General features: G+C 65.1%; 50 protein-coding genes (2 of these 50 cut by a window edge). 15 read left to right on the top strand and 35 right to left on the bottom strand.

Annotation, left to right across the window (positions count from 1 at the left end):
• The 4 genes from carB to JMJ54_RS10570 all read right to left on the bottom strand — a co-directional run.
• Nucleotides 1-338: the start of a carbamoyl-phosphate synthase large subunit gene (carB, locus tag JMJ54_RS10585; RefSeq protein ID WP_203538499.1), read on the bottom strand. The gene continues 2884 nt to the left of window position 1, outside the view; only the first 338 of its 3222 coding nucleotides appear in the window; it begins with the start codon at nt 336-338; its stop codon lies beyond the left edge, outside the window.
• 17 nt (nt 339-355) lie between these two features.
• The gene (carA, locus tag JMJ54_RS10580) at nt 356-1483 is read right to left on the bottom strand and encodes a glutamine-hydrolyzing carbamoyl-phosphate synthase small subunit (protein ID WP_203538497.1); all 1128 of its coding nucleotides are present in this window, start codon (nt 1481-1483) and stop codon (nt 356-358) included.
• 186 nt (nt 1484-1669) lie between these two features.
• Entirely contained in the window at nt 1670-3013 is a 1344-nt protein-coding gene (locus JMJ54_RS10575; protein WP_203538495.1) for a C13 family peptidase, read from the bottom strand.
• Nucleotides 3014-3057: 44 nt separating this feature from the next.
• Nucleotides 3058-3537, bottom strand: coding sequence for a glutathione peroxidase (locus JMJ54_RS10570; RefSeq protein WP_203538493.1), 480 nt, complete (start codon nt 3535-3537; stop codon nt 3058-3060).
• A gap of 105 nt (nt 3538-3642) precedes the next feature.
• Between JMJ54_RS10570 and JMJ54_RS10565 the strand changes: the two genes are divergently transcribed.
• Nucleotides 3643-4086: a DUF1841 family protein gene (locus JMJ54_RS10565; protein ID WP_203538491.1), complete on the top strand. Its 444-nt coding sequence runs from the start codon at nt 3643-3645 to the stop codon at nt 4084-4086.
• A gap of 4 nt (nt 4087-4090) precedes the next feature.
• On the opposite strand, the gene JMJ54_RS10560 is transcribed toward JMJ54_RS10565, so the two are convergent.
• From JMJ54_RS10560 to cyaY, 3 genes are read right to left on the bottom strand one after another with little or no spacing between them, the layout of a single operon-like run.
• Nucleotides 4091-5590: a beta-barrel assembly-enhancing protease gene (locus JMJ54_RS10560; protein ID WP_203538489.1), complete on the bottom strand. Its 1500-nt coding sequence runs from the start codon at nt 5588-5590 to the stop codon at nt 4091-4093.
• Between the two features lie 16 nt (nt 5591-5606).
• Entirely contained in the window at nt 5607-6014 is a 408-nt protein-coding gene (locus tag JMJ54_RS10555) for a YqaA family protein (RefSeq protein ID WP_203538487.1), read from the bottom strand.
• A complete protein-coding gene (gene cyaY, locus JMJ54_RS10550) occupies nt 6014-6328 on the bottom strand; it encodes an iron donor protein CyaY (RefSeq protein WP_203538485.1) in 315 nt (104 codons plus the stop codon). The genes JMJ54_RS10555 and cyaY overlap by 1 nt, the downstream gene beginning before the upstream one ends.
• Nucleotides 6329-6383: 55 nt before the next feature.
• On the opposite strand from cyaY, the gene lptM reads away from it, so the two are divergent.
• Nucleotides 6384-6593, top strand: a complete 210-nt coding sequence (lptM, locus tag JMJ54_RS10545; protein WP_203538483.1) for an LPS translocon maturation chaperone LptM — start codon at nt 6384-6386, stop codon at nt 6591-6593.
• Here the strand turns inward: lptM and JMJ54_RS10540 are convergent, their stop codons facing one another.
• On the bottom strand, nt 6594-7190 hold the full coding sequence (locus JMJ54_RS10540) for a thermonuclease family protein (RefSeq protein ID WP_203538481.1): 597 nt from the start codon (nt 7188-7190) through the stop codon (nt 6594-6596).
• Nucleotides 7190-8017 (bottom strand): squalene synthase HpnC, encoded by an 828-nt coding sequence (gene hpnC, locus JMJ54_RS10535; protein WP_203538479.1) that lies wholly within the window; start codon nt 8015-8017, stop codon nt 7190-7192. The genes JMJ54_RS10540 and hpnC overlap by 1 nt, the downstream gene beginning before the upstream one ends.
• A 93-nt stretch (nt 8018-8110) precedes the next feature.
• Here hpnC and JMJ54_RS10530 point away from each other — a divergent pair, with 93 nt between their 5' ends.
• Nucleotides 8111-8482 (top strand): ComEA family DNA-binding protein, encoded by a 372-nt coding sequence (locus JMJ54_RS10530; RefSeq protein ID WP_203538477.1) that lies wholly within the window; start codon nt 8111-8113, stop codon nt 8480-8482.
• A gap of 64 nt (nt 8483-8546) precedes the next feature.
• Here the strand turns inward: JMJ54_RS10530 and JMJ54_RS10525 are convergent, their stop codons facing one another.
• The 8 genes from JMJ54_RS10525 to JMJ54_RS10490 form a co-directional block, all read right to left on the bottom strand.
• Nucleotides 8547-9185 carry a response regulator transcription factor gene (locus JMJ54_RS10525; RefSeq protein ID WP_203538475.1) on the bottom strand — a complete coding sequence of 213 codons (639 nt, stop codon included), beginning with the start codon at nt 9183-9185 and terminating at the stop codon, nt 8547-8549.
• Nucleotides 9185-11488 (bottom strand): PAS domain S-box protein, encoded by a 2304-nt coding sequence (locus JMJ54_RS10520; RefSeq protein WP_203538473.1) that lies wholly within the window; start codon nt 11486-11488, stop codon nt 9185-9187. The genes JMJ54_RS10525 and JMJ54_RS10520 overlap by 1 nt, the downstream gene beginning before the upstream one ends.
• A gap of 112 nt (nt 11489-11600) precedes the next feature.
• Nucleotides 11601-12281, bottom strand: coding sequence for a Bax inhibitor-1/YccA family protein (locus tag JMJ54_RS10515; protein WP_203538471.1), 681 nt, complete (start codon nt 12279-12281; stop codon nt 11601-11603).
• Nucleotides 12282-12422: 141 nt separating this feature from the next.
• A complete protein-coding gene (locus tag JMJ54_RS10510; RefSeq protein WP_203538469.1) occupies nt 12423-13478 on the bottom strand; it encodes an enoyl-CoA hydratase/isomerase family protein in 1056 nt (351 codons plus the stop codon).
• An 81-nt stretch (nt 13479-13559) separates the two neighbouring features.
• Nucleotides 13560-13910: a DUF3088 family protein gene (locus JMJ54_RS10505; RefSeq protein WP_203538467.1), complete on the bottom strand. Its 351-nt coding sequence runs from the start codon at nt 13908-13910 to the stop codon at nt 13560-13562.
• Entirely contained in the window at nt 13910-15346 is a 1437-nt protein-coding gene (tldD, locus tag JMJ54_RS10500; protein ID WP_203538465.1) for a metalloprotease TldD, read from the bottom strand. Before tldD ends, JMJ54_RS10505 begins: the two co-directional genes overlap by 1 nt.
• Nucleotides 15347-15535: 189 nt before the next feature.
• Nucleotides 15536-16339, bottom strand: coding sequence for a carbon-nitrogen hydrolase family protein (locus tag JMJ54_RS10495; protein WP_203538463.1), 804 nt, complete (start codon nt 16337-16339; stop codon nt 15536-15538).
• Nucleotides 16336-20172 carry a YhdP family protein gene (locus JMJ54_RS10490; RefSeq protein ID WP_203538461.1) on the bottom strand — a complete coding sequence of 1279 codons (3837 nt, stop codon included), beginning with the start codon at nt 20170-20172 and terminating at the stop codon, nt 16336-16338. The genes JMJ54_RS10495 and JMJ54_RS10490 overlap by 4 nt, the downstream gene beginning before the upstream one ends.
• A 151-nt stretch (nt 20173-20323) precedes the next feature.
• Between JMJ54_RS10490 and glnE the strand changes: the two genes are divergently transcribed.
• On the top strand, nt 20324-23014 hold the full coding sequence (glnE, locus tag JMJ54_RS10485; protein WP_203538459.1) for a bifunctional [glutamate--ammonia ligase]-adenylyl-L-tyrosine phosphorylase/[glutamate--ammonia-ligase] adenylyltransferase: 2691 nt from the start codon (nt 20324-20326) through the stop codon (nt 23012-23014).
• Between the two features lie 42 nt (nt 23015-23056).
• Here the strand turns inward: glnE and JMJ54_RS10480 are convergent, their stop codons facing one another.
• The 5 genes from JMJ54_RS10480 to JMJ54_RS10460 all read right to left on the bottom strand — a co-directional run bounded on the left by JMJ54_RS10480 (nt 23057) and on the right by JMJ54_RS10460 (nt 27427).
• On the bottom strand, nt 23057-23515 hold the full coding sequence (locus JMJ54_RS10480; RefSeq protein ID WP_203538457.1) for a hypothetical protein: 459 nt from the start codon (nt 23513-23515) through the stop codon (nt 23057-23059).
• Between the two features lie 135 nt (nt 23516-23650).
• Nucleotides 23651-25453, bottom strand: coding sequence for an aspartate--tRNA ligase (gene aspS, locus JMJ54_RS10475; RefSeq protein ID WP_203538455.1), 1803 nt, complete (start codon nt 25451-25453; stop codon nt 23651-23653).
• A gap of 26 nt (nt 25454-25479) precedes the next feature.
• Nucleotides 25480-26160 (bottom strand): DUF502 domain-containing protein, encoded by a 681-nt coding sequence (locus JMJ54_RS10470; RefSeq protein ID WP_203538453.1) that lies wholly within the window; start codon nt 26158-26160, stop codon nt 25480-25482.
• 13 nt (nt 26161-26173) lie between these two features.
• Nucleotides 26174-26416 (bottom strand): FmdB family zinc ribbon protein, encoded by a 243-nt coding sequence (locus JMJ54_RS10465; RefSeq protein ID WP_203538450.1) that lies wholly within the window; start codon nt 26414-26416, stop codon nt 26174-26176.
• A 258-nt stretch (nt 26417-26674) separates the two neighbouring features.
• Nucleotides 26675-27427, bottom strand: a complete 753-nt coding sequence (locus JMJ54_RS10460) for an energy transducer TonB (RefSeq protein ID WP_203538448.1) — start codon at nt 27425-27427, stop codon at nt 26675-26677.
• A 142-nt stretch (nt 27428-27569) separates the two neighbouring features.
• On the opposite strand from JMJ54_RS10460, the gene JMJ54_RS10455 reads away from it, so the two are divergent.
• The 8 genes from JMJ54_RS10455 (at nt 27570) to JMJ54_RS10420 (ending at nt 35586) form a co-directional block, all read left to right on the top strand.
• Nucleotides 27570-28187, top strand: coding sequence for a LysE/ArgO family amino acid transporter (locus JMJ54_RS10455; protein ID WP_239000017.1), 618 nt, complete (start codon nt 27570-27572; stop codon nt 28185-28187).
• A gap of 82 nt (nt 28188-28269) precedes the next feature.
• The gene (locus JMJ54_RS10450; RefSeq protein ID WP_203538446.1) at nt 28270-29883 is read left to right on the top strand and encodes a methyl-accepting chemotaxis protein; all 1614 of its coding nucleotides are present in this window, start codon (nt 28270-28272) and stop codon (nt 29881-29883) included.
• Nucleotides 29858-30442: a DNA-3-methyladenine glycosylase I gene (locus JMJ54_RS10445; protein ID WP_308437998.1), complete on the top strand. Its 585-nt coding sequence runs from the start codon at nt 29858-29860 to the stop codon at nt 30440-30442. The genes JMJ54_RS10450 and JMJ54_RS10445 overlap by 26 nt, the downstream gene beginning before the upstream one ends.
• A 162-nt stretch (nt 30443-30604) precedes the next feature.
• A complete protein-coding gene (locus JMJ54_RS10440; RefSeq protein ID WP_203538444.1) occupies nt 30605-31993 on the top strand; it encodes an iron-containing redox enzyme family protein in 1389 nt (462 codons plus the stop codon).
• Complete coding sequence (locus JMJ54_RS10435) at nt 31990-32331, top strand: Rieske 2Fe-2S domain-containing protein (protein ID WP_203538442.1); 342 nt, start codon at nt 31990-31992, stop codon at nt 32329-32331. Before JMJ54_RS10440 ends, JMJ54_RS10435 begins: the two co-directional genes overlap by 4 nt.
• Nucleotides 32328-33530: a hypothetical protein gene (locus tag JMJ54_RS10430; protein WP_203538440.1), complete on the top strand. Its 1203-nt coding sequence runs from the start codon at nt 32328-32330 to the stop codon at nt 33528-33530. Before JMJ54_RS10435 ends, JMJ54_RS10430 begins: the two co-directional genes overlap by 4 nt.
• 79 nt (nt 33531-33609) lie before the next feature.
• Nucleotides 33610-34830 (top strand): ATP-grasp domain-containing protein, encoded by a 1221-nt coding sequence (locus JMJ54_RS10425; RefSeq protein ID WP_203538438.1) that lies wholly within the window; start codon nt 33610-33612, stop codon nt 34828-34830.
• Between the two features lie 54 nt (nt 34831-34884).
• Nucleotides 34885-35586: a phenylalanine--tRNA ligase beta subunit-related protein gene (locus JMJ54_RS10420; protein WP_203538436.1), complete on the top strand. Its 702-nt coding sequence runs from the start codon at nt 34885-34887 to the stop codon at nt 35584-35586.
• A 39-nt stretch (nt 35587-35625) separates the two neighbouring features.
• Here JMJ54_RS10420 and JMJ54_RS10415 read toward each other — a convergent pair whose 3' ends face one another.
• From JMJ54_RS10415 to bla, 3 genes are all read right to left on the bottom strand, one after another.
• Nucleotides 35626-36063: an Lrp/AsnC family transcriptional regulator gene (locus JMJ54_RS10415; protein ID WP_203538434.1), complete on the bottom strand. Its 438-nt coding sequence runs from the start codon at nt 36061-36063 to the stop codon at nt 35626-35628.
• Between the two features lie 223 nt (nt 36064-36286).
• Nucleotides 36287-37861, bottom strand: a complete 1575-nt coding sequence (locus tag JMJ54_RS10410; protein ID WP_203538432.1) for an EAL domain-containing protein — start codon at nt 37859-37861, stop codon at nt 36287-36289.
• Between the two features lie 117 nt (nt 37862-37978).
• Nucleotides 37979-38875 (bottom strand): class A beta-lactamase, encoded by an 897-nt coding sequence (bla, locus tag JMJ54_RS10405; RefSeq protein ID WP_203538430.1) that lies wholly within the window; start codon nt 38873-38875, stop codon nt 37979-37981.
• 122 nt (nt 38876-38997) lie between these two features.
• Between bla and gcvA the strand changes: the two genes are divergently transcribed.
• Nucleotides 38998-39891 (top strand): LysR family transcriptional regulator, encoded by an 894-nt coding sequence (gene gcvA / locus JMJ54_RS10400; RefSeq protein ID WP_203538428.1) that lies wholly within the window; start codon nt 38998-39000, stop codon nt 39889-39891.
• A gap of 9 nt (nt 39892-39900) precedes the next feature.
• On the opposite strand, the gene JMJ54_RS10395 is transcribed toward gcvA, so the two are convergent.
• The 3 genes from JMJ54_RS10395 to JMJ54_RS10385 form a co-directional block, all read right to left on the bottom strand.
• The gene (locus JMJ54_RS10395) at nt 39901-40467 is read right to left on the bottom strand and encodes a DUF1697 domain-containing protein (RefSeq protein WP_203538426.1); all 567 of its coding nucleotides are present in this window, start codon (nt 40465-40467) and stop codon (nt 39901-39903) included.
• The gene (locus tag JMJ54_RS10390) at nt 40464-41450 is read right to left on the bottom strand and encodes a hypothetical protein (RefSeq protein ID WP_203538424.1); all 987 of its coding nucleotides are present in this window, start codon (nt 41448-41450) and stop codon (nt 40464-40466) included. The genes JMJ54_RS10395 and JMJ54_RS10390 overlap by 4 nt, the downstream gene beginning before the upstream one ends.
• A gap of 171 nt (nt 41451-41621) precedes the next feature.
• Nucleotides 41622-42863: a GDSL-type esterase/lipase family protein gene (locus tag JMJ54_RS10385; protein WP_203538422.1), complete on the bottom strand. Its 1242-nt coding sequence runs from the start codon at nt 42861-42863 to the stop codon at nt 41622-41624.
• A gap of 367 nt (nt 42864-43230) precedes the next feature.
• Here JMJ54_RS10385 and JMJ54_RS10380 point away from each other — a divergent pair, with 367 nt between their 5' ends.
• Complete coding sequence (locus JMJ54_RS10380) at nt 43231-44403, top strand: serine hydrolase domain-containing protein (RefSeq protein ID WP_203538421.1); 1173 nt, start codon at nt 43231-43233, stop codon at nt 44401-44403.
• Here JMJ54_RS10380 and JMJ54_RS10375 read toward each other — a convergent pair.
• Entirely contained in the window at nt 44391-45323 is a 933-nt protein-coding gene (locus tag JMJ54_RS10375; RefSeq protein ID WP_203538419.1) for a LysR family transcriptional regulator, read from the bottom strand. The two genes, JMJ54_RS10380 and JMJ54_RS10375, sit on opposite strands and share 13 nt — an antisense overlap.
• 108 nt (nt 45324-45431) lie before the next feature.
• Here JMJ54_RS10375 and JMJ54_RS10370 point away from each other — a divergent pair, with 108 nt between their 5' ends.
• Nucleotides 45432-46430, top strand: a complete 999-nt coding sequence (locus JMJ54_RS10370) for a zinc-dependent alcohol dehydrogenase family protein (RefSeq protein ID WP_203538416.1) — start codon at nt 45432-45434, stop codon at nt 46428-46430.
• A gap of 197 nt (nt 46431-46627) precedes the next feature.
• Here the strand turns inward: JMJ54_RS10370 and JMJ54_RS10365 are convergent, their stop codons facing one another.
• The 6 genes from JMJ54_RS10365 to JMJ54_RS10340 all read right to left on the bottom strand — a co-directional run.
• Nucleotides 46628-48013 (bottom strand): efflux transporter outer membrane subunit, encoded by a 1386-nt coding sequence (locus JMJ54_RS10365; protein ID WP_239000016.1) that lies wholly within the window; start codon nt 48011-48013, stop codon nt 46628-46630.
• A gap of 13 nt (nt 48014-48026) precedes the next feature.
• Nucleotides 48027-49985 carry a macrolide ABC transporter ATP-binding protein/permease MacB gene (gene macB, locus JMJ54_RS10360; protein WP_203538413.1) on the bottom strand — a complete coding sequence of 653 codons (1959 nt, stop codon included), beginning with the start codon at nt 49983-49985 and terminating at the stop codon, nt 48027-48029.
• The gene (gene macA, locus JMJ54_RS10355) at nt 49985-51151 is read right to left on the bottom strand and encodes a macrolide transporter subunit MacA (RefSeq protein WP_203538411.1); all 1167 of its coding nucleotides are present in this window, start codon (nt 51149-51151) and stop codon (nt 49985-49987) included. The genes macB and macA overlap by 1 nt, the downstream gene beginning before the upstream one ends.
• Nucleotides 51152-51249: 98 nt before the next feature.
• Nucleotides 51250-52689, bottom strand: a complete 1440-nt coding sequence (locus JMJ54_RS10350) for an efflux transporter outer membrane subunit (RefSeq protein WP_203538409.1) — start codon at nt 52687-52689, stop codon at nt 51250-51252.
• 3 nt (nt 52690-52692) lie between these two features.
• Nucleotides 52693-55785, bottom strand: coding sequence for a multidrug efflux RND transporter permease subunit (locus JMJ54_RS10345; protein WP_203538407.1), 3093 nt, complete (start codon nt 55783-55785; stop codon nt 52693-52695).
• Nucleotides 55782-57671, bottom strand: partial view of an MdtB/MuxB family multidrug efflux RND transporter permease subunit gene (locus JMJ54_RS10340; protein WP_203538405.1) — the 3' portion only. It continues 1203 nt past the right edge of the window; 1890 of the gene's 3093 nt are visible here — the last part of the coding sequence; the start codon falls outside the window, past its right edge — the gene reads right to left on this strand; the stop codon is at nt 55782-55784. The genes JMJ54_RS10345 and JMJ54_RS10340 overlap by 4 nt, the downstream gene beginning before the upstream one ends.

Below are 57671 nucleotides of genomic sequence, written 5' to 3'. Positions count from 1 at the left end.
ACGTCGTACTTGTCGAGCACGCCGTGGCGCCACAGGTCGAGCGCACAGTTCAGCGCGGTCTGGCCACCCATGGTCGGCAGCACAACGTCCGGACGTTCCTTGGCGATGATCTTCTCGACCACCTGCCAGGTGATCGGCTCGATGTAGGTCACGTCGGCCATGTTCGGGTCGGTCATGATCGTCGCCGGATTGCTGTTGACGAGGATGACCTTGTAACCCTCTTCACGCAGCGCCTTGCACGCCTGCGCGCCCGAGTAGTCGAATTCGCACGCCTGGCCGATGACGATGGGGCCGGCGCCAATGATGAGGATGCTCTTGATGTCTGTACGTTTTGGCATTGCGGTCTACCTGATCCTTACTTGCGTTCGGCCATCAGTGCGATGAACTTGTCGAAGAGATACGCCACGTCGTGCGGGCCCGGGCTGGCTTCAGGGTGGCCCTGGAACGAGAACGCCGGCTTGTCGGTCAGTGCGATGCCCTGGACGGTGCCGTCGAACAGCGAGCGGTGCGTGATGCGCACATTGGCCGGCAGGCTGGTTTCGTCGACCTGGAAACCGTGGTTCTGGCTGGTGATCATCACCCGGCCGGTATCGAGGTCCTGCACCGGGTGGTTGCCGCCGTGGTGGCCGAACTTCATCTTGCTGGTCCTGCCGCCGGTTGCGAGACCCAACAGCTGATGCCCCAGGCAGATGCCGAACACCGGGATGTCGGTCTTGAGGAAAGCCCGGATCGCTTCGATCGCGTAATCGCACGGTTCCGGATCGCCGGGGCCGTTGGACAGGAACACGCCGTCCGGATTCAGCGCCAGCACGTCGGCAGCCGGGGTCTGCGCCGGCACGACGGTCAGCTGGCAGCCGCGTTCGGCGAGCATGCGCAGGATGTTCTGCTTGACGCCGAAGTCGTAGGCGACGACGTGGAATTTCGGGTTCGACTGCACGGTGTAACCGACGCCGAGCTTCCACTCGGCCGTATTCCACTCGTATTTCTCGGTTGCGGTAACGACCTTGGCCAGATCCTGGCCGGCCATCGAACCGAACGAGATCGCCTTTTCGACTGCAGCCTTTTCGTCAATGTTGTCGCCGGTGACGATACAGCCGGGCTGGGCACCCTTTTCGCGCAGGATGCGGGTCAGCTTGCGGGTATCGATATCGGCAATGGCGACGACGCCGTGCTTGACGAGATAATCGCCAAGGCTCATCGACGCGCGGAAGTTCGAATGCAGCAGCGGAAGGTCACGGATGATCAGGCCCGAAGCGAACACGGCGCGGCTTTCGGCATCTTCCGGATTCACACCGTAGTTGCCGATGTGCGGATAGGTCAGCGTGACGATCTGCTTGTTGTACGACGGGTCGGTCAGGATTTCCTGATAGCCGGTGATCGAGGTATTGAAAACGACCTCGCCGATGGTTTCACCATCAGCGCCAATCGAAATACCGTGAAACAGCGTGCCGTCGGCGAGCGCAAGAAGGGCGGGTTTTGACACTGGCGGCTCCTGGGCGTTGCGCCCACAAGATGGGGATTTCCGGCGCTACACGTACAAAAACGGGACAGGTAGCCCCTATCCCGTTTCGCGTGTGCAAAATTGTTGAAATTTTACCTTGAATCGCCTATCGCATCAAGGTTAACCGCTTACAGCCCCCAGTACCGCCTGACGAATTCGCCATTGGCATCAGGGACTTGGCGCTTGTTTCACCGCCTGCCCGCCGGTTCCGGCAAGCCTGGCGGCGATCGCCGCACCAAAGGAAAACTGCGGTTTTGACGACTCGAAACGCTCGGCCGCCTCGCGCCGGGTGACCGCATCGCGCGTTTGTCGCCAGATCACCGTCCAGTCGTTCCCCTGGCCAAGCGCGTCGTACAGCGCCTTGCCGAAGTAGGTGAAATCGTTCTCGTCCGCACAGCCGAACGACGTCCGGTCGGCGGCGGCGGCCGTCATCACCAGCGTCTCAGGCCCGGCCAGCGCAGGGACGAAGCCGCCGGAATAGCACGCAGACACGATGACCACGCGCCAGCGGATTTTTGCGTCGGCCAGCGCGTCGGCCAGCCATTGCGGGGTAATGCCGGGCAGATCCAGTGGCGGGTTGGCGAGCGCAAACTCGTGCTCCCGGCTGCCGTGCGAGGTCAGATACAGCAGCAACACGTCTTCGTCGCGATTCATCCTCGCACCGATGGCATCAAGGGCTTCGGCAATGCTTGTTTGCGTCGCGATCGGCACCGCACCGGTGACGCTGTCGTGATTGGCCAGCAGCACCGAACGGCCGCGTGTGCCGAAGCGGGCATCGAAACGATCGCGCATCGACGTCGCTTCACGTACGAACACGCCCTGCCCCGCGTCGCCACCGACGACAAGCGCATAGTGCTCGACGATGCCCTTCCTGCCGGGCGCAATGGCGTCGAGCGCAGCGTCAAGCCGCTCGACCTCCGAATACAGCACGGCTTCATCGGCCAGCTTCGGCAAGGGCAGCGGCTCGAACGCCTCCTCGCCGGATTCCGGGAGCCAGAACTGGCCGGTGTCGGCAAAGTAATAGCGCTCGGCCAGCAAGCCGGCCGCCAGCAACAATGCCGCAACCAGCGCACACCAGCTCCAGCCACCGCGCGACCGCACCGCCGCATGCACCAGGGCCAGCGCAAGCCAGACCGGCCAGACCGCAAACACCGCCCAGCCGAAGCGGTACTGCAACGACGGGGCAAGCCAGTGCATCGCCCCGTACCACGCAGCGAGGAACAGCAGGTTCAGCCAGAAACCGATGCCGAAGTACAAGGTCGCCAGCTGCCAGCCGAGCGCACCGCGACGCTCGAGCGCGGCCCCGGCGACGAACAGCAGCAGGCCGGCCCAGCCCCAGCCGGGCAAGGCCCCCGCGTTGAACTGCCCCCCGCCGGTGAGCCAGTAACTGCCGGCGATATCGACGATCAGGGCCAGCGCGGCGGCGAGCAGCAGCCCGCCCACCGAGCCGCGATAGCGCGCGCAGGACGGCCAGAAGCACATGGCCCTCAGCCCGAGCAGCAGGGACGACACCGCCGCAAAGCGCGCCGCACGCGGCCTGTCCGGCAGGAAGATGTTCAGAGCAGCGACTCGATCTTGGAGACGAGATCTTCGGGCGAAGTCGTCGGCGCGAAACGCTCGATGACCTGACCTTCACGATTGATCAGGAACTTGGTGAAGTTCCATTTGATCCCCTCGGTGCCAAGAATGCCCGGCTCCGCCTTCTTGAGGAACTGATACAGCGGGTGGGCGCCATCGCCATTGACGTCGATCTTGGCGAACATCGGGAAGCTGACGCCGTAGTTCTGTTCGCAGAAGCTGCCGATCTCGGCGGCGTCACCCGGCTCCTGGCTGCCGAACTGGTTGCAAGGAAAACCGAGGACGGCGAAACCGCGATCCTTGAAGCGCTCGTACAGCGCCTGCAGGCCGGCGTACTGCGGCGTGAAACCGCACTTGCTGGCGACATTGACGATCAGCAGCACCTGATCACGATACTCGGCCAACGGCTGCGGCTGGCCAGCAAGACTGTCGGGAGTGAAGTCGTAGAGGGAGCTCATGGCGTTTCCTTGGTGCGGCGGGTTGAGGGACAATCGCAATGTACACGATGGTTCGCATGCGCACGGCATTCCGTGTCAGCAAACCGACAGTTCCAGGAGTTCACCATGCTGTTCAATCCGTCCCGCGATGAAGCCCGGCGCTTTTTCATCCAGAGCTGGCAAAAGCATCAGGCCGGCGCGCCTCTTGCCGATCTCGAAAAAATCGTCGTCGCAGTCCTGTTGCGCCACCCCGAGTATCACCGCTACCTCAGCGACGATTACCTGGATCGCGACTGGCCGCCCGAGGTCGGCGAGACCAACCCGTTTCTGCACTTGTCGATGCATCTGGCGATCGAGGAGCAGCTGTCGATCGATCAGCCGCTCGGCGTCAAGGCCCAGTACTCGGCACTGTGCGTGGCCTGTGGCGACGAACATTCGGCGCAGCACCAGATGATGGATGGCCTCGGCGAAATGATCTGGCACGCGCAGCGCAACCAGAGCGCACCGGACCCGGCGATCTACCTCGACATCCTGCGCACCAAGGTCAGGCAGTTCGGCGGCAAGGACTGAGCACTCAAAGCCGTGGCGCCGAGGCGTCGAGCTTGCTCGGCTCGCCCCTCTTGTCCTTGCGGCCGTCCAGCACCATGAGCTCCTGCAGTCGCGCATCGATCTCCGACTGCAGGTAGAAATCACCACCCGGCTGGCGCTGCGCCAGTTGCAGCTGCTCGATCGCCGGCCCGTATTCGAGGATGCGTGCGTAGTATTCGGCTTGGGCCTTGTGCTGGCGCTGCACTTGGCCCATCGCCGCATAAACCCTGGACTCGCGCTGGTACAGGTTGGCGTCGCTGGTGTACAGCTCTTGCGCCGAATGGATGCGCGCCAGCGCATCGTCGTAGCGCTCAGCCCCCACCAAGGCGTCGATCTCGCCGTACAACAGGCCGCGGCTGGACGGAAACTGCACTGCGGCCTCCTGAAAGATCGTCGTCGCCAGCGCGTATTTCTGCTGGGACAGCCGGATCTGCCCCGCCAGATAGTCGAGTGCGGCATCCGGCTTGCCATAGGCCGAACGCGCATCGCCCAGCGTCTTCCACGCACCGTCGTACTGGCCGTCACGCCATTGTGCGAGCGCGTAGCCGTAGAGCTGCATCGCCAGACTCGCGTAGCGCTTCTGCTCGACCGTGGTGCGATAGAACGTCACCGCCTCCTTTTTCCCCATCTGCAGCACGCGCAGCTTTTCGCGCACGAAACGGTAGTCGGTGGAGTCCGGATACTGTTTGTAACTGCCGCCCTTGAGTCGTGCCTCGGCGTCGGCAATCCGCTTGTAGGTGACCGGGTGCGTGCGCAGGAACTCGGGGGCGCCGCCCTCGACCAGCCGGTTTTCCTTCTGCAGGCGCTGGAAGAACAGCGGCATGGCCGCCGGATCGAAACCGGATTTCTGCAGCGTCTGCATGCCGATCCGGTCGGCCTCCTGCTCGAACGCATAGGTGAAATCCAGCTGGCGCTGGATTGCATAGCCCTGACTGCCGACGACCGCAGCCACGCCGGCACCGCTGTTGCCCGCCTTCGAGGCGATGATCGCCAACCCCAGTGCACCGAGCAGCATCCACGGCGTCATCCGCTGGGAATCGACCATGCGTGCCAGATGGTGCTGGGTCACGTGGGCAACTTCGTGCGCCATCACGCTGGCCAGCTCGGATTCGCTCTGCGTCGCGGCCAGCAGGCCGCTATGGACGACGACAAAACCGCCCGGCATCGCGAAGGCATTCACCGATTTGTCGAGCAACACGTAGAAGTGGAAAGGCTGCCCGGTTTCGCCGGTGGCATCGGCCAGTTTGCCGCCGATCCGCCGGATGTAATCGTTGACCTCCGGGTCGTCGACGAGCACGCCGCTGCGACGGATTTCACGGATCGCGCCTTCGCCGAGTTCGCGCTCCTGCGTCGGCGACATCCCTTCGCGCGACGCTGCGCCGAGGTCGGGCAGATCGCTGTACGTGATGTCGGCAAGGCCGGAAGGCGAAGCCAGGCACAGCATCAAGGCAGTGATCAGCGAACGTTTGAACCGGCGAACGGGCAAGCAGGCAACTCCAGCGTCAGGCGCCCGCGGCAGCACGGGCGAGGGGAACAAGGGCAAGGTAACGCAGCAGCTTGCCCGCAATCAGCCATGGCAGCACCTGCCGCCAAGGCCAGCGTAGCCAACCGGCAGCGGCGCACAGCGCATCGCCGATCACCGGCACCCAGCTCAGGCTCAGCGACAGCGGCCCCCAGCGGGTGAGCCACGCGGCACGCGGAGGCAGCTCCTTGCGCGGCAGCCGGCGCCCCATCCAGACCGTCAGCAAGCCGCCCAGCGAATTGCCGGTCGTCGCCACCAGAACGGCCACCAGCCAGTGCTGTGGTGCGTGATACAGATAGGCCGCCAGTGCCAGCTCGGAGTTCCCCGGCAATAATGTCGCCGACAGGAAAGCCGAGGCAAACAGCCCCGGCAGCCACAGGTCATCCATCAGGCGAACGCGAACGCCTCGCCGGCATGCAGGCTGATCGCGGTGGCCAGATCGGCAAAGAACTCGCCGTCACCGCGCGTATTGGCCCAGCGCTGGCCGTCATGGCGATAGTGGTAGCCACCGCTCTTGGCCGCGATCCACACTTCCTGATTGAAGACGTGCCGGTTGACGATGACCTTGCTGCCGTCCTCGAACTCGATTTCGAGCACGTTACCCGTACGCAATGCGTCGATGTCGAAGTCGACATCGTCGAGCGCCGTCTCGATCTGGCTGAAGATGCGGTCGGTTTCGGAAAGGAATTCGGATTCGGTCATGGCAGGTCGCAGCGGCAAGTCGGTTAAGATAGCGATTTTGCCACCAAAGCATGCCATGCGCGCACTTGCCCCGCTCCTCGTCCTGATGCTTGCCGCCTGCGGCTTCAAGGGCCCGCTCTACCTGCCGCCGCCGGGCTGGAAGCCGCCTGAAACCCGTGCCGAGATGAACAAGCGCAAAGCCGCCGAGGCCAGCGCCGCGGCTGCCGAAAAAACGGCAGCGTCGGCACCGGCCGCCGAAGCCGCGAGTGCCCCCAAGGCGCAGTAATCACTCCGCCGCGCGTTTGTTGCGGCGGAAATCCCATGGCGGCTCGGCACCGGGCTGCTGCCACAGGCCAAGGCGGCCGGTACGCGCCGCCTGCAGCGCCGCCTCGTAGGCCTCGAAATCGCTGCGTGACTGCTTGCCGGCATAGCGCGTGTAATGCCATGCCAGCCCGTCCTTGACCTGCGCGTAATTGATGTCCTCGCCGTCGAGGCGGATCAGCACCACGCCGCGCTGGTAGCGGTCGACGTCGATCACCTCCGCATCGACCACCTTGCGGTAGACCCGGTCCGACAGCGCCTGTTTGGCCGCGTTGCCGTACGGTTGCGCTTTTTCGGGTGCGTCGATGAATGCCAGTCGCAAACGGTATTCACGCCGGTCGGCATCGAGTAGCGTCAGCGTATCGCCATCGGCAATGCCGACAACGGTGCCGTGGATTGCCAGGCCGCTGGTCAAGGCCCCCGGGGCCGCCCTGCCCTCGTTCCACCACGCCCATGCCGCAACCGCCAGTACCAGCAGCGCACCGATCCGTGCCGGCAAGGCACGAGCGGTGAACAGCGTCGTCAGTGCGCGGATTTCGCGCTGCCCGATGCGCCGGGCCATTACTTCCGCCGCCAGGCGCGCCAGACGATGCGCGGCCAGTCGCCCTTGCCCAGCACCGGACGATGGCGGAACACGTCGTAGCCGCCGGCGTCGAGCTTGTCGAGCACGGTAGCCGCACCGAGCACCGTCAACCGCAGCTCGAATCCGACCCGGCCCGGCAGCGCATTCGCCAGCGGCGCGCCGGCCTTGAGCATCCGCCGCGTCCGGTCGACCTGGAACCGCATCAGCCGCTGCCACGCGGCATCAACCCTGCCGGCGGCGATCTGCGCCTCAGTCACACCGTACTTTGCCAGTTCGTCCTGCGGCAGATAGACGCGGTCCTTGGTCCAGTCGATCGCCACGTCCTGCCAGAAATTGACCAGTTGCAAGGCGGTGCAGATGCCATCGGACATCGCCAGATGCCGCGGGCTGACTTCGCCGAAAATGTGCAGCAGGATCCTGCCGACCGGGTTGGCCGAGCGCCGGCAGTAGTTCACCAGCTCGCCGAAATCGGCATAACGGCTCTGGGTGACGTCCTGGCGGAACGCCGACAGCAGGTCCTCGCACAGCGACACCGGTACCCCGTAATCGCGCACCACCGCTGCCAGCGCCTGATAGCGAGGCGTGGCCGGCGTCTCGCCCGCTTCGATCCGTGCCAGCTCGGCGCTGCACTCGGCCAGCGCCGCGAGACGCGCTGCCGGTTCGGCATCACCCTCGTCGGCAAGGTCGTCGGCATGCCGCGCGAAGTGGTACACCGCGGCAACCGGCTTGCGGAACCGGCGCGGCAACAGGATCGAGGCGACCGGGAAGTTTTCGTAGTGTTCGACCGACTGCTGCGGGGTGAGCATGAATTCTGAATCCAGACTGACAAATACTGTGATTTTTGCGTGCTATAGTCAACCAGTGGGGTTCACCCACCTGACCAATCAAGGGAGATAGCAATGAAAAAATGGCTCGCCGCCTTCGTCGGCATGTTCCTGCTGTGCGCCTCGGTCTTCGCGGCCGTCGATCTTAACACCGCAACCGAACAGCAACTCGAAGGCCTGAACGGCATCGGCCCGACCAAGGCCAAGTCCATCGTCGACTACCGTACCAAGAACGGTGCGTTCAAGACACCGGAAGACATCATGAAAGTGCCTGGCATCAAGGAAGGCACGTTCAACAAGATCAAGGGCGACATCAGTGTCGGCGGCAAGGTTGCCGCGCCGGCCGCCACAGCCAAGTCGTCGAAAGCCACGGCATCGCCCGCTGCGGCCAAGCCCGCCAGCACCAAGGAAGCGAAGCCCAAGGCCAGCGCTCCGGCGAAGAAGTAAGGCTGCAGCACGCAAGGAAAACGGCGCCCTCGGGCGCCGTTTTGCATCAATCAAAAACCCAGCATCAGCCCTCACCGCCCGAGGCGGCCTCACCGACTATTTCGTTGATTGGCACCGCCTTGAGCTGCGCGGCAAGTTCGACCGCCGAACGTACGCGCAACTTGGCGTAGATGCGGGCGCGGTGCACCTCGACCGTCTTGATGCTGATGCTGAGTGCATCGGCGATCTGCTTGTTGAGTTTGCCGGCCAGCAGCTCACGCAGGACTTCGCGCTCGCGTGGCGTCAGGCTGGTCAGGCGCTCGGACAGCGTCTGCCGGGTTTCCCAGCTGCTGCGTGCAGTCAGGTCGCGCTGCAGATACTCCTCGACCTTGGCGAGCAGCACCTTGTGATCGTAGGGCTTCTCGAGGAAATCACTGGCACCGCCCTTGACCGCCGACACTGCCATCGGCACATCGCCGTGGCCGGTCAGAAAGATCACCGGCGGCAGATAGGGCGCATCCTGCAACTCCGCGAAGAGCTCCAGACCGGTCATACCGGTCATGCGCACATCGATGATCAGGCAGGCGTAGTCGGCCACATTGGCCGCGCTCAGGAAGTGCTCGGCGGACTCGAAGCCGGCGCTCGGCCACTCGCGGGTTTCAAACAACAGCGACAGCGCATCGCGCACGGCGATGTCGTCGTCAATGATCGCTATCGGGCGCATCAGGCTTTCTCCTCGGTCATATCGGTTCTTGTATCGGGCAACGGCAGACGGCAAACGAAACGGCACCCACCTTCCGGCGGAATCTCCACCCGCAGGTGGCCGCGGTGCTGCTCCATGACCGAACGGCAAATATTGAGCCCCATCCCCATGCCGTCGGCTTTGGTACTGAAAAACGGCTGAAACAGGCTGTTCGGGCTGCTGAGGCCGGTTCCCTGGTCGGTCACGCTGACCTCGATGCCACCATCGATGACCCCAGCGCTGACCGTCAACCGGCGTGGCGCCGGTGGCAACGACGCCATCGCCTCGATGCCGTTCTTCATCAAGTTGAAGAGCACCTGCTCAAGCATGACCCCGTCGCCGCGAAAGCTCGGCAGCCCCTCCGGGATCTCGACCACGATTTTCACCTGTGCCTTGCGTGCCAGCGGCGCGAGCAGCTCGACCGGAACAGCCAGCAGCGTGTCGATACGGCAGTCGTCTTCCCGGGGTGCGCGTTTGGAAACAAAGTTGCGGATGCCACGAATGATCTGGCCCGCCCGCGCGGCCTGGTCGCCGATCTTGCCCAGCGTTTCGCGCGCCCGCTTCAGGGCCGGCGGCTCGATTTCCAGCAGGCTGTCGCCGGCAGCGGCATAACCGGCAATCGCGGCCAGCGGCTGGTTAAGTTCGTGCGCCAGGCTCGACGCCATTTCGCCCATGCTGACCAGTCTCGCGGTGTGCTGCAAACGCTCGTCACGCAGGCGCGCTTCTTCGGCAGCCTGACGCCTTGCGGTGATGTCGGATGCGATCTCAAGCCACACTGGTCGGCCATCGACCCAGTCCAGCGACCGCCGCTGCACCGCAAACCAGCGACCGCTGATGACGTCGAAATGCTCCTCGCCCTGACCGTCGTGCAACGGCTGGGCACCCAACGGGACCAGACAGCACTCGGCATCGGCCTGCAGCGAAAAACGGTTGGCATGCCCCCGGTTGCGATACAGCAGCGCGCCGGTACGCGCATCGGTGACCGACACGGAGGCATCGAGGCCTTCGAGCACCGTGCGCAGCTGCATCCGCGACGTCGCCAGCGCCTCGCGTTCACGGCGGATTTCGGTCGTGTCGTACAGCGACGCCATCCAGCCACGGTGCTCCCCGCGGCCATCGATCAGGCGTGATGCGTACAGGCGCACGTCGAAACGCTCCCCGTCGCGACGCATGAAACGCAGCTGCAAACCGCCCGCCGGCGCATTGCCCATCCGGATGGCCTGAAAGGCACTGGCGCAATGCGACAGGCGTTCCGGCGGCCAGAACGGCAGTGGTGGCTTCAGTCCGATCAGTTCATCGGCACGCCAGCCGACCAGTTGGCAGAATCCGGGGTTCACGTAGATCAGCTCGCCGTCGCGGCCGATCGCCAGCAGGCCCGTCGTCAGCGAGTCCTCCATCGCGGCACGAAAGCCGATCTCGTCGCGCAACGCTTCCTCGGCCCGCTGGCGCTCGGCCATGCGTTTCTTCACCAGCGTCAGCGCCCAGACCAGCATGGCCAGCAGCAGCAGCACGCTGGCGATCAGCAAGCCGATCTGCCGGCTGGCCGGGCTGGAATCGCCCCGGATGCTCGCCCTCAGCTTCAGGCCGTTGCCCGGCGGCTCGAACGCCACCTCCTTGCTCAAGCGGTCCGGCGCGGCGACATAATCGGCCGGCAACAGCGCCTGGCCCGACGGATCGATCAGGGCCAGGTCGTAGCGCTGGACCATCCACCATGGCACCTGCAACTGCATCAACGGCGGCAGCTCGTACGTGGCCAGCACCGCCCCCTCGTAAACGGTCGCGCGAAAGTACGGCACAACGAGGACGACCTGCGGCGTACTGCGATAGATCACCGACGAATAGACCGGCCGCCCCAGCGACGCCGCGCCTTCAAGGGCATCGATCAGGCCGGGATCGTTGAGCGGCGTAAGACTGCTGGGACGCGCGCTGTACACCGGCAATCCGCCCAGTCGCTTGCCCTCGCGGCTGATGTACTCGACAGCAGCAATTTCGGGATTTGCCTTCATCAGGGCATCGGCGCGCGCGGCAAAGTCCGCCGGCCGGATCGCATCGGCGGCGAGGCTGTAGGCGAGGTTCTCGATGACGTTCTGATTGGTCTGCAAATGCAGGCGGATGGCCTGCTCCTGCCACAGCAGATCCTGCGCCAGCGTACTGGCGCGGGTCTGGCGGATCTGCCGTGCGTCATACGCGGCATAACCGAGCAGCACGACCAGCGTCAGGCCGATCGCCAGATAAGCAAGTACCCATGGCCATTGGCCACGGTAGCGTTGAGAAAGGATGCGCATCACGCCCAAGCATAGCGCGCCGGCACCGTCGCCCCCATAGGGCCAAACCCACGTCGCATGAAAAAACAACGGCGCCCCGAGGGGCGCCGTTGCATCGGGTGCGTAACCGCGATCAGTTGCGGTTGTTACCCGAGAAGGCCATCAGGATGTTCAGCAGGCTGATGAACAGATTGTAGATGTTCAGGTACAACTGCAGCGTTGCGCTGACATAGTTGGTTTCGCCACCGTTCACGATGCGGCTGGTATCGACCAGGATGAAGGCCGAGAAAATCAGCACCGCAATCGCCGAGATCGCCAGCGACAGCGCCGGGATCTGGAAGAACAAGTTGCCGAGCGAGGCCAGGATCAGCATGACGACGCCGATCATCAGGAACTTGCCCATGAAGCTGAAATCCTTCTTCGTCACCGTGGCGATCGCCGACAGCGTGAAGAAGATTGCAGCGGTACCGACAGCGGCGGTGCCGATCATTTGCGCGCCATTGGAGAAACGCAGCGCAACCTGGAGGATCTGCGACAGCCACAGGCCCATGAAGCCGGTGTACGCCAGCAACAGCACGACGCCCATGCCGCTGTTCTTCGTTTTTTCGATCGCGAAGAACGCGCCGAAGCTGATGCCGAGGAACACGACGGCGCCCATCAGCGGCGACATGGCAAACTGCATCGACACACCTACCAGTGCGCCGAGTGCAGTCGGCAGCATCGACAGGGCCAGCAGGAAATAGGTATTGCGCAGGACTCGGTTACGCTCAACGGCGAGCGATTCGCCGCCGTAACGGGCGGTGTTGAGTTGCATTTTGGTCTCTCCAGAGATGTTGATGTGCGGCCATGCCGCACCGATAAGATGGACGCGGTGGCAAAAAGTTTCAAGCTCGTTGGCAATTGTACGCTGGCGTCGTACACCCGCACCCGTTCGCGTGTTGCGACGGGGAAATGCTCAGAGCGGCAAGTCCTGCAGCTGTGCATCGGCCAGCGTCGTCGCCCGCCAGCGCGGCAAACCGTCGCGGTCGACGAGTTTGGCGCGGACGCCCTCGCGGAAGTCGCCGTGGCGCAGGCAGAAACGCGCGACCTCGGTCTCCAGCGCCAGCAGCGCATCGTCGTCGATCCGCAGCGCACGCTCGGCCAGCCGCCAGATCAGCGTCGCCGAGGTCGGCGCGCCGGCAAGGAAGTGCGCGCAGCCGTGGCCCACCCAGTCGTCGCTTTTGGCATTGCGCTGCAGACGCGCAGCGATCTCCTCGAGACCATCACCGCCGACAAGGTCCTCGATATGATGGCGCGCTTGCACCCACCGCGATGCAGGCGCCTCGGTCCGGTGCTGCCGGACGAAGCCCGCCAGCCAGTCGGACAGCATGTCGTCGTCGCGATTGCGTGCGCCCTGCCAGTTCAGCTCGGCGAGGGCGTGCGCAAGCTCGTCCTGACCCACCGCGCCGGTCAGCCCGTGCGCCACGCCACTGGCAACCGCATCGCTGGCATTGATGCGGCTCCCCGTCAGGGCGAGGAAGCGTCCCAAACCGTCGGGCAGCGCGTGCAACCAGCGGCTGGCGCCAACATCCGGGAACAGGCCGATCGCGATTTCCGGCATTGCCAGTTGCGCGTCGGTGCGGATCAGCCGGTGGCTTGCGGCCGAGTACAGCCCCCAGCCGCCGCCCATGATCGCACCGAAACCCAGCGCAACCACCGGCTTCGGATAATGACGCACGCGGTGGCAAAGCAGATACTCGTGGGCGAAAAACCGGTCACCGCGGTCGACATGCCCCGGCGTCACCATTGCGTCATACAGCGCCCGGATGTCGCCACCGGCACAGAATGCCCGCTCGCCGCTCGCCGAGACCAGCACGGCGACGACCTCGGGGTCGGCCTGCCACGCATCGAGCTGTGCCAGCATGGCGTCGACCATGGCCAGCGTCTGCGCGTTGAGCCGGGCCGGCGCGTCGAGCGTCAGCGTACCGATCCGCGCACCGTTGCGGGCGCGGATACTGTCAAAACGGACCATGCCTCTTTCCCTGGAAACGACAACGGCAGCTTACGCCGCCGTCATCGCCTGCCGCATCGGGAAAGTCCGCAACCCGCCGTTTCAGGACGGCGTACCGACGCCGTGCTTGCGGCCGAGATAGCGCAGGATCGCCTTCGGTTCGTCGATGAAACGCTGACCGTTCACGGTCTGCACCGGCAGGTCGGCGTCGGCCGCGCTGCTCGCAGCGAGGATCAACACCGGGCAGCCCTGATGGTCGTCGCCGAGCAGCGGCACGAGCTCGGGACGCGGCCGGGGAAACCCGATCCGCTCAACGGCGAAACGCCCGGCCAGTTGCGGGTAATAGACGAGAAAACCCTCGACGGTCGCACAATCGGCACAGAAGTGCGGACCATGGCCGTCAACGTCGTAACCGGGCGTCAGCAAGTAGAGCGTGTCTTGCACCACCGGCATCAGGCCGTACCACCGACGGTCAGGCCACCATCGACCCGCAGCGTCGGCTGGCCGACGCCGACCGGCACGCTCTGGCCTTCCTTGCCGCAAGTACCGACACCCGGATCGAGCGCCATGTCGTTGCCGATCATCGATACGCGCGTCAGGACATCCGGTCCGTTACCGATCAGCGTCGCACCCTTGACCGGATACAGCAGCTTGCCGTCCTCGACATACCACGCCTCGGCGGCGGAGAACACGAACTTGCCGCTGGTGATGTCGACCTGACCACCGCCGAAGTTGGCGGCGTAGAGCCCGCGCTTCACCGAGGCAAGAATCTCGCCCGGGTCCTTGTCGCCGCCGAGCATGATGGTGTTGGTCATCCGTGGCATCGGCAGGTGGGCGTAGCTTTCGCGCCGGCCGTTGCCGGTCAGCGGCATGCCCATCAGTCTGGCGTTCAGGCTGTCCTGCATATAGCCCTTGAGGATGCCGTCCTCGATCAGCACGGTGCGGCTGGTCGGGTTGCCTTCATCGTCGACGTTGAGCGAACCACGGCGATCCGGAATCGTACCGTCGTCGATCACGGTGACGCCGGCACTGGCGACGCGCTGGCCGATCTTGCCCGAGAACGCCGAGCTGCCCTTACGATTGAAGTCGCCTTCAAGACCGTGGCCGATTGCCTCGTGCAGCAGGATGCCGGGCCAGCCGTTGCCGAGCACGACGGTCATCTCGCCGGCCGGTGCCGGGCGGGCCTCGAGATTGAGCAACGCCTGATCGACCGCCTTCTTGGCGTAGTCGGCGAGCACGTCGTCGCTGAAATGGGCGTAATCGAAACGGCCGCCACCACCTGCGCCGCCCTGTTCGCGACGTCCGTCCTGTTCGACGATGACCTGCAGGCTCAAACGCACCAGCGGACGCACGTCGGCGGCGCGATGGCCATCATGACGGGCGACGAAGATCACCTCGTACTCGGAAGCCAGACTCGCCATCACCTGAACCACGCGCGGATCAAGCGAGCGCGCAATGCGCTCGAGCTTTTCCAGCAGCGCGACCTTGGCCGCCTCGTTCAGGCTGGCCAGCGGATCAACGGGCCGATACAGCGCATGCCCGGACACCGGCAGATGACGCACGGCGACACCATTGCCGCCTTGCCGTCCGATCGCCCGCGTCGCCCCGGCGGCATCGAGCAGCGGCTGCAGGCCGATGTCGTCCGAATACGCGAATGCCGTTTTCTCGCCGGCGATCGCCCGCACGCCGACGCCCTGATCGATGTGGAAACTGCCGGACTTGACGATGCCTTCGTCCAGACTCCACGCCTCGGCACGGCTGTACTGGAAATAGAGATCGGCGTAATCGAGGTCGTGGTGCATCAGCGCGCCGAAGACCTGATCGAGCTGACGATCGTCGAGGCCGAACGGCGTGAGCAGCATGCTGTGTGCGGTCTGAAGCGCGGTCATGGGGTCACCTGCGAAAAAGGGCTCAAGCATCCGCCAAGCGCTGCAGCAACGCAAGGCAACGATATCGTCCGGTCCGCAAACCGCAGGCCCGATGCCGGACCGACGCGGCATCGGCCGGCGGACGGGACGCTGGCAAAGCAAAGTGTACGGCGAGCGGCTCACGCCAGCCGCTGAATCGGCCTGCCGGTACTACAGCCGGCGATGTGCTAATGCAGGCAGCACCTTGCGAACGCGCTCCAGCTGGCTGGCCTTGAGCTCGGCACTCGCCAGCCCCGGACCTGCTTCGTGCAATGCCAGCACTTGCCCCCACGGGTCGACGATCATGCTGTGCCCCCAGGTTTCGCGGCCGCTCTGATGCACGCCGCCCTGCGCCGAAGCCACGACAAAGCACTGGTTCTCGATCGCCCGCGCCCGCAGCAACACCTCCCAGTGTGCCCGGCCGGTCGTCGCGGTAAATGCCGCCGGCAGCGCCCAGATGTCGACCTCGCCGGCAGTCCGGAACAGCTCGGGAAACCGCAGGTCGTAGCACACCGCCACCCCGAGACGGCCAAACGGCGTGTCGAGCACCAGCGGCGTATTGCCCGCCTCGATCGTGTCGGCCTCGGCATAGTGCTCGCTGCCATTGTCGAAACCGAACAGGTGAATCTTGTCGTAACGACCGACGCAGATGCCGGTCGAATCGAAGACCAGACTGGCATTGCGGACCCGCGTCGCACCCGGCGCGGCCAGCGGCACCGTGCCACCGACGAGCCACAGGCCGTGCCGGTCGGCCTGCGCGGCGAGGAAATCCTGGATCAGTCCCCGGCCGAATGCCTCGGCAACCGCGAGCTTGTCGGTGTCGCGCTGGCCCATGATCGCAAAATACTCGGGCAGAACCGCCAGCGTGGCACCTGCGCCAGCGGCACGTTCGATCAAACCGGCTGCGGTCCTCAGGTTGTCGGCCACGTCGGGCGTCGAGACCATCTGGATGGCCGTGGCTGTGAGTGTTTTCATCGTCGCATCCCCTGTTCTACGTTGTACAAGCGGTCAGCGGGACTTTGCCGCGTCGGGCGGATCTGCGGGTCGCTCATCGTGCCGCTTATATCGTATTCATAGGCAACCAATTGCCCCAGCGGGTCCTTGAGTGCGCGCTGCAGCAAAAATGCCGCAACACCGACGACCGGATTGATGATGCCGGTAGCGATTGCGACCGTATCACCGATCACCGGCACGATGCGTACCCGCAGGTTCTGCGTGCCGGCAACGAAGTTGGCGTTGCCGCGGAACAGCACCTGCGCCGCGGGGCCGGCGATCACCAGATCGTCGGTCTGCGCGATGCCCTTGTCGATTTTCGCCTGACCGGTGATGGCGTCGAACTCGAAGCCGCTCGAGAACACATCGCGGAAATCGAGCTGCACCCGGCGCGACAGCGCCTGCAGGCTCAGCACCGACAGGAAGCGTGCAACACCGGGATCGATCTTGGCAAACTGCCCGGCGCCGACATCGAGCGACATCGTGCCGCGCATCGAACTCAGATCGGGCGGGAACAGCGGCCCGTCCCAGGTCAGATCGCCGCTGAACTTCGCCGGCGCACGCTTCACGGTATCCGGGTAGCCGAGCCGGCCGAGCAGGTTGCCGGTACTTGGCGTACTGGCCTCGATATGACCGTTGACGTGGCTTCCCTGCCGCCAACTGCCATTCATGACCAGATTCAGGTCCGGATTCACCAGTTCGACCTTGTCGAGCCGCCAATCCTCGCCCTGCTGGCTGGCCAGCACAGCCATTCTGCCGAGCTGCAGTGACTTGTAGCGCAGGTCACCGATGGCGATGTCCAGCGCCGGCAGCTTGCGCACGCCGCTTGCCGCCGCATGCGCCGAATCCTGCGGTGCAGTACCCTGCGCCGTTTCGCCCAGCGGCAAGGCCAGTCGCTGCAACTGTGCGCTGAGCTTGCCGTTGCCATTGCCGTCCCAGCCCAATTTGCCGGCCAGTTCACGCGCGCTGACGTCGCTCTGCCAGTTGCGGCCATCGCCGGTAAACCGGACCCGGACCGCGTTGAGCTGCCGCCCCCAGCCGCTCAACTGGCCGATCTGCACATCGCCGGAGAGCGCCAAGGCGACATCGTCGCGTGCCCCGCTTGGCGCGACCTTGGCCCATGCCTGCACGTCGAGCGCCGGCCAGCTGCCGGAAATCGCAAAACCGGGTTTGGTTGGCGCGGCGGCGCTGGCGCTCCCCAGTACGATCTGGCCACTGCTGGCGCCCGAATCGGGCAGACGCAAGGCACCGGCCAGCAGGTTGCCGTAACCGAAATCGATCCGGCTGCCCTTCGGGTCACCGGCCAGCTGCAACCGCAGTAGCCGGACATCGCCAACGCGCTTGCCCAGCGGCGCCGGCAGGTCGACCTCCGCTTGCATCAGTGGCGATTGCACGTTCAGCGTATAGCCGTCGTCCCCCAGATCCAGCTGCCCCTGATAGGCGACCGCCCCCTTGATGTTGCCGCCCAATGGCATCGGGTAACGGCGCATCACCTCGGCCAGTTGCACCTGCCCGGCAAGCTGCAGCCGGAGTTTGCCATCGGCACCGGTCTTGCCCGAGACGCGACTGTCACCGCCGAAAATCCGCGCCGCACCGTTGCGCAGCTCGAAACTCCGCTCGGTGAAGCCGAGTTCGCCGCGCGCGCGCGTCAGCAGCGGCACGCCGGCGCCGAAATCGAGCTGGTTGTCGGCATACTGGAACCGGCCGTCGACCCTGGTGGCATCCGGATTGTCCAGCGGCACGCCGAGCTTGAGTGTCAGTTCGCCGCTGCCTTCGGCCTTCAGCCCGTCGACATACGCGGCGGTGTGCGCATGCAGCGGGCTCTGGCGCAGGAAGTCGAGGAAATCCGACGTTTTCCCTCCGGCGCTTCCGTCGATTTCCAGCAAGGGTTGATGGGCAAGATCGGCGATGGCGACATGCACCTTCGACAGCGAGGTGCCGAGGATCTTCGCGCCGCTATCGGCGCGGATGTCCATCCTGTTGCCATGGAAATCGAGCACGCCGTCGATGTTGCTGATCGGCGGCCAGCCATCGGCGAAATCGAGCGTGACGCCGCGCGCCAAGGCGGTGATCTGGAAGCGACCGCCCCGGTCGTCCGGAAACGGAAACTTGGCCAGCGGCCCGTGCACGACGACCTTGCCATCCAGCCCCTGCCCCGCTTTCAGCGAATGCTTGAGCCAGGCGAGCGTTTCAGCCCCTGCCTCGCGCGGCAGATAGGCATATGCACGCTGCGCGGTCAGCCGGCCGATACGCCCGCTGACGTCGAGCAGGTCGTCATCGGCGTTGCGATAGCGGTAATTCGCTTTCAGATCGAGCGTGATGTCGCGGTTCTCGAAAGCGAGCTTCGGCAAGTCGATCCGCCACTCCTCCCCTTCACGACGCCAGTCGGCTTCGACAGCGGCCTTGTCGAACACCAGCGGCTCGGCAAATTCGGACGGCCATTCGATACCGAAGCGCGGGCTGGTCAATTGCAGTTCGCCCCGTTTTTCGTCGAACTGCAGCCAGACATCGGCGCCACTCACGCCAGGCCAGCCGGCGACACCGGCCACCGTTGCGCCAGCAAGGACCATCCGCCCCGAATAGTGGCCGGGTTTGCCGGCATCGCCGGCCCACGACAATTCGCCGTCCTTGAGCTGGCCCGCCAGCCGCAGTGACGCGACCTGTTCGGCCCATGCCTTCGGCAACATCGGCAGATAGGCCGGCAGCGTTTCCAGCTGCCAGCCACGCGCCCTGATGCGGCGCTGATCACCGGCCGTTTCGCTGTAACTGAGACTGCAGCCATTGCACAGCAAACCGTCGCGGCCGTCCGCACGGGTGATGTTGATGTCGATCCGACGCAGCTTGTCGCGCTGCTCGAGTGCAAAACGGCCGTCGAAACGCGCCAGCGTGATCGGTGCATCGCCAATCCGGGCGGTCCAGTCCTGCCCTTTCAGGGACAACTGCGCCGACCCGATCCGCCCGCCGGCAAAATCGAACGACAATCGTCCCCCCGCCTGCCCCGACAGCGCCGGAAACGGCCGCCGGGCCTCGGGGATCTGCGACCAGACCTGAGCCAGATCGGCGCGGTCGATTTGCAGATCGAGCGAGCCGCGCCACGTCGCCAGCCGGGCAAGATGCTTGCCGCTGAAGCGGCCACTCAATGTGACCGGGCTGGCGATCGCCGCCGGGGGCGTCAGCGACAGCTTGACGCGATGCTGCCCCAGCCAGTTGCTCAGCACGAAGCTCACATTGGCGAACCGTTGCGGGCCGGCCTGGGTCAGTGCGTCGTCCCAGACGAGCTCGCCGCCACTCAAACGGACCTCGCCCTGTTCGAGCAGCCAGTCGACAAAGCGGTTGTCCTGGCCGTCTTGCGCGGTATGCAGTGCCAGGCTGCCAAGATGCAAGCGACCTTCTGCATCGCGCGACAATGACACGCGTGGCGCCTCGAGCCGCAGTTGCTTGAAATGCAGCTTGCCGACGAACAGCGACCACCACGTCAGATCGGCATCCAGGCGCGCCAGCTGCAGCGCCGGCACATGCCGCGCGTCGAGCACGCTGACGCCTTCCATCGTCAGCCTCGGGCGACCGCCGCGCCAACCGCCTTCGATGTGATTCAGTTGCAGTGGCACGCCGCTGGCACTCGACAGCGCGGCGACGATCTGCGGCCTGAACTCATCCAGCCTAGGCACGAAGTAGAACTGCCAGGCCGTCGCGGCCACGGCCAGTACCAGCGCAACCAGCCCCAGCAACCACAACAGCAGGCGGCCATGCCAGCGCGCGACCCGACCCAGTACGTGGCCGATCCTGCCAAGGCGACCGGTCAGGCGTTTCAGCACCGGCATTGGCCCGTACAGGCGTGCGGCAGAAATCGGGGGCGGAAAGCGGGGCGAAGAAAATCAACAAACATGAGAAATGCCGGTGCGCCCGGAACAGGCTGATTGTGCTAGCGTAAACAGTCGTCGATTCTAACGCGAACAGACCCGTCCCATGAGCTGCGATACTGTGACTTCGAGCACACTGGCCCCGGCGCTGGCCCACAGCCGCTACCTGCAACGCCTCTTTACCCGTCATCCCGATCTCGCCGACGAGACCGCCGCCCACCTGTACCAGCCTTTCAGTCATGCAGAGATGTCGCTGCGCCTGCTGAACGACAGCGCAAATGACGAAGCGGCTTTCAAGCGCAAGCTGCGCCGGTTGCGGCAGGCGGTGATGGCGAGGCTGATCGCCCGCGAACTCGAAGGACTGGCCGATCTCGACGAGGCGGTCCACACGGTGTCGGATCTCGCCGAACTGGCGGTCCAGCATGCACTCGCCTTCGTCACACGCAATGAAACCCGCCCCGGCCGGCCGATCGGCGAGGACAGCGGTGAACTCCAGGAGCTGATCGTCGTCGGCATGGGCAAGCTCGGCGGACGCGAACTCAACGTCTCGAGCGACATCGACCTGATCTTCGTCTACCCCGAGGACGGCACAACCGACGGCGATGTCAGGCTGACCAATCACGAATACTTCACGCGGATCGGCAAGAAACTGATCCAGCTGATCGACGACCCGACCGAAGACGGCATCGTTTTCCGCGTCGACATGCGGTTGCGTCCGTTCGGCGACTCGGGCCCGCTGGTGTGTTCGTTCGCCGCACTGGAGAACTACCTGATCACCCAAGGGCGCGAATGGGAGCGCTACGCATGGATCAAGGGCCGCGCGATGACCGGTGACGGCGATGCGCTGATGCAGCTGATCCACCCCTTCGTCTACCGCAAATACCTCGACTACGGCGCCTACCAGTCGATGCGCGAGTTGCACAGCCAGATCCGCCGCGAGGTGCAGCGCCGAGACCGGATCGACAACATCAAGCTCGGGCCGGGCGGCATCCGCGAGATCGAATTCATCGGTCAGGTCTTCCAGCTGATTCGCGGCGGCCGCGTCAAGGCGCTGACGCAGCGCGAGACGCGGGGCACGCTCGACGAACTCGGCCGGCAGGGCCTGCTGCCTGCCGAAACCGTCGCCGAACTGCAAATGGCGTATGCTTTCCTGCGCAACGTCGAGCATCGGCTGATGTACATTGACGATGCACAGACGCAAACCCTGCCCGGCAACGATGACGACCGGGCCCGGATCGCCACCAGCATGGGCTTTGCCGACTGGGCGGCATTCACGGCGGCACTCGCGTATCACCGCGATCGGGTGACGCTGCAGTTCGAACAGATTTTCGGCCTGCCGCAGGAGGCAACGGGCGGTGCCGACGACGGCGCCTGGCAGCAGACCCGCGACGGCGAACAGGCACCGGACGCGCTCGCCGCCAAGGGTTACCGCGACGCAACCGAACTGGCGCGCAAACTTGCCGCCTTCGCCAGCAGCAACCGCTACCAGCAAATGCCCGACCGCTGTCGTCAGCGCGTTGACCACATCCTGCCGGCGCTGATCGGCGTCGCCGCAGGCTATCCGAACCCGGACGACACGCTTTCGAGGCTGCTCGGTCTGCTGGAGGCCATCGGCCGGCGCGAATCCTATCTGGCGCTGCTGGCCGAACATCCGCAGACGCTGAACCGGCTGGCCGAACTCTACAGCGCCAGTCCGTGGGTATCGGATTACCTGACCCGCCACCCCATCCTGCTCGACGAGCTGCTTGATGCGCGCCTGCTGTATCAGGCGCCCGACTGGGTCAGGCTAGGCAAGATCCTGCGGCAGGAAATCGCCGAACTCGGCGACGATACCGAGGCAAAGATGGATTGCCTGCGGCATTTTCAGCACACGCAGGTCTTCCGCATCGTGGCGCAGGATCTGGCGGGGTTGTTGTCGCTGGAAACGGTATCGGACCACCTGTCTGCTCTGGCCGACCTGATCCTGACGGTCACGATCGCCGAGGTCTGGCGCGAGTTGCCCAAGCGGCATTGCGAGGTGCCACGCTTCGCCGCCATCGGCTACGGCAAGCTCGGCGGCAAGGAGCTCGGCTACGGCTCGGATCTGGACCTGGTCTACCTGTACGACGATCCCCATCCGGACGCGCCGGAAAGCTACGCGCGGCTGGCCAAGAAAATCGTCACCTGGCTGACCACACTGACGTCTGCCGGCGCGCTCTACGACATCGACCTGCGCCTTCGGCCGAACGGCACCTCGGGGCTGCTGGTTTCCAGCATCGAAGCGTTCGCCGAGTACCAGCGCAAATCGGCATGGGTATGGGAGCATCAGGCGCTGACACGGGCGCGCTTCGTCTGCGGCGAAGCGACGATCGGCGCGGCCTTCGATGCCGTCAAGAACGACATCCTGCGCAGCGAGCGCGACCTCGACGCGCTGCGCGAAGAGGTGGTCAAGATGCGGGAGCGGATGTTCGAAACCCATCCGCCCAAGCCCGATGACGTCAAGCATTGTCGCGGCGGCATTGTCGACATCGAGTTCATCGTTCAGTACCTGATTCTGGCGCACGCCCGCCGCTTCGGTGACCTGACCGGAAATCTGGGCAACATCGCCCTGCTCGGTTTCGCCGCGCGCGACGGGCTGATCGATGCCGGCCTGGCAAGCCATGCGCAGACCGCCTACCGCGAACTTCGGCGATTGCAGCATGCCAACCGGCTCAACGGCACCAAGCCGTCGCCGGCAACACTGGCGACCATCGCCGATGCGATGGCAGCGGTGCGGACGCTCTGGAGCCAGCTCTTCGGCGAACCGGCAGACGAATGAACAACGGGCAGCCCAGGCTGCCCGTTGTTCATTCGTTTCCGTTCAAAGCGGGAACGAGAAGTACTGCACCGCTGCCATTTCTCCGGGCAGGTAGCTGCCCAGCCATGCGGTCTCCATCTTGATGTGCTGGATCAGGGCGACGACATGGCGCGGATCGGTGTTGGTTGCAAACCAGAGCTCCTTGCGCCAGACGCAACCGTCTTCCTCGACGACCTCGATGCCGGGCGTGAGCTCGTCCAGCGACTTGCCGCGGCGCACGTAACCGACAGCCGCCAGCAGTTTGCCGAGCTCGTCGTGGGTCTGGCTGACTTCGATGACGAAGGCCGCCATGCCGGGCGAGATCTGCTGCATGTTGACGTAGGCCCGGGTATCGAGCACCGCCCTGCGGGTGATCTCGGCAATGCAGTCCGGGCAGGTAAAGGCGACCCGGATCAGGAAGGCCTCGTTCTGTTCGAACGAACTCGGCAGGGCCTGCAAGGCATGACCGCAACGGTAAGTCATACGACTGTTCAATCTTTCCATCAGCCGCACCAATCCAACAAGTTAGTAATGTTGGATTAATTTACCGGAAAACAGCGCATAAAGAAAAGGCGCCCCGTCGGGCGCCTTTCATCTGTTGCACTTATTCCTATGGAATCAGGCAGTTTGCACCGGATTGCGCAGGCGGATATGCAGCTCGCGCAGTTGCTTTTCGTCGACCGCGTTCGGTGCGTTTGTCAGCAGACACTGGGCGCGCTGGGTCTTCGGGAAGGCAATCACGTCGCGGATCGACTCGGCGCCGGTCATCAGCGTGACCAGACGGTCGAGGCCGAAGGCCAGGCCACCGTGCGGCGGCGCGCCGAACTTGAGGTTGTCCAGCAGGAAGCCGAACTTGTTCTGTGCTTCTTCCTCGCCGATGCCGAGTGCGTCGAACACGGTCGACTGCACGTCGGCCTGGTGGATACGCACCGAGCCGCCGCCCATTTCCCAGCCGTTCAGCACCATGTCGTAGGCACGCGCCTTGCACGCACCCGGATCGGTCTTCAGCAGTTCAAGATGTTCGGCCTTAGGCGAGGTGAACGGGTGGTGGCAGGCGTTCCAGCGCTTGCCGTCTTCGTCGTATTCGAACATCGGGAAATCGACGACCCACAGCGGCTTCCACGACTTGGTGAAGTAACCGCCGGCTTCGCCCTTCTCGTGACCGATCTTGATGCGCAGCGCGCCGATGGCTTCGTCGACGACCTTGCGCTTGTCGGCGCCGAAGAAGATCAGGTCGCCGTTCTGCGCGCCGGTGCGTTCGATGATCGCCTTCAGTGCATCGTTCGACAGGAACTTGACGATCGGCGCCTGCAGGCCCGAGTTGTCCGGATCGTTGCTGATGTTCGAAACGTCGTTGACCTTGATGTAGGCCAGACCCTTGGCGCCGTAGATGCCGACGAACTTGGTGTACTCGTCGATCACCGAACGGCTGAAGTCCGCACCGCCCGGGATGCGCAGGCCGACGACGCGACCGCCTTCCATGTCGGCTGCACCGCGGAAGACCTTGAACTCTTCCGTCTTCATCACGTCGGTCAGTTCGGTGAACTTGAGGTCGACGCGCAGGTCCGGCTTGTCCGAGCCGTAGTAGAACATCGCATCGTCGTACTGCATGCGCGGGAATTCGCCGAGGTCGACGCCGATCGCTTCCTTGAAGACGTGGCGTGCCATTTCCTCGGTGATCGACATGATTTCTTCCTCGTTCAGGAACGAGGTCTCGATATCGATCTGGGTGAATTCGGGCTGGCGGTCAGCGCGCAGGTCTTCGTCGCGGAAGCACTTGGTGATCTGGTAGTAGCGGTCGAAGCCGGCGACCATCAGCAGTTGCTTGAACAGCTGCGGCGATTGCGGCAGCGCGAAGAACTGGCCGTCGTGCACGCGGCTCGGCACCAGATAGTCGCGCGCGCCTTCCGGCGTGCTGCGGGTCAGCATCGGCGTTTCGATGTCGATGAAGCCCTTGGTGTCGAGGAAGTTGCGCACCAGCAGCGCGACCTTGTAGCGCAGGCGCAGGTTTTTCTGCATCTGCGGGCGACGCAGGTCGATCACGCGGTTGGTCAGGCGGACGTTTTCCGACAGGTTTTCGTCGTCGATCTGGAACGGCGGCGTGTCGGCCTTGTTGAGGATCACGATGTCCTTGGCCAGCACTTCGATCTGGCCCGAAATCATCTTGGCATTGGTCGTGCCTTCCGGACGACCGCGCACCAGACCGGTGATCTGCAGGACGTACTCGCTGCGCGACGAATCGGCCAGCTTGAAGGCTTCCGGGGTATCCGGATCGATCACGACCTGGACGATGCCTTCGCGGTCACGCAGGTCGATGAAGATCACGCCGCCGTGGTCACGACGACGATGGGCCCAGCCCTGAAGAACGACGGTCTGGCCAAGGTAACGCTGGTCGATCAGACCACAGTAATCGGTACGCATGATTGCATTTTTCCTTTGTATTTGAATCAGGCCGCGGGCTGAGTCGCGGCCACCGGCAGGGGGGCCGGCTTGCCGGCCGGGGACACCACACCGAGGGAAATCACGTATTTGAGTGCTTCGTCGACACTCATTTCCAGTTCGTGCACATCGGCTTTGCGCGCCATGAACAGGAAGCCCGAGGTCGGGTTCGGCGTCGTCGGCACGAACACCGAAATCAGCTCCTGCCCCAGCTTGTCGGCGATCTCGCCGCTGACCTGACTGGTGACGAAACCGACCGCCCAGGTGCCCTGATGCGGAAACTGCACCAGCACCGCGGTGCGGAACGCCTGTCCCGAATCGGAGAACAGCGTATCCGACACCTGTTTGACGCTCGAATAGATCGAACGGACGATGGGAATGCGGTTGAGTACCCACTCACCCAGCAGCAGCAGTTGCCGGCCGATGATGTTGTGGGCAATCAGCCCGGTGACCAGCAGGACAACGGCGGTCAGTACGACACCGAAGCCCGGTATCGCCTGCTTGTCGGCCAGCCAAGGCATGTCGTTGGCCAGACGCTGCAACAGCCAGTAATCGGGGCGCATCGGCGTCGGCAGCAAGGCGCCGATCTGATCCATCGTGCCGATGATCAGGTTCAGTACCCAGAGCGTGATCGCGAGCGGCACCCAGATCAGGAGGCCGGTCAGCAGGTATTTCTTCAGGCTGGCCATCAAGGTGTCCGTATCAATGGGCGTGGCCGCAGTTGCCCGAACCGCAGGCACCGCCGGACGGTGCCGGGCTGCTGCCGTTCTTGAAATCGGTCACGTAGTAACCCGAACCCTTGAGCTGGAAGCCCGCGGCGGTCACCTGTTTCACGTACGTCTGGCCATGGCAGCTCGGGCACTCCACGAGCGCCGCATCGGCCATCTTTTGCATGTGTTCGCCGTCGTGTCCGCAGGACGAGCAGCGGTAAGCATAAATCGGCATGTTCTGCCCTCCGCAAACAAACCGGAGAGTATACCGCAAGCGTCGCCGAGCAGAAGGGCGACGATGGCGTGCCAGGCCTGTGGCATCAAGTTGTTTAGCACGCACGCCGCGCTGCCTCGCGCGCATGACGCTGCAACTGCGTCGCGCTCGTTGTCCGCCTTGCGTTGTGGCGGAACGATGGTGTGACCGGACCCGCGCACAAACAACGTAGCCCCGGCCTTGCGGGCGGGGCTGGACGTGGATTCGGATGAAAAACGGTCAGCTGTTGAGCTTGAACTCGATCGGTACCAGCACCGTGCCAACGACCGACTCGCTGCCCTTCTTGGCCGGCACGAATTTCCAGCGGTTCTTGACGGTGTTCTTCGCGACTTCGTCAAGCCGGGGGAAGCCGCTCGATTTGGCGACCTCGACCGAAATCGGCAAGCCGTTCTCGCCGACGCGAACGCGCAACGTCACCGCGCCCTCCTCGCCGAGCGCACGCGACTGCGGCGGATAGGCCGGACGCGGATTGGCCAGATAGTTGGCATGGAACGACGGCGCGGTTTCGGTCACCGGCGCAGCGGCGGCAGATTTTTCGGCACCGGCAGTGGCTGCTGCAGGCGCGGCGGGTGCAGCCGGTGCCGCAGGGGCTGCCGGTGCAGCAGCCGCGGCGGCCGGTTCGGGCTCGGCCGGACGGCTGTCGTGCAGGGCCTTTTCACTGGTGGTGGTCTTGGCCACCGGCTTGGCGACAGGCTTGGCCTGCTGCTTGACGGGCTCGGCCTTGGGTTCCGTCTTGGGCTCGACTTTGGGCTTGGCCGGTTGCGGTTCGGGCCTTGTCGCCGGAGCAGCCTGCGGCTTCGCTGCGGGCGCCGGTTCGCTCAGCGTCGCGAACATCAGCGAAGGCTGGATGATCTGTGGTGGCGTCGTCGAAACGAAAGTGCTGACGACGAAGTAGATCGCCAGAAGGTGCACGCCGGTCACGCCGATCAGCACCGGGCTGACGCGCCATCTGAAATCGTTATTGAGAACCATTCGCGTATAATAATTGAGAAAAGGCATCGCTTTCAAGGGTAGTTCGTTGCCGCTTTTCCGCCGATGCAGCCGGGGAAGTCCGCAATTGGCACCGGCAGCCCGCCGGCGTTAGGGTAAGCGGCCCGCCATCCGGATCCCGATCATGTCCCCGCTTTCCGCCACCCTGAACGGGCTGATGCTCTCGGCCAGCCTGATCATGGCGATCGGTGCCCAGAATGCCTTCGTGCTTCGCCAGGGTATCGCCCGCCAGCAGCTTTTTCTGACGGCGTTCTGCTGTGGTCTCTGGGATCTGGTCATGATGAGTGCCGGCATTGCCGGCATGGGGACCTTGCTGACGGCCGCACCGGGTTTGCAACGCTGGATGGCGCTGGCGGGTGCGGCCTTCGTCTGCTGGTACGGCTTTGGCGCGCTGAAAAAAGCCATCCGCCCGACCGCGCTGGCCCCCGAGGTCGCGCGCGGCATCGCCTCGCCACGTGCGGTCTTCATCGCAACACTGGGCTTTTCCTTCCTGAACCCGCACGCGCTGCTCGACACCATCGTGCTCGTCGGCGGCATCGGCGCCCAGCAACCGGCCGAAGCCCAGCCGTGGTTTCTGCTCGGCGCCGCCGGTTTTTCCTTCATCTGGTTCTTCAGCCTGACCTTTGCCGCAACACGGCTCACACCATGGTTCCGCGATCCGCGCGCCTGGCGCATCCTTGATCTGCTGATCGCACTGATGATGTTCGCGATCGCACTGTCGCTCGTCCGTTCGGTTCTCTGAAAGAAAATCCGTCTCAATTTCGGCGCATTTGTGCCGATAAAGGCTGGCAGTCCGCCGTCGAACACCACCCAAGGAAAAAGCCATGAATATCGGACACCGGCTGATCGCACTGATCGTTGCCGCCATTGCCGCGCTTGTCGTCGTCGGCATCGCCGGCAATGTCATGTTCAAACAGGTCGAAACCAGCGTCGCCCTGCTCGTCGACGATGCGTTCGACGGCCTGAGCAAAGGCAACGACATCAACAACAACTACAAGATCGAGCAGATCCTCGTCGCCCAGTACGTCGTCGAACAGAACCCCGACGCGCGTACCAGGCTGGCCGACGAAATCGGCCAGCGCCGCGCTGCAATCGAGCAGACCGCACGCGATTACGAGAAAGTGCATACCGACAGCGAAGACCAGCAGCGTTTCGCCGACTTCAAGTCGAGCCTGCAGTCGTTCCACACGATCTACGACGAGGTCATCGCCAAGGCCAAGGCCGGCGACGTGGCCGGCGCGCAGACGCAGATCGCGCATCAGGGCCGCGACGCTGCGATCGCAACCGAGAAGAAGCTGGAAGCACTCCACGAGCACAACGCGCACGAGGCCAAACTGCAGCAGGACGCCATCCTCGCCAGCGAAGCCAGCGCCCGCAACGTGATGGCCGGCGCCGTGGCACTGGCCGCGATTGCGCTCGCGGTGTTCGGCACCCTGCTCTACCGTTCGATCCGCCAGCCGCTGCTGGCCATGCAGCAGACCGTCGGCGAGATCGAGGCCAGCCTCGACTTCACCCGGCGCGTGCCGGTGCGCGGCAACGACGAAATTGCCCAGACCGTCACCGCGTTCAACCGCCTGCTCGACCGCACCCGCCAGAGCCTGAAGGACATGTCGGACCACATCCGCACCATCGGCAGCGCGACCGGTGAAGTCGCCCGCGCCGCCGGCAGCATGTCGCAGAACGCCGGCAGCACCAGCGAAGCAGCGACGAGCATGGCGGCCACGGTCGAGGAAGTCACCGTCAGCATCAGCCACATCGCCGATCGTGCGTCCGAAGCCGACCAGATCTCGCGCGAGTCGGGCCGTCAGGCCAGCACCGGCGCGCAGGTGATCGATACCAGCGTCACCCGCATCGATGCGATTTCGGGCTCGGTGCGTGAAGCCGCCGGCCAGATCGATGCATTGAAGGAAAAAAGTGCCGACATCAATGCGGTCGTCGGCGTGATCAAGGACATCGCCGACCAGACCAATCTGCTGGCACTGAACGCCGCGATCGAAGCGGCCCGCGCCGGCGAAACCGGCCGCGGCTTCGCCGTCGTCGCCGACGAAGTCCGCAAGCTCGCCGAGCGCACCGCGGTGTCGACGCAGGAAATTTCGGGCACCGTTGCCGCGATCCAGCAGGGCGCGCTGGCCGCGGTCGAGCGGATGCGCGAAGTCGTCCTCGAAGTCGAAGGCGCCGTGTCGCAAGCACGCGAAGCCGGCACCGCGATCGGCGCGATCCGCAGCGGTTCGACCGCCGTGGTCGAACACGTCGCTGACATCAGCGGCGCGATCCGCGAGCAGAGTGCGGCCAGCACCAATATCGCCCAACTGGTCGAACGCATCGCACAGATGTCCGAAGCCAGCAGCAGCGCAGCGATGCAGACCGCCAACTCGGCGCGCGAGCTCGACCGGCTGGCCGGAGAAATGAACCGTGAAGTCGAACGTTACCGTCTGTGATGACGGCCTGCCGCGCTGCGGCTGGCTGTCGACCGACCCGCTCTACGTCGCCTATCACGACGAAGAGTGGGGCCTGCCATGCCATGACGAGCGCACGCTGTTCGAGATGCTCTGTCTTGAAGGCATGCAGGCCGGGTTGTCGTGGCTGACGGTACTGAAAAAGCGCGACGGCTACCGTCGCGCTTTTTGCAATTTCGATGCGGCAGCCATCGCGGCGTTCGGTCCGGCCGACGTCGACCGGCTGGTGCTCGACCCGGGCATCATTCGCCATCGCGGCAAGATCGAAGCCATCATCGGCAACGCCCGGGCGCTGCTCGACCTGCATGCGCGCGGCGAAACGCTCGAACGCGTCGTCTGGCACATCGTCGGCAACACGCCGAAGATCAACGCACCGGCGTCACTGGCCGATGTGCCGGCCAGCACGATGGAGTCGGACCTGCTGTCGAAGCAACTGAAAAAGCTCGGCTTCCGCTTTGTCGGCAGCACAACCTGCTACGCCTTCATGCAGGCTTGTGGCCTCGTCAACGACCACGTCGCCGGCTGCTGCAAGCACGGCTGACCGGTTGGCCTTGACGACGCGCACCGCGCGCTGGATTAGGCAATTTCACTAGGCCGTTGACGAGATTCACTAGCAAATCCGTCGCTTCGTTTATTTCACACATAGAACGACAAAAGTAAGATTTCCACATTATTTTCCACAAGAAAATGAAAGGAAATCATCATGTCGTCCATCAGCACATTGCTCGATCATCGCACCAGTCCGGATCCGGTGCAGCATGAGCAGGCATTCTCCCAATTTGCCAGCCACCCGCTATTCGACCAGCCGCAAAGTTTTTATTGCGACAGCCCATATGTGCGGCCGGTTCGTCCCCAGGATTTGCACCAACTCGACTTCGATCGCGTATTGACACAGTCAGAGCTGAATCAGCCATCGCATCTGATGGGCCAAAGGCTGTTGCTGAATATCTACGAGCAGGACCTCGTTTTCCTGCCGCAACAGGGCAAACTGGTGCTGCCGGAATTCAATGCATTCTATGACGAAGAGCTGCGCCGCGCCGGAGCGATGATCCGGCCCGAGCTGGAACGCCACGTTTTCGGCTGGCTGGACGACGCGGTCAGCATCAGCGGCAACTGGGATGTGGATACCTTCAAGGCTTATGCCGACGAGGTTCTCGATAAAATCGCCCACACGCCATCGAGTCTGGTCGACAACATCCGCAATTCACGCGATCCGGCCAATGCCGCGCGCTTTTTCCTGATTCAGTGTGCCGGCGATTTTCTCAGCGAAGCCTCGGCCATGGCGCGCAATGTTCTGGGCAATTTCGGCCCGGCACAGAGCGAACTGTTCAAGATCCTGATCGACGAATACGGCTATGGCGTACCGCAAAAGAAACACAGCGTGATTTTCGAATCGCTGCTGACGCAATGCGGACTCAATCCGGCTGTGCACCATTATTGGCAGTTTTATACCGCCACCTCGCTGGCACTGACCAATTACTTCCACTACGTTTCGGCCAATCACCGGCATTTGTTCCGCTATCTCGGCGCATTGTTCTACACCGAGGCCAGCCTCGCACTGGTGACACGCGGTCAGGCCGAAGCGATGCGGATCGCCTTCGGCGACAGCGTCGACACGCTGTACTTCGACGAGCACGCCCATATCGACGTACATCACGGCAAGATGGCCTTCGAGCAGCTGATCCGTCCCGTCGTCGCGCAATACGGCAAACAGGTATTGCCGGACATCATTCGCGGTTTCGAGGAATTCCGCCTGCTGCAGGATGTCGCGGATGCCGAGCTGTTCGCCCATATCGCCTGGCACGATGAACTGGCCGGCTGGCAGCCCCAGCCCTTGCCTGCCCAGCCTGCCAATGCACCCAGCCATACCTTCCACGAATGCCGCGACGATCTGTCGGTCACCCACGTCCACGGCGCTACCGAGCTTTTCGTCGTCGACAAGGGCACCTTGAAACTGGTGTGCAGCCCGTTCACGCAGCTGGACTTGGGCGCCGGCCAGCACGTGGTGATTCCGCGCGGCATGCTGCACGGTTCGGTGATCACCGCCGAGCATTGCTCGTATACCGTGACCAGCCTGGAGCAGGCAGCATGAAGATCACCACCTTGCCGCTGGACAGCTTCAACTCGCTCGAAGTCGGTGCACGCCGCTACTTCGTGCTGCAGAACGGCGCCAAGCCGGTGATCGCGCCAAGCGAATGCCCGCATCGCGGTGGGCCGCTCAATCTGGGCCGGCGCGCGGCATGCTCCGCCAAACTGGTCTGCCCTTGGCACGACAACGCCTACCCGATCCATTCGATCGAACGCAATGCGCTGCCAGCCATTCGCCGCGGCGACCACATCTCCTTCGTTACCGCCAACGAGGACATCCGTGTCTGGACCGAGATGCTGCCGGTCAACCAGCACAAGTCCGACTGCGAGGACGAGCAATGAGTACCGACAAACGCCAGATGCTGTCGTTCTATGCGGTCGTGAGCCTGTTTACCGGCGTCGACATGGGTCTGATGATCGGGCTGTTCTGGTCGTCGCTGCAGATCACCGGCTCCCCGCTGGCGCTGGGTCTGGTGTTGTGCGTGTCGGTACTGCTGCCGTTCAGCCTGCAACGGCTGGCACGCCGGAGCGGCAAGGCATGGGTGCCGGGTTTTCGGCAGACGCTGCTGGCACGCGCGCTGGGCTTTCTGCTGGTCCTTGGCGGCGCGGTGGCCGGCCTGTTCCACGCGCTGTACGGCTTCGTGCTGATTGCCTTGCTGGTCGGCCTGCTCGGTTTCTTCACCACCAGCACACTGGAGGCCGTGAATACCCGCTTCACGCTGGCCAAGCTGACCAGCAGCGCATCGTCGGCCCGCTGGATGCAGACGGCAATCCAGCTCGGCGCCTTCGGTGGCGCTGCGCTGGGCGGGATCGCACTTGAAAAGCTCGGCATCGACCGCTTCGTGCCGCTGTTTTGCGCGACTGCCAGCCTGGCTGCACTGCTCGTTCTGCTGTCGCCGCTCGGGCGCTTGCAGGGCGGGCGCACGGCCGTTGCCGCACACGCCGAGCCCGAAGGCAACGCAGTCCAGTATCAGCATGGTCAGCTGCTGCGCGCGCTCTGCCTCGGACTGGGCATGATCGGCTTTCACATCGGAGCCTTCAATACGCTGACACCGGTGATTTACCAGACGCTCAGGCACTGGAGCGCGGCGGATTTCGGGCTGGCCAGCGGCATTGCCGGCGTCGGGGCCTTCCTCGCGGCCGTTCTGCCGACGGCAAAGCTGCCCGAGTACGTACCGCCGCTGCTGATTCTGCTGATGGACGCCGTGCTGGTGTACTCCGGCACCGCCGCCGTTTCGATCGGTGCGTGCTTCCTGATCGGCTACTCGATCAATCATCTGCGCATCCAGCTGCGCAAGAAGCTGATCGATCTGGCCCGCACCCCGGCCGATGCCGACCGCATTGCTTCGGTCAGCGCGTTCTACTATCTGCTGCTGCAAAGCGCCGCGCCGCTGATCCTGGCCGGGCTGATCACCGAGCACCTGTTCGGTCACCAGGCTGCGCCGACGGTGTTCGTACTCGTCGCCGTCGCCCTGCTGCTCAGTGTGCTGCTGCCGCGCCTCGTCAGCCTTCCTGTCCGCGCGGTGGCCGAGCCGGGCTGACCATCATCGGGCCGTTTTTCCTGCCGCCGCGCGCCATCGCCGCGGCGGCGTGTTCCATCCCCATTGCGAGAGAACTGCCATGCCATCGCCCTACATCATCATTGTCGATCCGTTTTCCAGCGGCGCGCTGTATGCGCCAAAGTTCGCCAGTCTGGGCTACGCCTGCGTCGCGGTGCGCTCGTCCCCGAACATCTCGGCCCGCTTCGCCCGTGGCTTCCAGCCCGGCGGCTTTCTTGAGGGCAGGTTGTTCGACATCGACGAAGCACTGGAACGCTTTGGCGCGGCACAAGCCATCGCGGTCGTCGCCGGCTGCGAAATGGCGGTCGCCGCTGCCGACGCGCTGGCGCAAAGGCTGGGGCTGCCGGGCAATCCGGCCGACAGCACCGCCCTGCGCCGCAACAAGTACCCGATGCAGCAGGCACTGGCCGATGCCGGCCTGCGGCATATCCCCTCGCTGTTCATCCGCAACCCCGACCAGATCGACGCGGCGACGGCCGAGCTGGAGGACATCGCCTACGTGGTCAAACCGGTCAATTCGGCGAGCACCGACGGCGTCCGCTTCGCCCATGGCCGCGACGGCGCGCGTCGGGCCTTGCGCGACTCTGCGTGGCAGCAGATCAATGATCTGGGTGAAATCAACCAGGGTTTCGTCGTCCAGCCCTTTGTCGAAGGCCCGGAATATGTTGTCGATCTGGTCGCCCATGCCGGTGGTTACACCGTGGCATCGGTCTGCGTCTACGAGAAGATCGAGTCCAACGGCTCGCGTTTTGTCTACGCCGGCCTCGAAGTGCTGGACCCGCGCGATCCAGAGTACGCCCCGCTGCTGGACTATGCCCGCCAGGCCGCCGCTGCGCTGAAGCTGCAACTTGGGCCGCTGCACATGGAACTGATCTGGAGCGACGAGGGTCCGGTGATGATCGAAGCCGGCGCGCGCATGCATGGCGGCGTGGCGCCCGCATTGTTCAACGATTGCTACAGCCCCAACCTGCTCGACCTCGCCGTCGACGCCAGCCTTGGCCGGGCGATCGAAACCGCAGAGGTACAACGCCAGCAACACGGCCGCATCGTCTTCCTGATCACGCGGCAAAAGGGCATTCACCCCGGCCCGGTTGCCGCGGATCAGGCCGCGCTACGACAGCTGCGCTCGTATCGCGGCCATCGCGCCTTCGTTTCACAGGGCGAGCCCGTCGTACCGACGGTCGACCTGGCGACTTGCCCCGGCATCGTCTGGCTGGCGAGCCCCGATCCGGCGCAACTGGCCAGGGACGACACCCACTGCCGCACGCTTGCGGCCGTCTGAGCCGTGCCGTGCATCCCCCAGCCCGCTTCTGAATACCGCTTTGCAGGAATTCCAATGCTCGAGCAAGTCCTGATTTCCGCCGCCGCCGCCGATGCCGGCGTGGCCAACGCGTGCGTGGCCCGCATCTCCGGCGTCACGGTTTTCCATACCAAACACTACGAACGCCATCTGATGGGCGCCTTGCAGCACATCGTCGATGACGGCGAGCGCTTCATGCTCCAGCCGGAGGTGACCGGCTACCAGCAGCAGTTGAGCCAGTTGGGCTTTGCCGATACCCGGCCCGCCAACGAACGTCTGATCCACCATTTCATCAGCAACGGTCCGAAACTGATCAACAACGTGGTCGACGCCTACAACACCGCCTCGCTGTTGTTCGGCGCCAGCATCGGCGGACACACCGCCACGGGACTGAGCGGCACGCTGGCAATCGACATTGCCGACGGCAATGAAACCATTACGCCGCTGTTTTCACGCAAGGCCAAGACGATTGCCGCGGGCTCGCTGCTGTATTCGGTCGACGGTCAGGCGCTGGCCAGCATCGGCGCGCTCGACGCCGACGCCGACCAGTTCAAGATCGGCGAGCAGACGCGGGACATCATTCTGGTCGTGCTGGGACACCAGCACACCAGCTACCACCACAACTACAACGTGGCGCGCCGCGCCGCCGACCTGCTGGCCGAAACCAGTCCGGACAGCGTGTTCTCGGTCCTGCCTGCCCGGGTCTACCAGCGACGCCCGGAAGAAAGCATTGCCTGATACCGGTCGATGCTGCTTGATCCCGCGTGCTGACGGTACTCAGGTCCAGGTCTTGAGTACCGGGCAGATCGTGACTTCGCGCACCTCGCGCACGCCGGATACGCGCTCCTTCAACGCCATCAGCTCGTCGAACTGGGTGTAGCGTATCTTGACGATCAGGTCGAGCGGTCCGAACAGCGAATGGCACTCGATCACGTTGCGGTAATCCTTGATTTCGTTCCAGACGAGGTGGCAATCGCTGCCGCCGGAATGCTTGATGATCAGGAAGGCCTCGTTGGGGGGAACCGCAAGCATGCCCGGCTCGCCGAGGATGGCCTGATACCCCTGGATCACGCCGTCGTTCTCCATGCGCGCGATGCGCGCCTCGACCGCCGTGCGCGATTTGTGAACGCGCCGGCCGATCTCGGAAATCGGGGCACGGGCATCCGCCGACAGGATTTCCAGTATTTTCAGGTCGACGTCGTCAATCTTCTTCATATCGCGTTGCAAGGTGCGGACTCGGCAAAAGGGCGGGCGCGGCGAATGGCGCGATACGCCGACAACGCCCTGACGCAAACCGCGACTCACCAGCCCTGCTGTGTATCACAACGACGCGCACCTTCAAAAGCACTGCCGCGTGCGCAAGGCGGCGCACGGCATCACTGCTTCCGGCGACCCGGTCAAGGATAACGCCGCCCCCAATGCCGCGGCTTGTTGCAGATCATGCCCTGTCGGCGATCGGCCGAAGCGGATACTGCCGACAATACCGGATGAACTCCCCGGCCGGCAGGCTTCTGGCGAACAGCCACCCTTGGCCGTACTGGACGCCGTGTTCCCGCAGGTACTCGGCCTGCACGGTGGTTTCGACCCCCTCGGCAACCATCGCCAGACCCAGGCCGTGCGCCATTTCAATGATATGCGGCGCCACCTTGCTCGTCGCAGCGGACGTCGCCAGCGTATCGACGAACGACTTGTCGATCTTCAGGACATCGACCGGCAGCTCCTGCAGGCAGGACAAACTGGAGTAGCCGGTGCCGAAATCATCGATGTAGATCGGATGCCCGGCACGGCGGAAATCCTCCATCACCAACCGCGTCTGGCGGGTGTCGAGAAAGCCGCGTTCGGTGGCTTCCAGGCAGATCTGTTCCGGCCGTACTGCATAACGTTGCAGCAAGGGCATGAGCAGGTCGAGCACGCGGCGCTGCGTCAGATCGGGCGCGGCCAGATTGATCGAGACGTGCAAACCGGGATTGATCGCGAGAAACGCGCCCAGTTCGATGAACAGCCGCTCGATCAGGTAATCGGTCAGCGGCTGGATCATGCCGTCTTCCTCGGCCTGCGCGATGAACAGATCGGGCCGCACCAGGCTGCCGTCGGACTGGCGCCAGCGCAGCAGCGCTTCGGCGCCCACGCATTCGCCGCCCGACAGCGCGACGATCGGCTGGTATTCGACAAAAAGCTGCCGTTTGCGCAGTGCCGCCTGCAACCGGCGCTTGGGCGAATCGAGCTCGCGCAGCAGCCGTACCAGCCACCAGACCATCAGGCCGCTGCATGCGATGCCGATCGGCAGCCAGATCAGCAACTCGCGCATCAGTGACTGGCGCTCGTTCGACAGTGGCGCGTAGGCGACCACGGCCAGCGGCCATTCGGGCAGTTGCCTGACAACGAAGACATTACCGTCACGCCAGAATGTGCCGTGATCGTTGTCCAGCGCCCCCATCAGTTTCTGCGGTTCACTGGTTTCGTCGCCTGCAACGACCTTGCGGTTGACCGGATCGACGATGCCGAAATGCACCCCGTCGTAGCGCCGCACCACGTCGACATAGGAGTCGGCGGCCACTTCGACCATGTAGCGACCGCGACGCGCATTGATCATCGGTCTACGGCTGCCCTTGTCCAGATGCTGCCAGACCAAGACATCGCGTCCCTGCCAGTCCGGCTTGCGCAAGGGCGGAAGCTCAAGCCGGGCGTCCAGCACCGAGCAACGCGGTACGTCGCCGTCGAGGTAAACGGCGTTGCGGATGTAACCGAGCGCATAGGTCTGCTCGCGCATGGCCCGCAAGTGCAGTGGCGAGCACGGAACGGCGTCTATGACGCTCAGGGATTCGAGTGCATCCATCGCCTGCTGGGTCACCAGTTCGGTCCGCCACTGCGTCCGCATCGCCAGCAACTGCACCCGCTCGCTCAGCTCGTGCATCGCATGCTCGCGCGCCAGGTAAAAACTGAATCCGACCGGCAGCAGGCCGATGATCACCACCAGCGTCAACGCAAACGCGGTCAACCCCGCCTTGGGCATGCCACTCCCCTTCCTGGCGCTACTCGAAGGGCTCGAAGTCTAGCGCCGGCCGGAGCAAAAAGAAGCGTAACTAGTCGACATCGATTGCAAAAAGCAACCTTAATTCGTCACCCCGGCTCAGGCCAGCGCCTTGACGACGAGCCGGGCGGCATCGGCAATCGCCGCGTCGACCCACTTGGCATCCTGCGCCGGGCGGGTGAAATAAACGGCGAGCACGATCGGCGCGCGCTGCGGCGGCCAGAGCACGGCGATATCGTTGGTCGTACCGTAGTCGCCGGAGCCGGTCTTGTCGCCGACCTGCCAGCCGGCCGGCACGCCGGCACGGATCCGTTTTGCACCGGTGGTGTTGCCACGCAGCCAGTCCTGCAACTGCGCGCGCTGCGCTGGCGGCAGCGCGTCGCCAAGCGTGAGCGCCTGCAGGCTGCGCGCCATCGCGGCCGGAGTCGTCGTATCGCGCGGATCGCCCGGCAGCGCGGTGTTGAGTTCGGTTTCCCAGCGGTCGAGCCGGAACACGTCGTCGCCGATGCTGCGTGCGAATGTGGTGACGTCGGCCGGCGCCCCGAGCTGCCTGATCAACAGGTTGGCGGCGGTGTTGTCGCTGTATTGGATCGCTGCGGCGCACAGCTCGGCCACGGTCATGCCGTCGGCGACACGCGGACCGCTGACGGGCGAATAGCTGACCAGATCAGCCTGCGTATAGCGGATCCTCCGTTGCAGCAGGCCGGCATCGCCGACACTGCGCGCGAGAATCGCACCGGCCAGCATTGCCTTGAAGGTGCTGCAGAAGGCAAAGCGCTCGTCCATCCGGTAACCGAGCCGCCTGCCGCTGCCGGTATCGAGCGCGCACACGCCGAGCCGGCCACCATGACGTCGTTCGAGCGCCAAGAAATCGGCATCGGTCCTGCTTCCGGCACCGGTGTGCGCCATCTCCGCAGCACGGGACTTCAGGGCCAAGGCAAAAGGCAAACTAGCGGCAGCCAGCAACAGCTGACGGCGCCCGGGAGAATCAAGCATCGGTTCGACCTCGTTGAATGATGGACAGGATCGGCAATGAACGCACTATCGGCGCTTTGCCGGCGGCGGACAAACGAGAATAATTGCTCGTAGACCCAAGAAAAACTGATGACGGAGCCGTAATGCGCCCTCACCTGCCGCTGAATGCGCTGCGCGCCTTCGAATCGTCTGCCCGCCAGCTGAACTTCACCCGCGCGGCGCAGGAACTGAACGTCACGCAGGCGGCGGTCAGCCAGCAGGTTCGTGCGCTGGAGGACCGGCTGGGCTGCGCCCTGTTCAAGCGGCTGCCGCGCGGACTCGGACTGACCGACGAGGGCCGTGCCCTGCTGCCGGTGCTCAGCGACGCGTTCGGCCGGATCGAGCAGGTGCTCAAGCAGTTCGATGGCGGCCACTTCCACGAAGTGCTCACCGTCGGCGTCGTCGGCACCTTTGCGGTCGGCTGGCTGATGCCGAGGCTCAAGCACTTTGGCGAGGCCCATCCGTTTATCGAGCTGCGGCTGCTGACCCACAACAATCTGGTCGACCTAGCTGGCGAGGGACTGGATTTCGCGATCCGCTTCGGCGACGGTGTCTGGCCCGGCACGCACGCGACCCGGCTGTTCGATGCACCATTGACCCCGCTGTGCGCGCCGGCCCTCGCCCGCCGGCTGGCCACGACGGCCGATCTGGGCCGCGAGACGCTGCTGCGCTCGTATCGCGCCGATGAATGGCCCGACTGGTTCGCCGCTGCGGGGCTGGCCCCCTGGCCGGCCACCGGGCCTGTCTTTGACTCCTCCCGACTCATGGTCGAAGCCGCCATGCAGGGCGCCGGCATCGCGCTGGCACCATCGAGAATGTTCTCGCGCGAACTGCAATCCGGCCAGCTCGTCCGCCCCTTCGATGCCGAAGTCCATACCGGCACCTACTGGCTGGCGACGCTGAAATCGCGCACGCCATCACCGGCGATGCAGCTGTTCAGTGACTGGATCGTCAATCAGGCCAGCGCCGAAGCCGGTGACGCTCCCGGCACGTCGTAAGCGCGGAATCTAGCCGTGTCGGGCGACGAGACGGACGACGGTATTCCACGCCCTTGTCGTTGCCGGCAGACCGAGCCGTTTTTCCAGCAAGGCGTTCGGACTGCCCGGGCTGGCGCCGAGTTGGTAGACCACGCTCAGCGCTTCGGTCCCGGTCAGCCGCAGTACATCCACGTCGCCCTTTGTGCTCCGCAACGTGGTGCCGTCTGCCACCGTGGCATCCGGATGCAGGAAGGTCGCATAGCAGCCGTAGACCGCGTCCTGATCGAAACCTGCAAACGGGTCCCGTGCAACGAGTGCCGCCAGGGCACCCATCCCGCGCAGGAAGGCCGGCTCCTTCAGGCCGCAGCGCTCGGCCAGCAGACCGCACGCACGGGACAGCACCTCGTCCGCGGACTCGTCCGGCGCAACCGAGAACGCCAGCGTGCCGTTGACGAGGAAGGAGGCCGCCGCCGTCGCACCGGCATCGAGAAACGCCGTTTCGAACTGTGCCCGGTTCGGGCAGTTCGGCCGGCCGAGGTTGAGGTTGCGGAAGAACACCGCGTACTGCATCGGGCCGTTTCGCAAGTCGGCGCTCAATGCGCCCGCCGCTCGCCAGCACCCGGCGCCGCCAGCAGGGCCAGCAGATTGTGGTTCAGGCCGTCGTGCGTCCAGCGGTAGTACTGGTGATGCAGCTTGCTGTGTTCGAGCGCGTCGCCCAGATTGCCCTGCGCCTCATTCACTTTCGCCAGCTGGCCGTGGATGTCCATCAGCGTATGGGCGATGCCCATGCTTTCACCGATTTCCCGCGCGGCATTCAGGGCAACCAGCGCACCACGGCCGTCGTGCAGCCTGGCCCGCAGCTTGCCCTGCTCGAGCAGCGCAAACGCGCGCACCCAGTGATTGTTGGCACCGTCGGCCAGCGCCAGCGCGGTGTCGAGGCTGCGGCCGGCGTCGCGCAGCCGGTTGCCCGCCTGTGCGACGATGCTGGCGTAGACCTGCCATTCGGCTTCGAACGGCCGGCCCGGCGTCGCCGTGATCTGCTGGGCGGCATCGGCCAGCGTGATCGCCATTTCGTCATAGCGCCCCAGCGCATTGAGGCTGGCGACGACATTGAGCGCAATCATGCCCTGCACCCGGCTGTCACCCGCCGTGCCGGCGGCGCGCAGTGCGGCAGCCTTGAAATGCAGCGCGGATTCGGCGCTGCCCAGCGCCTGGCAGACGCGCCCCAGACCGAGCAGCGCTTCGCTTGTCGCCAGCGCATCGTCGGCCGCCAGCGGCAAGGCCTGCTGCCAGGCCTGCAAGGCGGCGGCATAGTCGGCGTGCGCATAGTGGATGGCGGCGGCGCCAAGGCGCGTGCGACAGCGCAAGGCACCATCGGCCTGCCCGAGCAGCGCGTCGGCTTCGGCATAGGCATTCAGTGCCGACTGCGGCTGCCACAGCGCTTCGAGGCAGCGCCCGCGCTCGATCAGTCTGGCCGCCTTCAGGGACGGCGCATCGGATCGGGCCAGCAGCAGATCGATCTCGGCAAGCTGCCGCCCCGGCTGCAGATACCACGCGGCGGATTCAGCGACGAAGGACATGGCGGCATTCCGGTCTGGTTGAAACGGCCACTATAGGGATGACGCCGGTGCGCGTCACCGGGTCTGAACGTGCATTCATCTGCCCGATCCGGCCGTACGGAAGATACAAAAATGATTAAAAAAGGGCGGGTCGACGACCCGCCCAACGAGAGGACGAAAAACAACTGCAAATCAGCGCCAGACGCCAAGGCCGTCGATGGCCGACACCAGCTTGGTCGAAATCGCCTGGTGGTCGCGCACCGACGGATGCCAGCCGCAACCGAGGCTGTCGAGCCCGTCATAGTAGAAGTAGGAAATCTTCTGGTCACCGGCGGCCTTGGCCTCGGCCACGACTTCCTGTGCGACTTCCTGCAGCTTGTTGTCCGGCCACAGATAGGTGGCACTGACGATCACGTGCGTATCGCCGTACTGGCCGCGCAGCTTGTTGATGAAGCCCCGGTAGGCGGACTTGTACGCCGTGCGCAGCGTCTCCGGCGTGTAGGCCTCGCCGGCGCCGACTGCGGTCGAGAAGTCGTTGATGCCGAGTCCGACCACCACGACCTGCGGCTTCCAGTTGCCCGGGTTGGTCCAGACGTTACCGTCGACACCGGTCAGCGCGCGATCGTAGAAGGTGCGGTAATTGACGCTGGCGATGTTGCCACCGTAGTTGCGCACCATGCCCAGCCCCGAGTAGCCGTTGAGCTGGTAAGCCGCGCCGTAATGGCGGGCGGTCAGCGCCCCGAACGACACGTCGGCGTTCGAGAACGCGGTGTTCTCTTCGGCGGTGCAGTCGCGCTTGCCCGCTTCGGCGCCCAGGCCGGCGGTATACGAGTCGCCGATGAATTCGATCTGTCGCGTCGGTGCCGCCGCCGGGGCAAGCACCTGCCCGCCGGTCGCCGCGACCAGCCCGCCGAAACCGCCCGGCGTGCCGGTCAGTTCGCCGCGCAGCGATACGCGCACACTGTGTTCGCCATCGGCCAGACCGTTGACCCAGTAGGTCGACTTGCCCGGCTTGACGACCTTGGCCTTGGGCTGGCCGTCGATTTCGACGTTGTACTGACCATTCGGATCGTCGAAAGCCAGACCGATGCCGGTGCCACGGAAGCGGCCCTCGAAATACACGCCCGGCCAGCTGTACGACACACGGTTCGGCGCGTCGACCTGAACGCGTCCGCCGACATTGAGCTGTGCCACCACCGGCTGCTGCTCGGCCGCGCAAGCGCCCAGCGATTTCCAGACATCCCACTGCCCCGAACGTGCCGGGTTCTCGCCCTGTGTCCACCAGCGCGCTTCGTAGCGCGTCGACTGGTGGCTGACACGCTGGCCACCGGTATACGCCTTGCTCTTGTCCCATGCGGCTTCGCAGGCCGCTTCGGCCCAGACAGCCGAGCTGGACGCGATCAGCCCAGCCATGACGCACAACATCAGCTTCATTGCTTCTCTCCTCGTTGTTGTTGGCGCCCACCGATAGCGATAGTAAAAATCAAAAATCGAATTTCGATTGCTGATTTCTAATAGCAAATACCAATCGCACGAATCAGGGGCGAAAGTCGGCGAAAAACCACCAACCCTGTTTCCGAGCACGAACATGACTTCCTGCTCATGAAGAAAATCTATAGTTAAAAACTATCAAGGTCAAACGAATGTGCAGGATAGCCACAAGGCGGAAGGATCACCGGCGTTGCCTCGGCGACCGGCGGCAGTGCACCGGCGATGTATCCATCGCGAACCGCCCACGCTATAAATCCTCACTGCACCGCCCCTGCCCGAACGACACCCCGATCACGCACAAGGAGCACCGATGGACCGCCATGCCCTGCCCGCCATCAATACGCTGACGAACCGCCTTGATACCGTCATCGACGGTGCACTGGCCAAGGCCCGCCTCGTCGGTACCGTCGTCGTCGTCGCCCGTGACGGGGAAACGGTCTACCGGCGCGCAGCCGGCCTGGCCGACCGCGAGCAGGGCGTACCGATGCGTGAGGACGCGCTGTTCCGGCTGGCATCGCTGACCAAACCCATTGTTTCGACCGCCGCGCTGGCGCTGGTCGAGCAGGGCCGGCTGTCGCTGCATTCACCCCTCGCCGATGTCCTGCCCGACTTCACCCCGCGCCTGCCCGATGGCCGGCCGGCAACGCTGGCCGTGCACCACCTGCTGACGCACACCGCCGGCTTCAGCTACGGCTTTTTCGAAGCCGCCGATGGCCCCTACCACCGCGCCGGCGTGTCGGACGGGCTGGATGCGCCCGGCCTCAGCATGGCCGAACAGCTGCAACGCATCGCCAGCGTGCCGCTGCTGTTCGAACCCGGCAGCGGCTGGCGGTATTCGGTCGGCACCGATGTGCTCGGCGCGGTCATCGCCCGTGTCACCGGACAAACGCTGCCCGAGGCCATCGCCGCGCTGGTCACCGGACCGCTGGGCATGGACGACACCGCATTCGACGTCCGCGACCGGACACGCCTCGTCCCGCCGTATGCCGACGGCGTTCCCGCCGGCTCGCCGCCGGTCCGCATGGACGGGCACACCATCGTGCCTTTCATCGACCCCGGGCTGGCCGGCCTCGCATTTGCGCCGGACCGGATCTTCGATCCGGCCTCGTTCCCGTCCGGCGGCGGCGGCATGGTCGGCAGCGCGGGCGATTTCCTGCGTTTTCTGGAAAGCATCCGCACCGATCGCAGCGTGATTTCGCCGGCAATGTCGCAAGCCTTGCGCCGCAACCAGACCGGCGGGCTGCTCATCGACACCCGCGGCCCGGGCTGGGGGTTCGGTTATGGCGGTTCGGTGCTGCTCGACCCGGTCGCCGCAGCCACGCCGCAGTCGCCGGGCACCTGGCAATGGGGCGGCGCCTACGGCCACGGCTGGTTTGTCGATCCTGTCGAAAAGCTCACGGTCATCGCGCTGACCAATACCACGGTCGAAGGCTTGACCGGCCGCTTCGGTATCGACGTCCGCGACGCCGTCTACGGTACCTGAACCGGCGACGGGCCGATCAGCAACGGCGGAATCCGCGCCAGCAACGCGTCGATCACCAGCCTCACCTTGTACGGCAGGTAGCGCGACGCAGCCCAGACGACGTGCACCGGAAACGGCGATGACCGCGTTTCGGGCAGCACATGCACCAGCGAGCCGGCTTGCAGGTGTTCGGCGGCGAGCCAGTACGGCAGCCTGGTCAGTCCGATGCCGGCGATCGCCGCCCCGGCCATTGCCTCGATGTCGTCGAAGCACAAGCATGGCCGGATCGCCCCGATCAATTCACCACCCGCCGCATCGACAAAGCGCCACTGCGCGCTGCGAATGTCGCGACCATAAACGATGCCGTCGTGCCCGGCGAGGTCCGCCAGCGTACGCGGCGTACCGCGTGCCGCCAGATAGGACGGCGCGGCGCAGACGATCATGTGCTGTACGCCGAGGTAGCGGCCGACCAGCGCCGCGCTGTCCGGCAGCGCGCCGCTGCGGATCGCCAGATCATAGCCCTCTTCGATCAGGTCGCTGACCCGGTCACTGAACGCCACTTCGAGTTCGAGTTTCGGGTAACGCTGCGCCAGTTCGAGCAGCACCGACGCGACACAACGGCGGCCGAACAGCGCCGGCAGCGTGATCCGCAATCTTCCCGCCGGCTCGCGTCGGCCCTGTTCGAGTTCGTCTTCGGCGGCTTCGAGTTCGCCGAGCGCCGCGAGGCAGCGCTCGTAGAACAGCTGGCCGTCGTCGGTCAGGCTCTGGCTGCGCGTGGTGCGCTGGAACAGCCGCACGCCGATGCGCGCCTCGAGCCGGGCAATGCTCTTGCCGACGGCCGAGCGCGACAGATTCATCCGCTGCGCCGCGGCGCTGAAACTGCCGGCCTCGACCGCGCAGACGAAGGCTGCCACACCGGTCAGTCGATCGAATCCCGCCATCGCCATTGATTCCATATAGTCGCCAATAAGGTGAATATATGCCGCAACTGCAGATCGGTCATCGCCAATATGCTTCAGTCATCGCCACGGTGGCGCTGGAGAAAGCAAATGAAGCAATGGCAAATGAACGGTACGGGCATCGATCAACTGGCGCTGGTCGAGCGCGACATCCTGCAACCCGGCCCGGGCGAGGTGCTGGTCAGGGTTGCCGCGGTCTCGCTCAACTACCGCGACAAGCTGGTGATCGAGACCGGCATGGGTTATCCGCTGTCGTTCCCGCAGGTGCCGGGCTCGGACATGGCCGGCAGCGTCGTCGCCATCGGCGACGGCGTGACCCGGGTGCAGGCCGGCCAGCGCGTGATCAGCACCTTCTGGACCCACTGGATCGACGGCAAGGCGCCGACGGTCCCCGGTGTCGCCCTCGGCGGCCCGGCACCAGGCACGCTGGCGCAGTACGTCGTGCTGCCGCAGGACCAGTTGGTCATCTCACCGCAGACGCTGTCCGATCTGGAAGCCAGCACGCTGACGTGCGCGGCGCTGACCGCGTGGTATGCGCTGGTCGAGGAAGGCGGCTTGCGCGCCGGCCAGACCGTGCTGGTGCAGGGCACCGGCGGCGTTGCGCTGTTCGGCGCGCAGATTGCATTGGCACACGGTGCAGAGGTCGTGGCCACGTCGGGCAGCGCGGCCAAGCTCGACCGGGTCCGCGAACTGGGCGTGCAGCACGGCGTACTGCGCGGTGACGGCTGGACGCAGCGCGTGCTCGACGCGACCGGCGGACGCGGCGTCGACCAGCTGATCGCGCTTGGCGGCAGCGACCTTGGCGAAGCCCTCGAAGTACTGGCGTCAGGCGGACGCGCGTCGGTGATCGGTCTGCTGGGCGGACCGGAGTTCAGCGGCTCGGTCATCCCCTTCCTGAAGCAGCGGCTGACGATCCAGGGCATCGGTGTCGGCCACCGTCGCGCACTCGAAGACCTCGTTCAAGCGATCGACGTGAACGGCATCAAGCCGGTGATCGATACCGTCTACGGCATCGAGGACCTGCCGTCAGCCATCGCCCATGTCGGCCGCGGGGCGTTCGGGAAGGTCGTCGTCCGCCTCGACCGCTAAAACGATCCCATTCGGCGGCTGCGCCTGTGCATTTTTCCGCCGGCCGATGCTTCGCAACCCCGCAAGGGGGCTTCCTTCGGGACGTCCTCATGGAACACTTGTCCATTCCGGTTGCTGTGCTTCGGGCGGCGACAAACTGCTTTGGCTCGTCCGCCGACTGGAACCGTTTTTGTAGCTCCATTCGCAGTTACATCGAGTCAGTCCGGCGCGCGTACCGTGTCGCTGCCGCCCAAAGCCAGATACAGCTTCATCCGGTTGTCGAGGCTGTCGCGCCGGTTCTGCGCCAGCGCGTCTTCGGCGGCGCGCCGTGCGCGCTGCTGGTCGATCCAGTCCTTCACCCCGGTCTGGCCGGCGCGGTAGCGTACTTCGGCGATGCTTTCGGCCTTCAGCGACAACGCGTACGCGCGCTGCAGCGCTTCGCCGCGATCCGCGAGCTGCGTCCCGGCCGACAGCGTGTCCTCGACGTCGGTCAGCGCCTTGTACAGGGTCTGGCGGAACAGCACGACCGATTCGTCGTACTCGGACTTCGAGATGTCGACCTTCAGCTGCAGGGTGTTCCACTGCACGAAGGGCAGCAGCAGCCCGGCGCCGAGCGTACCGACCGGATTGCTCAGGAGGTCGGTGAGTTTCGGGTCGGCGCTGCCGAGCGAACCGGTCAGCGTCAGCTTCGGATAGAAGTCGGCGCGGGTCGCATCGACATTGGCCAGATTGCGCTTCAGCCGCCACTCGGCCGCGGCCACATCGGGCCGGCGCGACAGCACGTCGGCCGGGACACCGGTGGCGACCGGCGGCAACGCGGTTTTCGGCAGGTAGGGCAGCTCGGACATCCGGTGTGCCGGCGCCTGGTCGAACAGGATGGCCAGTGCGTTGCGGGCGGCATCACGCTGGCGCAGCAGCTCGGTCCGCTCGGCCTGCTGGTTGGCGACATTGAGCGCCGCCTGCGTTTCGTCGAGCCCGCCGACGGCGCCGGCACGGTGCTGGACGGTCACCAGTTCGAGCGTTCTGCGGATGTCGGCCAGGCTGGCGTCGGCGTTGGCGATGCGCTGGTTCAGCTCGGCGATCTGCCAGTACAGCTGCGCCGTGGTGCCGACCAGCGTCAGCGCCGTGCTCTGCCGGTCGAGCTCGGTCGCCTCGGCCTCCCATGCCGCAGCGTCGCGCGCGCGCGCCAGCCGGCCCCACAGGTCGACCTCGTAGCTCACCGCCACGCTGGCGTCGTAGCCGCGCACCGACGGCCCGCCGTGCTTGACGTCCTTTTTCGCACTGCCGTTGGCATCGACCGCCACGTCGGGCGTCAGATTGGTATCGACCAGTCCGGCCTGCAACCGTGCACGCTGCACCCGGATCGCCGCGGCAGCGAGGTCGTTGTTGCTCAACAGCGCGCCTTCGATCAGCGCGTCGAGCTGCGGATCGCCGAAGGCACGCCACCAGCGCTCACCGGTCGCGACGGCAACACCGCCCTGTCCCTGCCAGGCCGACGGCAGGTCGAGCGCGGGTCGCTGGTAATCGGACTTGAGCAGGCTGCCGCAGCCGGCAAGCGACAAGGCCAGCGCGAGTACGGCCGGTCGGATCACATTTGTTTTCATCACGGTTTTCATCTCATTCGCGTGCCAGCGCTTCGATCGGATCCAGCCGCGCGGCATTGCGCGCCGGCAGGAAGCCGAAGCCGACGCCGATCAGTGTCGAGCACACGCAGGCGGCAACGATCGACATCACCGAGAACTTCATCGTCATCGCGGTCACCACCAGCGAGAACAGCGCGCCGATGCCGTAGGACAGCGCGACGCCGATCAGCCCGCCGATCAGGCACACCAGCACCGCCTCGATCAGGAACTGCTGCATGATGTCGCCCTGCCGCGCGCCGACGGCCATGCGGATGCCGATCTCGCGGGTCCGCTCGGTCACCGACACCAGCATGATGTTCATCACGCCGATGCCGCCGACGACGAGCGCGATCACCGCGATCGCCGACACCAGCAGGGTCAGCGTAGCCGTGGTCTTCTCGACCGTCTTGAGCACGCTGTCGCTCGAGAAGGTGAAGAAATCCTTGCTGCCGTGGCGCTGCGTCAGCAGCTTGACGAGGCTCTGCTCGGCCAGATCGTTCGGCATGCCGTCGCGCACGCGGACGGTGATGCTGCCGAAATGGCGCTGGCCGGTCAGCCGGCCCTGCGCCGTCGTGTACGGCACCCAGACGTTGAGGTTCGAGTCGTTGCCGTACGGGCTTTCCTTCTTCGCCGCGACGGCGATGATGCGGCTCGGCAGCCCGCCGAGCAGGATCACCTCGCCGACCGGATTCTCGTCGTGCGGAAACAGCTTCCGGCGCGTCTTGTCGTCGATGACGACGACCTGCGCCTGACGGGTGACGTCGGCCTCGCCGAACGCCGCGCCGTGCGCCATCGTCATGCCGCGGACACGGAAATACTGCTCGCCGACGCCGGTGACCAGCGCGTTGACCTTGATGTTGCGGTAGCGGACCAGCTGCGTCGTCGACACCTCGGGCGTCACGCTGTCGACGTAGAACTGCGACGCCAGTGCGCGGACGTCGCCGGGCAGCAGCGTGCGGATGCCCGCCGCCTTGTCATCGCCCCAGTCCTTGCCCGGGTAGACGTCGATCGTGTTGGTACCGATGGTGCTGATGTCGTCGACGACCTTCTGCCTGGCGCCCTGCCCGAGCGCGACGACCGACACCACCGAGGTGATGCCGATGATGATGCCGAGCATCGTCAGCAAGGTGCGCATCCGGTGCGAGGCCATGGCGATCCACGCCATCTTGAACGCCTCGCCGAAGCGCCCCCAGTTCGCGTGCAGCAGGTTGCGGGCGACATGGCGGGCCGGTTTTTCAAGCTTCACCTGGGCTTCGCCGCCGGCCTGCGGATTGGCGCGGTCGGCGATGATTTCGCCGTCGCGGATCTCGATGATGCGGCCGGCGTTGTTCGCCACCTGCATGTCGTGGGTGACGATGATCACTGTGTGGCCGCGCTGGTGCAGCTCGCGCAGGATGGCCATCACCTCGGCACCGCTGTGGCTGTCGAGCGCGCCGGTCGGCTCGTCGGCAAGGATCACGTCGCCGCCGTTCATCAGCGCGCGGGCGATGCTGACCCGCTGCTGCTGGCCGCCCGAAAGCTGGCCCGGCCGGTGGCCGCAGCGGTCGGCGAGGCCGAGCCGAGCCAGCAGACCGCGCGCGCGTTCGCGCCGGAAGCCCTTCTCGGTGCTCGCGTAGACCGCCGGAATCTCGACATTCTCCTCGGCGCTCAGGTGCGGCAACAGGTGGTAGCGCTGGAAGATGAAGCCGAAGTACTCGCGCCGCAGCGTTGCCAGATCGTCGCCGGCGAGCTCGCGCGTCTCGCGTCCGGCGATCCGGTAGCTGCCAGAGGACGGCTTGTCGAGGCAGCCGAGGATGTTCATCAGCGTCGACTTGCCCGAGCCCGACTGGCCGACGATGGCGACCATCTCGCCGGCATGGATCGTCAGGTTGACGTTCTTCAGCACGATGACTTCGGTGTCACCGGCCGGAAAGCGGCGCTCGAGCTGGCTCAGGACCAGTAGCGGCTCGCTCATCAGAACCCCACTTCGCTCGGTTTCTCGACCGGCAGCTGGGCCGGGTCGCCGACGATGACCTTGTCTCCCTCGTTCAGGCCGGCGAGCACCTGCGCGTTGACGTTGTCGTTCAGGCCGATGCGGACCTTGCGGTCCTGCGGTTTGCCCTGCTCGAGCACGCGCACCGCGTAGCGGCCGTCCTTCTCCTGCTTGCCGAGCGCGGCGACCGGCACCGCCAGCACCTGTTTGGCCGCGCCCTGGACGACGGAGACCTGTGCGGTCATCGAGGTCTTGAGCACGTGGTTGGGATTGGGGACATCGAACAGGCCGTTGTAGTAGACCGCGGTCGTGGTGCTGCCGGTCGTGCTCTGGCTGCTCTCGGTGCCGATCGATTCGGGTGCCGGCTCGATCGCGCGCAGCGTGCTGTAGAAGCGCTTGCCCGGCGCGCCGAGGATGGTGAAGTACACCGGCTGGCCCGGTTTGACGCGAACGACGTCGGCCTCGGACACCTGCGCCTTGATCGTCATCGTGTCGAGGTTGGCCATGATCAGGATCGTCGGTGCGCTCTGTGCCGAAACGACGGTCTGGCCTTCCTGAGTGACGACCGAGATGATCTCGCCATCCATCGGCGCCACGATGCGGGTGTAGCCGAGGTTGGCCTTGGCGGTATCGACGTCGACGGTGGCCTGGCGGATCTGCGCCGCCAGCGCGGCGAGTTCGGCACGGGTCGAATCGAGCTGCGCCTGTGCAGTCTCCAGATCGGCGCGCGAACTGGCGTCGCTGACCAGCATCGTCTTCTGCCGCTTCAGCGCCAGTTCGTACTGCACCAGCTGCGCCGCCTTGGCGCGCCGGTCGGCTTCGGCCCGGGCCAGGCCGGCCTCGGCCTTGCGTAGCTCGTTCTGCTGCAGCACCGGGTCGATCTCGGCGAGCAGCTGGCCCTTGCTGACGCGGTCACCGAGCTTGACCTTGAGCGACTTGAGCTGGCCGTTGACCTGCGCGCCGACGCTGACCTGCTTGACCGGCTTGAGCGTGCCGCTGGCGAGCACCGTCTCTTCGAGGTCCATCCGCGCCACCGGCGCGGTCAGGTAATGCGGCGGTGCCGGCGGAAAGGCCAGGCGGGCGATCAGCCAGACGGCCGGGACAAGGAGCGCAATGGCGATCAGCCAGCGCAACGGCTTCTTTTTCATGCGGGACGGTCCGTGCGGGTAGACGGGATAGACCGCCGCAGTCTAGGCGCAACGCTATTGCAACCTTCGCGCCATTTGTAATTTCTTGTTGGCAATAATCACGGCTGGGCGAGCTGCGGCGTCACGTTGCCGTCCCAGCCGCCGCCGATTGCCTTGATCAGCAGCACGCTGGCCGACAGCTGCCGGCCGACGAGCTGCAGCGCGGTCTTTTCGCTGGCGTAACGCGTGGTCTGGGAACTGGCGACGTTGAGGTAGTCGACCGTGCCGGCCGTGTACTGGTTCAACGCCAGCCGCTCGGCCTCGCGCGCCGCCGCCACCGCGTCGTTCTGCGCATCGACCTCCTTGCCGAGCAGATCGATCGCGGCCAGATTGTCCTCGACTTCCTGCAGGCTACCGAGCACGGTCTGCCGGTAGCTGGCAACCGAGGCATCGTAAGCAGCGACCGCCTGGTCGCTGCGCGCCGAACGCGCACCGGCGTCGAAGATCGTTTCGGCCACCGTCGCCCCGAGCGCCCAGACCCGGCCCGGCGCATTGAACCAGTCCGACAGGCTGGCGCTCTGGAAACCGCCGCTGGCCTTGAGCACCAGCGACGGGAAGAACGCCGCCTTGGCGACGCCGACCTGCGCATTGGCCGACGCGACCGCGCGTTCGGCGCTGGCGACGTCGGGACGGCGCTCCAGCAGTTGCGACGGCACGCCGGCCGGAATCACCGGCAGCGCCGGCTTCCAGCCCGGATCGGCGGCCAGCGCAAATTGCGATGGCGCCTTGCCGACGAGGATGGCGATCGCGTGGGCGAGCTGCTTGCGCGTCAGCGCCAGATCGATCGCCTGCGCCTGCGCGCTCTTGTACTGGCTTTGCGCCTGCGCGACGTCGGCCTTGGTGACGATGCCGGCGGCGTACTTGTTCTGCGTCAGTTGCAGCGAGCGCGCGTAGGCGACGACGGTCTCTTCGCTCAGGCGGATCTGCGCATCGGTGATCCGCAGCTGCAGGTAGTCCTGCACCAGCTCGGCCTGCGCCGACAGCCGCGCCGCAGCCAGATCGGCGGCGCTGCCCTCGGCGCCGGCATCGGACGATTCGACCTGGCGGCGGATCCCGCCCCAGATGTCCGGTTCCCAGCTCGCGTCGAGCGACAGGTTCTGGCTGTTCTGGATCTGTACCGCCTGCGTGCTCTTGTCGTACGAACCGTTGCGGCTGGCGCCGTAGCTCAACCCCAGCGTCGGAAAGAACGCCGAACGCGCCTCCTGCGCGCTGGCGCGCGCCTGACGGTAACGCGCCACGGCAGCGGCGACGTTCTGGTTCGACACGTCGACCTGCGCGGCCAGATCGTTCAGTACCGGATCGCCGTAGATCGTCCACCAGTCGCCACGCGGCGCATGGTCGGCCGGGCTGGCGACGGTCCAGCCGTCCGGCACTTCGCTGAACGCGTCGGCGACGCCGGATGCGCTCGCCGCCGAGTCGGGACGCTGGTAATCGGGGCCGACGGCGCAACCGGTCAGCGCGGCAGCAAGAATCAGGGGAAGGATGCGGATACGGAACATGGATCAGGCCTCCTTGCGCCGGTACAGGCCCGCCCATTGGCGGCTGCCCCACAGGCGCAAGCGATCGAGGTAAAGGTAGACGACCGGAGTCGTGTAAAGCGTCAGCAGCTGGCTCATCACCAGACCGCCGACGATGGCGATGCCGAGCGGCTGGCGCAACTCGGCGCCGTCGCCGTGCGCCAGCATCAGCGGCAGCGCACCGAACAGCGCGGCCATCGTCGTCATCAGGATCGGCCTGAAGCGCAGCAGGCAGGCCTTGTAGATCGCGTCGCGCGAACTCAGCCCCTCGTTGCGTTCTGCGTCGAGCGCGAAGTCGATCATCATGATCGCGTTCTTCTTGACGATGCCGATCAGGAGCAGCACGCCGACAAGGGCGATCAGGCTGAAATCGGTGTTCGAGATCATCAGCGCCAAGAGCGCGCCGATGCCGGCCGACGGCAAGGTCGACAGGATGGTCAGCGGGTGGACCAGGCTCTCGTACAGGATGCCGAGCACGATGTAGACGGCAATGATCGCCGCCAGAATCAGCAGCGGCTGGTTGCTCACCGAACTCTGGAATGCCTTGGCAGTGCCGGCAAAACTGCCCTGCACGCTGGTCGGCACGCCGAGCCGCGCCATTTCGTTGTTGATCGCATCGGTCGCCTGCGACAGCGACACACCCGGCGCAAGGTTGAACGAGATCGTCGTCGCGGCGAACTGCCCCTGGTGGTTGACCGACAACGGCGTGAACGCCGGCGCCCAGTGCGCAAATGCCGACAGCGGCACCTGCGCACCGTTCGGGCCGATGACGAACAGTTTCTCCAGCGCCTGCGGGCTCTGCGCGTACTGCGGCGCGACTTCCATCACCACGTGGTACTGATTCAGCGTCGAATAGATGTTCGACACCTGCCGCTGGCCGAAGGCGTTGTTCAGCACATTGTCGATGTCCTTGGCGGTCAGCCCCAGCCGCGATGCCGCATCGCGGTCGACTTCGAGCGCGGTCTCGACGCCGCGGTCCTGCTGGTCGGTGTTGACGTCGGTCAGCAACGGCATGCCCGACAGCGCCTCGCGGATCTTCGGCTCCCACGTCCGCAAGGTCTGCAGGTCGTCGCCCTGCAAGGTGAACTGGTACGACGCGTTGCCCTGCCGGCCGCCGATGCGGATGTCCTGGTTCGGCACCATGAAGAGCCGTGCCCCCGGCTCGTGCGCCAACTGGCCGCGCAGCCGCGCGATCACCACCTGCGCCGGCGGGCGCTCGGCGCGCGGCTTGAGCGAGATGAACATCGAACCGCTGTTGGTGCCGCCACGGCCGCCGGTGAACGCGGTGACGGTATCGACCGCCGGATCGGCGCGGACGATGTCGATGAAGTGCTGCATCTTCAGCTTCATCGCCTGGAACGAGATGCTCTGGTCGGCCTGGATGAAGCCGGAAATCCGGCCGATGTCCTGCTCGGGGAAAAAGCCCTTCGGAATCGTCCGGTACAGGTGGACGTTGAGCATCACCGTGATGATCAGGATCAGCACCGTCAGCAGCGAGTGCCTGAGCGCCCACGACAGTGTCGCCGCGTAGCCGCGCTGGACTGCGTCGAACACCTGGCCGAAGCGGCGGATCAGCCAGTTCGGCTTGCGGGTGTGGTCGTCCGCGCGCAACAGCCGCGCGCACATCATCGGCGTCATCGACAGCGACACGACCATCGAGATCAGGATCGCCACCGACAAGGTCACCGCAAACTCCTGGAACAGCCGCCCCGGCAGCCCGCCCATCAGCAGCAGCGGAATGAACACCGCCACCAGCGAAATGCTCATCGACAGCACGGTGAAGCCGACCTCGCGCGCGCCCTGCAAGGCCGCCGCGAACGGTTCCATCCCGCCCTCGATGTGCCGGGCGACGTTTTCGAGCACGACGATCGCGTCGTCGACGACAAAGCCCGTCGCGATGATCAGCGCCATCAACGACAGGTTGTTGAGCGAATAGCCCAGCAGATACATCGCCGCAAAGCTGCCGACCAGCGATACCGGCACGACGATGGCCGGGATCAGCGTCGCGCGGGCATTGCCGATGAAGAGATACACGACGAGGATGACCAGCGCGACCGCGATCAGCAGCGTCTGCTCGACCTCGGCCAGCGACGCACGGATCGTCGGCGAGCGGTCCATCTGCACGCTCATGTCGACCGAGCCGGGCAAGGACGCCTGCAGGTTCGGCAGCTCGGCGCGGATCCGGTCGACGGTGTCGATGATGTTCGCGCCGGGCGCGCGGGTGATGATCAAGAGCACCGACGGCTTGCCGTTGGCCGAACCGGCGTTGCGGCTGTTCTCGACCGCATCGCGCACGTTGGCGACATCCGACAGCCGCACCGCCGCGCCGTTCTGGTAATGGACGATCAGCGGCATGTAGTCGGCGGCCTTTTTGGCCTGATCGTTGGCGAGGATCTGCCAGCGCCGCTCGCCCTCCTCGACCGAGCCCTTGGGCCGGTTGACGTTGGCCTGATTGATCGCCTGCCGCACCGAATCGAGCGACACGCCCTGATGCGCCAGCGCATCCGGGTTCAGCTCGACCCGCACCGCCGGCAGCGAGCTGCCGCCGACATTGACGTCGCCGACGCCGCTGATCTGCAGCAGCTTCTGCGCGATCACCGACGAGGCAAAGTCGTACATCTGGCCCTGGCTCATCGTCTGCGACGTCAGCGCCAGAATCATGATCGGCGAGTCGGACGGGTTGACCTTGCGATAGCTCGGATTGCTCGGCAGGCTGGTCGGCAGCAACGCCTTGGCGGCGTTGATCGCCGCCTGCACGTCGCGCGCGGCGCCGTCGATGTCGCGATCGAGGTCGAACTGCAAGGTGACCCGGGTACTGCCGAGCGAGCTCGACGACGTCATCTCGGTGACGCCGGCGATGCGGCCGAACGCGCGTTCGAGCGGCGTCGCCACTGTCGCGGCCATGGTTTCCGGGCTGGCGCCGGGCAGGTTGGCCGAGACCGAGATCGTCGGATAATCGACCTGCGGCAGCGGCGCGACCGCCAGCAGCTTGAAGCCGATCATGCCGGCAAGCACGATGCCGAGCATCAGCAGCGTCGTCGCCACCGGCCGGTTGATGAAGAGTTTCGAGAGGTTCATGCGTCCGCCGCCGCAGCCCGGCCCGCCTTGACCCGGCGCGAGAGCCGGTCAAACGCCAGATAGATCACCGGCGTGGTGAACAAGGTCAGCACCTGACTGAAGATCAGCCCGCCGACCATGGCCACGCCGAGCGGATGCCGCAGTTCGGCGCCGACGCCATTGCCGAGCATCAACGGCAGCGCACCGAGCAAGGCCGCCATCGTCGTCATCAGGATGGGCCGGAAGCGCAGCAGCGCCGCCTGATAGATCGCTTCGCGCGGCGGCAGGCCCTGCTCGCGTTCGGCGTCAAGCGCAAAGTCGATCATCATGATCGCGTTCTTCTTGACGATACCGATCAGCAGCACGATGCCGATGATGGCGATCACGGAGAGGTCGTTGCCGGAGAGCATCAGCGCCAGCAAGGCGCCAACGCCGGCCGACGGCAGCGTCGACAGGATCGTCACCGGGTGGATGTAGCTCTCATACAGCACGCCGAGCACGATATACATCGTCACGATCGCCGCCAGAATCAGCCACAACTGGTTGTCGAGTGCCGCCTGGAACGCCAGCGCCGCCCCCTGGAACTGCGTCTTTACCGACAGCGGCACGCCGATCTCGGCTTCGGCGGCCTTGATCGCTTCGACTGCGTGGCCGAGCGACGCCCCCGGTGCCAGATTGAACGACACCGTCACCGCCGGAAACTGGCCGAGATGGTTGATCACCAGCGAGCCGTAGCGCTCGGACACCTGGGCGATGCTCGCCAGCGGCACCTGCGTGCCGCTGCTCGACGTCAGGTAGAGGTCGTTCAGCGAGCGCGGGCCGCGCTGCATTTCGGGCTCGGCTTCGAGCACCACGCGGTACTGGTTCGACTGTGTGAAGATCGTCGACACCAGCCGCTGGCCGTGGGCGTTGTACAGTGCGTTGTCGATCGCCTGCACGGTGATGCCGAGCCGGGCCGCAGCGTCGCGGTCGATGTCGACATAGGTGACGAGGCCGCGGTCCTGCAGGTCGCTGGTCACGTCGGCCAGCGACGGCTCGTGGTCCAGCCGGTCGACGAGCTTGCGCACCCATTCGGACAACAGCGCCGGATCGGATGCTTCGAGCGTGAACTGGTACTGGGTGCGGCTGACGCGGTCCTCGATCGTCAGGTCCTGCACCGGCTGCATAAACAGCCGAATGCCTTCGACATAGGAGAGCTTGTCGTTCAGCCGGGCAATGATCGCCGGCGCGCGGTCGTCGCGCTCGGCCAGCGGCCGCAGATTGATCTGCATCCGGCCGCTGTTCAGCGTCGCGTTGGTGCCGTCGACGCCGATGAACGACGACAGGCTCTCGACATCCGGGTCCTCGAGCACGATCTTCGCCAGCGCCTGCTGGCGCTCGGCCATCGCCGCGAACGAGACCGACTGCGGCGCCTCGGTGATGCCCTGGATCACGCCGGTGTCCTGCTGCGGGAAGAAGCCCTTCGGAATCAACACGTACAGCAGCCCGGTCAGCACCAGCGTACCGACCGCCACCCACAAGGTCGCGACCTGGTGCTCGAGCACCCACGTCAGCTTCTTGCCGTAGTAGGCGATCATCCGGTCGAAAAAGGCGCCGGCGGCGTGGTAGAAGCGGCCCTGCTTTTCCTCGGGCACGTGCTTGAGCAGCTTGGCGCACATCATCGGCGTCAAGGTCAGCGAAACGACCATCGAGATCACGATCGACACCGCCAGCGTGATCGCGAACTCGCGGAACAGGCGGCCGACGACGTCACCCATGAACAGCAGCGGAATCAGCACCGCGATCAGCGAGAACGTCAGCGAGATGATGGTGAAGCCGATCTCGCCGGCGCCCTTGAGCGCGGCTTCGAGCGGCCCGTCGCCCTGCTCGATGTAGCGGGCGATGTTCTCGATCATCACGATCGCGTC

This window comes from Jeongeupia naejangsanensis (genome assembly GCF_016865585.1).
In the GTDB taxonomy this organism is placed as follows: Bacteria; Pseudomonadota; Gammaproteobacteria; order Burkholderiales; family Chitinibacteraceae; genus Jeongeupia; species Jeongeupia naejangsanensis.
This window is presented reverse-complemented; position numbering and strand designations above follow the sequence as displayed.

Excerpts from the sequence above, each read along its gene's own strand:
- JMJ54_RS10570 (WP_203538493.1), bottom strand. The coding sequence starts at position 3,537 with ATGAGCTCCCTCTACGACTTCACTCCCGACAGTCTTGCTGGCCAGCCG.
- JMJ54_RS10565 (WP_203538491.1), top strand. The coding sequence starts at position 3,643 with ATGCTGTTCAATCCGTCCCGCGATGAAGCCCGGCGCTTTTTCATCCAG.
- JMJ54_RS10555 (WP_203538487.1), bottom strand. The coding sequence starts at position 6,014 with ATGGATGACCTGTGGCTGCCGGGGCTGTTTGCCTCGGCTTTCCTGTCG.
- cyaY (WP_203538485.1), bottom strand. The coding sequence starts at position 6,328 with ATGACCGAATCCGAATTCCTTTCCGAAACCGACCGCATCTTCAGCCAG.
- lptM (WP_203538483.1), top strand. The coding sequence starts at position 6,384 with ATGCGCGCACTTGCCCCGCTCCTCGTCCTGATGCTTGCCGCCTGCGGC.
- JMJ54_RS10540 (WP_203538481.1), bottom strand. The coding sequence starts at position 7,190 with ATGGCCCGGCGCATCGGGCAGCGCGAAATCCGCGCACTGACGACGCTG.
- hpnC (WP_203538479.1), bottom strand. The coding sequence starts at position 8,017 with ATGCTCACCCCGCAGCAGTCGGTCGAACACTACGAAAACTTCCCGGTC.
- JMJ54_RS10530 (WP_203538477.1), top strand. The coding sequence starts at position 8,111 with ATGAAAAAATGGCTCGCCGCCTTCGTCGGCATGTTCCTGCTGTGCGCC.
- JMJ54_RS10525 (WP_203538475.1), bottom strand. The coding sequence starts at position 9,185 with ATGCGCCCGATAGCGATCATTGACGACGACATCGCCGTGCGCGATGCG.
- JMJ54_RS10520 (WP_203538473.1), bottom strand. The coding sequence starts at position 11,488 with ATGCGCATCCTTTCTCAACGCTACCGTGGCCAATGGCCATGGGTACTT.
- JMJ54_RS10515 (WP_203538471.1), bottom strand. The coding sequence starts at position 12,281 with ATGCAACTCAACACCGCCCGTTACGGCGGCGAATCGCTCGCCGTTGAG.
- JMJ54_RS10510 (WP_203538469.1), bottom strand. The coding sequence starts at position 13,478 with ATGGTCCGTTTTGACAGTATCCGCGCCCGCAACGGTGCGCGGATCGGT.
- JMJ54_RS10505 (WP_203538467.1), bottom strand. The coding sequence starts at position 13,910 with ATGCCGGTGGTGCAAGACACGCTCTACTTGCTGACGCCCGGTTACGAC.
- tldD (WP_203538465.1), bottom strand. The coding sequence starts at position 15,346 with ATGACCGCGCTTCAGACCGCACACAGCATGCTGCTCACGCCGTTCGGC.
- JMJ54_RS10495 (WP_203538463.1), bottom strand. The coding sequence starts at position 16,339 with ATGAAAACACTCACAGCCACGGCCATCCAGATGGTCTCGACGCCCGAC.
- glnE (WP_203538459.1), top strand. The coding sequence starts at position 20,324 with ATGAGCTGCGATACTGTGACTTCGAGCACACTGGCCCCGGCGCTGGCC.
- JMJ54_RS10480 (WP_203538457.1), bottom strand. The coding sequence starts at position 23,515 with ATGACTTACCGTTGCGGTCATGCCTTGCAGGCCCTGCCGAGTTCGTTC.
- aspS (WP_203538455.1), bottom strand. The coding sequence starts at position 25,453 with ATGCGTACCGATTACTGTGGTCTGATCGACCAGCGTTACCTTGGCCAG.
- JMJ54_RS10470 (WP_203538453.1), bottom strand. The coding sequence starts at position 26,160 with ATGGCCAGCCTGAAGAAATACCTGCTGACCGGCCTCCTGATCTGGGTG.
- JMJ54_RS10465 (WP_203538450.1), bottom strand. The coding sequence starts at position 26,416 with ATGCCGATTTATGCTTACCGCTGCTCGTCCTGCGGACACGACGGCGAA.
- JMJ54_RS10460 (WP_203538448.1), bottom strand. The coding sequence starts at position 27,427 with ATGGTTCTCAATAACGATTTCAGATGGCGCGTCAGCCCGGTGCTGATC.
- JMJ54_RS10455 (WP_239000017.1), top strand. The coding sequence starts at position 27,570 with ATGTCCCCGCTTTCCGCCACCCTGAACGGGCTGATGCTCTCGGCCAGC.
- JMJ54_RS10450 (WP_203538446.1), top strand. The coding sequence starts at position 28,270 with ATGAATATCGGACACCGGCTGATCGCACTGATCGTTGCCGCCATTGCC.
- JMJ54_RS10440 (WP_203538444.1), top strand. The coding sequence starts at position 30,605 with ATGTCGTCCATCAGCACATTGCTCGATCATCGCACCAGTCCGGATCCG.
- JMJ54_RS10435 (WP_203538442.1), top strand. The coding sequence starts at position 31,990 with ATGAAGATCACCACCTTGCCGCTGGACAGCTTCAACTCGCTCGAAGTC.
- JMJ54_RS10430 (WP_203538440.1), top strand. The coding sequence starts at position 32,328 with ATGAGTACCGACAAACGCCAGATGCTGTCGTTCTATGCGGTCGTGAGC.
- JMJ54_RS10425 (WP_203538438.1), top strand. The coding sequence starts at position 33,610 with ATGCCATCGCCCTACATCATCATTGTCGATCCGTTTTCCAGCGGCGCG.
- JMJ54_RS10420 (WP_203538436.1), top strand. The coding sequence starts at position 34,885 with ATGCTCGAGCAAGTCCTGATTTCCGCCGCCGCCGCCGATGCCGGCGTG.
- JMJ54_RS10415 (WP_203538434.1), bottom strand. The coding sequence starts at position 36,063 with ATGAAGAAGATTGACGACGTCGACCTGAAAATACTGGAAATCCTGTCG.
- JMJ54_RS10410 (WP_203538432.1), bottom strand. The coding sequence starts at position 37,861 with ATGCCCAAGGCGGGGTTGACCGCGTTTGCGTTGACGCTGGTGGTGATC.
- bla (WP_203538430.1), bottom strand. The coding sequence starts at position 38,875 with ATGCTTGATTCTCCCGGGCGCCGTCAGCTGTTGCTGGCTGCCGCTAGT.
- gcvA (WP_203538428.1), top strand. The coding sequence starts at position 38,998 with ATGCGCCCTCACCTGCCGCTGAATGCGCTGCGCGCCTTCGAATCGTCT.
- JMJ54_RS10390 (WP_203538424.1), bottom strand. The coding sequence starts at position 41,450 with ATGTCCTTCGTCGCTGAATCCGCCGCGTGGTATCTGCAGCCGGGGCGG.
- JMJ54_RS10385 (WP_203538422.1), bottom strand. The coding sequence starts at position 42,863 with ATGAAGCTGATGTTGTGCGTCATGGCTGGGCTGATCGCGTCCAGCTCG.
- JMJ54_RS10380 (WP_203538421.1), top strand. The coding sequence starts at position 43,231 with ATGGACCGCCATGCCCTGCCCGCCATCAATACGCTGACGAACCGCCTT.
- JMJ54_RS10375 (WP_203538419.1), bottom strand. The coding sequence starts at position 45,323 with ATGGCGGGATTCGATCGACTGACCGGTGTGGCAGCCTTCGTCTGCGCG.
- JMJ54_RS10370 (WP_203538416.1), top strand. The coding sequence starts at position 45,432 with ATGAAGCAATGGCAAATGAACGGTACGGGCATCGATCAACTGGCGCTG.
- JMJ54_RS10365 (WP_239000016.1), bottom strand. The coding sequence starts at position 48,013 with ATGAAAACAAATGTGATCCGACCGGCCGTACTCGCGCTGGCCTTGTCG.
- macB (WP_203538413.1), bottom strand. The coding sequence starts at position 49,985 with ATGAGCGAGCCGCTACTGGTCCTGAGCCAGCTCGAGCGCCGCTTTCCG.
- macA (WP_203538411.1), bottom strand. The coding sequence starts at position 51,151 with ATGAAAAAGAAGCCGTTGCGCTGGCTGATCGCCATTGCGCTCCTTGTC.
- JMJ54_RS10350 (WP_203538409.1), bottom strand. The coding sequence starts at position 52,689 with ATGTTCCGTATCCGCATCCTTCCCCTGATTCTTGCTGCCGCGCTGACC.
- JMJ54_RS10345 (WP_203538407.1), bottom strand. The coding sequence starts at position 55,785 with ATGAACCTCTCGAAACTCTTCATCAACCGGCCGGTGGCGACGACGCTG.